Origin of the sequence: Nonomuraea sp. LPB2021202275-12-8, from assembly GCF_037044575.1 — a bacterium.
GTDB lineage: Bacteria > Actinomycetota > Actinomycetes > Streptosporangiales > Streptosporangiaceae > Nonomuraea.
On sequence record NZ_JBAHWD010000043.1, the window covers coordinates 1 to 54584 of the forward strand.

General features: G+C 69.3%; 62 protein-coding genes and 3 pseudogenes (1 of these 65 running past the window's edge). 33 read left to right on the top strand and 32 right to left on the bottom strand.

The genetic code is table 11. From position 1 onward, the window contains the following. The first annotated feature begins 245 nt into the window (after positions 1–245). Positions 246–458: an IS3 family transposase gene (locus V5E28_RS43005; protein WP_336215822.1), complete on the top strand. Its 213-nt coding sequence runs from the start codon at positions 246–248 to the stop codon at positions 456–458. A gap of 54 nt (positions 459–512) precedes the next feature. After that, a pseudogene (locus V5E28_RS49810) lies at positions 513–845 on the top strand (DDE-type integrase/transposase/recombinase); the annotation flags it as partial. Positions 846–1149: 304 nt separating this feature from the next. On the opposite strand, the gene V5E28_RS43020 reads toward V5E28_RS49810, so the two are convergent. Continuing rightward, positions 1150–1713: a TetR/AcrR family transcriptional regulator gene (locus V5E28_RS43020; protein WP_336215824.1), complete on the bottom strand. Its 564-nt coding sequence runs from the start codon at positions 1711–1713 to the stop codon at positions 1150–1152. Then, positions 1710–2675, bottom strand: coding sequence for an SDR family NAD(P)-dependent oxidoreductase (locus V5E28_RS43025; protein WP_336215825.1), 966 nt, complete (start codon positions 2673–2675; stop codon positions 1710–1712). Before V5E28_RS43025 ends, V5E28_RS43020 begins: the two co-directional genes overlap by 4 nt. A gap of 163 nt (positions 2676–2838) precedes the next feature. Between V5E28_RS43025 and V5E28_RS43030 the strand changes: the two genes are divergently transcribed. Further along, positions 2839–3156: a hypothetical protein gene (locus tag V5E28_RS43030; RefSeq protein ID WP_336215826.1), complete on the top strand. Its 318-nt coding sequence runs from the start codon at positions 2839–2841 to the stop codon at positions 3154–3156. After that, positions 3153–3824 carry a hypothetical protein gene (locus tag V5E28_RS43035; RefSeq protein WP_336215827.1) on the top strand — a complete coding sequence of 224 codons (672 nt, stop codon included), beginning with the start codon at positions 3153–3155 and terminating at the stop codon, positions 3822–3824. Before V5E28_RS43030 ends, V5E28_RS43035 begins: the two co-directional genes overlap by 4 nt. A gap of 216 nt (positions 3825–4040) precedes the next feature. Here the strand turns inward: V5E28_RS43035 and V5E28_RS43040 are convergent, their stop codons facing one another. Together V5E28_RS43040 and V5E28_RS43045 are read right to left on the bottom strand one after the other, a co-directional pair. Further along, a complete protein-coding gene (locus V5E28_RS43040; RefSeq protein WP_336215828.1) occupies positions 4041–4433 on the bottom strand; it encodes a hypothetical protein in 393 nt (130 codons plus the stop codon). Positions 4434–4494: 61 nt separating this feature from the next. Beyond that, positions 4495–4824 (bottom strand): tyrosine-type recombinase/integrase, encoded by a 330-nt coding sequence (locus V5E28_RS43045; protein WP_336215927.1) that lies wholly within the window; start codon positions 4822–4824, stop codon positions 4495–4497. 570 nt (positions 4825–5394) lie between these two features. Here V5E28_RS43045 and V5E28_RS43050 point away from each other — a divergent pair. The 3 genes from V5E28_RS43050 (at position 5395) to V5E28_RS43060 (ending at position 7931) form a co-directional block, all read left to right on the top strand. Beyond that, complete coding sequence (locus V5E28_RS43050; protein WP_336215829.1) at positions 5395–6042, top strand: hypothetical protein; 648 nt, start codon at positions 5395–5397, stop codon at positions 6040–6042. 664 nt (positions 6043–6706) lie between these two features. Further along, positions 6707–6970 (top strand): hypothetical protein, encoded by a 264-nt coding sequence (locus V5E28_RS43055; RefSeq protein WP_336215831.1) that lies wholly within the window; start codon positions 6707–6709, stop codon positions 6968–6970. A gap of 40 nt (positions 6971–7010) precedes the next feature. After that, positions 7011–7931, top strand: a complete 921-nt coding sequence (locus V5E28_RS43060; protein ID WP_336215832.1) for a phosphotransferase — start codon at positions 7011–7013, stop codon at positions 7929–7931. Positions 7932–8074: 143 nt separating this feature from the next. Here V5E28_RS43060 and V5E28_RS43065 read toward each other — a convergent pair. Beyond that, positions 8075–8605, bottom strand: a pseudogene (locus tag V5E28_RS43065) (Tn3 family transposase); the annotation flags it as partial. A 162-nt stretch (positions 8606–8767) separates the two neighbouring features. Between V5E28_RS43065 and V5E28_RS43070 the strand changes: the two are divergent. Beyond that, positions 8768–9292, top strand: a complete 525-nt coding sequence (locus V5E28_RS43070; RefSeq protein WP_336215833.1) for an RICIN domain-containing protein — start codon at positions 8768–8770, stop codon at positions 9290–9292. A 167-nt stretch (positions 9293–9459) separates the two neighbouring features. Here V5E28_RS43070 and V5E28_RS43075 read toward each other — a convergent pair whose 3' ends face one another. Continuing rightward, positions 9460–9939, bottom strand: coding sequence for a tyrosine-type recombinase/integrase (locus V5E28_RS43075; protein WP_336215834.1), 480 nt, complete (start codon positions 9937–9939; stop codon positions 9460–9462). A gap of 472 nt (positions 9940–10411) precedes the next feature. Here V5E28_RS43075 and V5E28_RS43080 point away from each other — a divergent pair, with 472 nt between their 5' ends. Then, the gene (locus V5E28_RS43080) at positions 10412–10588 is read left to right on the top strand and encodes a hypothetical protein (protein ID WP_336215836.1); all 177 of its coding nucleotides are present in this window, start codon (positions 10412–10414) and stop codon (positions 10586–10588) included. A 488-nt stretch (positions 10589–11076) separates the two neighbouring features. Here the strand turns inward: V5E28_RS43080 and V5E28_RS43085 are convergent, their stop codons facing one another. Genes V5E28_RS43085 through V5E28_RS43095 form a run of 3 tightly spaced genes read right to left on the bottom strand, consistent with a single transcriptional unit; the run spans position 11077 to position 11888 of the window. Next, positions 11077–11316: a hypothetical protein gene (locus V5E28_RS43085; RefSeq protein ID WP_336215837.1), complete on the bottom strand. Its 240-nt coding sequence runs from the start codon at positions 11314–11316 to the stop codon at positions 11077–11079. After that, positions 11313–11573, bottom strand: coding sequence for a hypothetical protein (locus V5E28_RS43090; protein ID WP_336215838.1), 261 nt, complete (start codon positions 11571–11573; stop codon positions 11313–11315). Before V5E28_RS43090 ends, V5E28_RS43085 begins: the two co-directional genes overlap by 4 nt. Positions 11574–11591: 18 nt before the next feature. Next, complete coding sequence (locus tag V5E28_RS43095) at positions 11592–11888, bottom strand: DUF6247 family protein (RefSeq protein ID WP_336215839.1); 297 nt, start codon at positions 11886–11888, stop codon at positions 11592–11594. A 246-nt stretch (positions 11889–12134) separates the two neighbouring features. Between V5E28_RS43095 and V5E28_RS43100 the strand changes: the two genes are divergently transcribed. Next, on the top strand, positions 12135–12380 hold the full coding sequence (locus V5E28_RS43100) for a hypothetical protein (RefSeq protein ID WP_336215841.1): 246 nt from the start codon (positions 12135–12137) through the stop codon (positions 12378–12380). Between the two features lie 80 nt (positions 12381–12460). On the opposite strand, the gene V5E28_RS43105 is transcribed toward V5E28_RS43100, so the two are convergent. After that, complete coding sequence (locus V5E28_RS43105) at positions 12461–13243, bottom strand: hypothetical protein (RefSeq protein WP_336215842.1); 783 nt, start codon at positions 13241–13243, stop codon at positions 12461–12463. Between the two features lie 116 nt (positions 13244–13359). Between V5E28_RS43105 and V5E28_RS43110 the strand changes: the two genes are divergently transcribed. Together V5E28_RS43110 and V5E28_RS43115 are read left to right on the top strand one after the other, a co-directional pair. Next, the gene (locus V5E28_RS43110) at positions 13360–14472 is read left to right on the top strand and encodes a hypothetical protein (RefSeq protein ID WP_336215843.1); all 1113 of its coding nucleotides are present in this window, start codon (positions 13360–13362) and stop codon (positions 14470–14472) included. Positions 14473–14832: 360 nt separating this feature from the next. Next, on the top strand, positions 14833–16080 hold the full coding sequence (locus tag V5E28_RS43115) for a hypothetical protein (RefSeq protein ID WP_336215844.1): 1248 nt from the start codon (positions 14833–14835) through the stop codon (positions 16078–16080). A gap of 246 nt (positions 16081–16326) precedes the next feature. Here the strand turns inward: V5E28_RS43115 and V5E28_RS43120 are convergent, their stop codons facing one another. The 4 genes from V5E28_RS43120 to V5E28_RS43135 all read right to left on the bottom strand — a co-directional run bounded on the left by V5E28_RS43120 (position 16327) and on the right by V5E28_RS43135 (position 19382). Continuing rightward, a complete protein-coding gene (locus V5E28_RS43120; RefSeq protein WP_336215846.1) occupies positions 16327–17082 on the bottom strand; it encodes a GntR family transcriptional regulator in 756 nt (251 codons plus the stop codon). After that, on the bottom strand, positions 17079–17894 hold the full coding sequence (gene trpA / locus V5E28_RS43125) for a tryptophan synthase subunit alpha (protein WP_336215848.1): 816 nt from the start codon (positions 17892–17894) through the stop codon (positions 17079–17081). The genes V5E28_RS43120 and trpA overlap by 4 nt, the downstream gene beginning before the upstream one ends. After that, entirely contained in the window at positions 17891–19096 is a 1206-nt protein-coding gene (gene trpB, locus V5E28_RS43130; protein WP_336215850.1) for a tryptophan synthase subunit beta, read from the bottom strand. The genes trpA and trpB overlap by 4 nt, the downstream gene beginning before the upstream one ends. Positions 19097–19247: 151 nt before the next feature. Beyond that, the gene (locus tag V5E28_RS43135; RefSeq protein ID WP_336215852.1) at positions 19248–19382 is read right to left on the bottom strand and encodes a hypothetical protein; all 135 of its coding nucleotides are present in this window, start codon (positions 19380–19382) and stop codon (positions 19248–19250) included. Positions 19383–19478: 96 nt separating this feature from the next. On the opposite strand from V5E28_RS43135, the gene V5E28_RS43140 reads away from it, so the two are divergent. After that, positions 19479–19853, top strand: a complete 375-nt coding sequence (locus V5E28_RS43140; RefSeq protein WP_336215853.1) for a VOC family protein — start codon at positions 19479–19481, stop codon at positions 19851–19853. A gap of 421 nt (positions 19854–20274) precedes the next feature. Here V5E28_RS43140 and V5E28_RS43145 read toward each other — a convergent pair whose 3' ends face one another. After that, positions 20275–20610, bottom strand: a complete 336-nt coding sequence (locus V5E28_RS43145) for a hypothetical protein (protein WP_336215854.1) — start codon at positions 20608–20610, stop codon at positions 20275–20277. A gap of 221 nt (positions 20611–20831) precedes the next feature. Further along, complete coding sequence (locus tag V5E28_RS43150; RefSeq protein ID WP_336215855.1) at positions 20832–21782, bottom strand: ferritin-like domain-containing protein; 951 nt, start codon at positions 21780–21782, stop codon at positions 20832–20834. Between the two features lie 359 nt (positions 21783–22141). On the opposite strand from V5E28_RS43150, the gene V5E28_RS43155 reads away from it, so the two are divergent. From V5E28_RS43155 to V5E28_RS43185, 7 genes are all read left to right on the top strand, one after another. Next, positions 22142–22396 (top strand): hypothetical protein, encoded by a 255-nt coding sequence (locus V5E28_RS43155; protein ID WP_336215857.1) that lies wholly within the window; start codon positions 22142–22144, stop codon positions 22394–22396. A gap of 460 nt (positions 22397–22856) precedes the next feature. Further along, positions 22857–23402: a TetR/AcrR family transcriptional regulator gene (locus tag V5E28_RS43160; protein WP_336215859.1), complete on the top strand. Its 546-nt coding sequence runs from the start codon at positions 22857–22859 to the stop codon at positions 23400–23402. 55 nt (positions 23403–23457) lie between these two features. Continuing rightward, positions 23458–24654: an MFS transporter gene (locus V5E28_RS43165; RefSeq protein WP_336215860.1), complete on the top strand. Its 1197-nt coding sequence runs from the start codon at positions 23458–23460 to the stop codon at positions 24652–24654. Between the two features lie 39 nt (positions 24655–24693). Beyond that, entirely contained in the window at positions 24694–25251 is a 558-nt protein-coding gene (locus tag V5E28_RS43170) for a TetR/AcrR family transcriptional regulator (RefSeq protein ID WP_336215862.1), read from the top strand. A 77-nt stretch (positions 25252–25328) separates the two neighbouring features. Next, entirely contained in the window at positions 25329–26993 is a 1665-nt protein-coding gene (locus V5E28_RS43175) for an alpha/beta fold hydrolase (RefSeq protein WP_336215864.1), read from the top strand. A 399-nt stretch (positions 26994–27392) separates the two neighbouring features. Then, positions 27393–27992 carry a helix-turn-helix domain-containing protein gene (locus V5E28_RS43180; protein ID WP_336215865.1) on the top strand — a complete coding sequence of 200 codons (600 nt, stop codon included), beginning with the start codon at positions 27393–27395 and terminating at the stop codon, positions 27990–27992. Further along, complete coding sequence (locus V5E28_RS43185; RefSeq protein WP_336215866.1) at positions 27985–29277, top strand: MFS transporter; 1293 nt, start codon at positions 27985–27987, stop codon at positions 29275–29277. Before V5E28_RS43180 ends, V5E28_RS43185 begins: the two co-directional genes overlap by 8 nt. 208 nt (positions 29278–29485) lie before the next feature. Here V5E28_RS43185 and V5E28_RS43190 read toward each other — a convergent pair whose 3' ends face one another. Then, a complete protein-coding gene (locus V5E28_RS43190; protein WP_336215867.1) occupies positions 29486–29956 on the bottom strand; it encodes a hypothetical protein in 471 nt (156 codons plus the stop codon). A 305-nt stretch (positions 29957–30261) separates the two neighbouring features. Next, positions 30262–30606 (bottom strand): annotated as a pseudogene (locus V5E28_RS49815) (histidine kinase dimerization/phospho-acceptor domain-containing protein); the annotation flags it as partial. Positions 30607–30807: 201 nt separating this feature from the next. Here V5E28_RS49815 and V5E28_RS43200 point away from each other — a divergent pair. Continuing rightward, positions 30808–31293 carry a MarR family winged helix-turn-helix transcriptional regulator gene (locus V5E28_RS43200; RefSeq protein ID WP_336215870.1) on the top strand — a complete coding sequence of 162 codons (486 nt, stop codon included), beginning with the start codon at positions 30808–30810 and terminating at the stop codon, positions 31291–31293. Between the two features lie 42 nt (positions 31294–31335). On the opposite strand, the gene V5E28_RS43205 is transcribed toward V5E28_RS43200, so the two are convergent. Then, a complete protein-coding gene (locus V5E28_RS43205; RefSeq protein ID WP_336215871.1) occupies positions 31336–32028 on the bottom strand; it encodes a nitroreductase in 693 nt (230 codons plus the stop codon). Between the two features lie 283 nt (positions 32029–32311). On the opposite strand from V5E28_RS43205, the gene V5E28_RS43210 reads away from it, so the two are divergent. Next, positions 32312–32917: a dihydrofolate reductase family protein gene (locus tag V5E28_RS43210; protein ID WP_336215873.1), complete on the top strand. Its 606-nt coding sequence runs from the start codon at positions 32312–32314 to the stop codon at positions 32915–32917. 191 nt (positions 32918–33108) lie between these two features. On the opposite strand, the gene V5E28_RS43215 is transcribed toward V5E28_RS43210, so the two are convergent. The 3 genes from V5E28_RS43215 to V5E28_RS43225 are packed head-to-tail and all read right to left on the bottom strand — an operon-like array spanning position 33109 to position 34998. Continuing rightward, positions 33109–33324 carry a Tn3 family transposase gene (locus V5E28_RS43215; RefSeq protein ID WP_442945964.1) on the bottom strand — a complete coding sequence of 72 codons (216 nt, stop codon included), beginning with the start codon at positions 33322–33324 and terminating at the stop codon, positions 33109–33111. A 59-nt stretch (positions 33325–33383) separates the two neighbouring features. Next, positions 33384–34124 (bottom strand): ABC transporter permease, encoded by a 741-nt coding sequence (locus V5E28_RS43220; protein WP_336215875.1) that lies wholly within the window; start codon positions 34122–34124, stop codon positions 33384–33386. Further along, a complete protein-coding gene (locus V5E28_RS43225; RefSeq protein WP_336215877.1) occupies positions 34117–34998 on the bottom strand; it encodes an ABC transporter ATP-binding protein in 882 nt (293 codons plus the stop codon). Before V5E28_RS43225 ends, V5E28_RS43220 begins: the two co-directional genes overlap by 8 nt. A 581-nt stretch (positions 34999–35579) precedes the next feature. On the opposite strand from V5E28_RS43225, the gene V5E28_RS43230 reads away from it, so the two are divergent. The 7 genes from V5E28_RS43230 (at position 35580) to V5E28_RS43260 (ending at position 41565) form a co-directional block, all read left to right on the top strand. Beyond that, complete coding sequence (locus V5E28_RS43230; RefSeq protein ID WP_336215879.1) at positions 35580–35762, top strand: hypothetical protein; 183 nt, start codon at positions 35580–35582, stop codon at positions 35760–35762. A 114-nt stretch (positions 35763–35876) separates the two neighbouring features. Continuing rightward, the gene (locus tag V5E28_RS43235) at positions 35877–36794 is read left to right on the top strand and encodes a nitroreductase (RefSeq protein WP_336215881.1); all 918 of its coding nucleotides are present in this window, start codon (positions 35877–35879) and stop codon (positions 36792–36794) included. A 67-nt stretch (positions 36795–36861) separates the two neighbouring features. Then, positions 36862–37710 carry an aldo/keto reductase gene (locus tag V5E28_RS43240; protein ID WP_336215883.1) on the top strand — a complete coding sequence of 283 codons (849 nt, stop codon included), beginning with the start codon at positions 36862–36864 and terminating at the stop codon, positions 37708–37710. 206 nt (positions 37711–37916) lie between these two features. Further along, positions 37917–38879, top strand: coding sequence for a patatin-like phospholipase family protein (locus V5E28_RS43245; RefSeq protein ID WP_336215884.1), 963 nt, complete (start codon positions 37917–37919; stop codon positions 38877–38879). After that, positions 38876–40099: a macrolide family glycosyltransferase gene (locus V5E28_RS43250; RefSeq protein ID WP_336215885.1), complete on the top strand. Its 1224-nt coding sequence runs from the start codon at positions 38876–38878 to the stop codon at positions 40097–40099. Before V5E28_RS43245 ends, V5E28_RS43250 begins: the two co-directional genes overlap by 4 nt. 3 nt (positions 40100–40102) lie before the next feature. Beyond that, positions 40103–40594, top strand: a complete 492-nt coding sequence (locus tag V5E28_RS43255) for a hypothetical protein (RefSeq protein ID WP_336215886.1) — start codon at positions 40103–40105, stop codon at positions 40592–40594. Continuing rightward, a complete protein-coding gene (locus tag V5E28_RS43260; RefSeq protein ID WP_336215887.1) occupies positions 40591–41565 on the top strand; it encodes a hypothetical protein in 975 nt (324 codons plus the stop codon). Before V5E28_RS43255 ends, V5E28_RS43260 begins: the two co-directional genes overlap by 4 nt. Before the next feature lie 540 nt (positions 41566–42105). Here the strand turns inward: V5E28_RS43260 and V5E28_RS43265 are convergent. The 6 genes from V5E28_RS43265 to V5E28_RS43290 all read right to left on the bottom strand — a co-directional run bounded on the left by V5E28_RS43265 (position 42106) and on the right by V5E28_RS43290 (position 47956). Continuing rightward, on the bottom strand, positions 42106–43461 hold the full coding sequence (locus V5E28_RS43265; RefSeq protein WP_336215889.1) for a hypothetical protein: 1356 nt from the start codon (positions 43459–43461) through the stop codon (positions 42106–42108). Next, positions 43458–44099 (bottom strand): helix-turn-helix domain-containing protein, encoded by a 642-nt coding sequence (locus tag V5E28_RS43270; RefSeq protein WP_336215890.1) that lies wholly within the window; start codon positions 44097–44099, stop codon positions 43458–43460. Before V5E28_RS43270 ends, V5E28_RS43265 begins: the two co-directional genes overlap by 4 nt. Before the next feature lie 419 nt (positions 44100–44518). After that, positions 44519–44938: a (R)-mandelonitrile lyase gene (locus tag V5E28_RS43275; protein ID WP_336215892.1), complete on the bottom strand. Its 420-nt coding sequence runs from the start codon at positions 44936–44938 to the stop codon at positions 44519–44521. A gap of 16 nt (positions 44939–44954) precedes the next feature. Further along, complete coding sequence (locus tag V5E28_RS43280) at positions 44955–45983, bottom strand: aldo/keto reductase (protein WP_336215894.1); 1029 nt, start codon at positions 45981–45983, stop codon at positions 44955–44957. Between the two features lie 102 nt (positions 45984–46085). Further along, positions 46086–46853 (bottom strand): carboxymuconolactone decarboxylase family protein, encoded by a 768-nt coding sequence (locus V5E28_RS43285; protein WP_336215895.1) that lies wholly within the window; start codon positions 46851–46853, stop codon positions 46086–46088. Positions 46854–46909: 56 nt separating this feature from the next. Further along, the gene (locus V5E28_RS43290; protein WP_336215897.1) at positions 46910–47956 is read right to left on the bottom strand and encodes a zinc-dependent alcohol dehydrogenase family protein; all 1047 of its coding nucleotides are present in this window, start codon (positions 47954–47956) and stop codon (positions 46910–46912) included. 189 nt (positions 47957–48145) lie between these two features. On the opposite strand from V5E28_RS43290, the gene V5E28_RS43295 reads away from it, so the two are divergent. The 4 genes from V5E28_RS43295 to V5E28_RS43310 all read left to right on the top strand — a co-directional run bounded on the left by V5E28_RS43295 (position 48146) and on the right by V5E28_RS43310 (position 50773). Continuing rightward, positions 48146–49033 carry a helix-turn-helix transcriptional regulator gene (locus tag V5E28_RS43295; RefSeq protein WP_336215898.1) on the top strand — a complete coding sequence of 296 codons (888 nt, stop codon included), beginning with the start codon at positions 48146–48148 and terminating at the stop codon, positions 49031–49033. Between the two features lie 164 nt (positions 49034–49197). Beyond that, the gene (locus V5E28_RS43300; RefSeq protein ID WP_336215899.1) at positions 49198–49950 is read left to right on the top strand and encodes an SDR family NAD(P)-dependent oxidoreductase; all 753 of its coding nucleotides are present in this window, start codon (positions 49198–49200) and stop codon (positions 49948–49950) included. Positions 49951–49967: 17 nt separating this feature from the next. Beyond that, positions 49968–50306 carry an ArsR/SmtB family transcription factor gene (locus tag V5E28_RS43305; protein WP_336215901.1) on the top strand — a complete coding sequence of 113 codons (339 nt, stop codon included), beginning with the start codon at positions 49968–49970 and terminating at the stop codon, positions 50304–50306. Further along, positions 50303–50773, top strand: a complete 471-nt coding sequence (locus V5E28_RS43310) for an SRPBCC family protein (protein ID WP_336215903.1) — start codon at positions 50303–50305, stop codon at positions 50771–50773. The genes V5E28_RS43305 and V5E28_RS43310 overlap by 4 nt, the downstream gene beginning before the upstream one ends. Positions 50774–50775: 2 nt before the next feature. On the opposite strand, the gene V5E28_RS43315 is transcribed toward V5E28_RS43310, so the two are convergent. The 4 genes from V5E28_RS43315 to V5E28_RS43330 all read right to left on the bottom strand — a co-directional run. Next, on the bottom strand, positions 50776–51549 hold the full coding sequence (locus tag V5E28_RS43315) for an SGNH/GDSL hydrolase family protein (protein ID WP_336215904.1): 774 nt from the start codon (positions 51547–51549) through the stop codon (positions 50776–50778). Further along, the gene (locus tag V5E28_RS43320) at positions 51536–52105 is read right to left on the bottom strand and encodes a PadR family transcriptional regulator (RefSeq protein WP_336215906.1); all 570 of its coding nucleotides are present in this window, start codon (positions 52103–52105) and stop codon (positions 51536–51538) included. Before V5E28_RS43320 ends, V5E28_RS43315 begins: the two co-directional genes overlap by 14 nt. 130 nt (positions 52106–52235) lie before the next feature. Continuing rightward, positions 52236–53807: an ABC transporter permease gene (locus V5E28_RS43325; RefSeq protein ID WP_336215907.1), complete on the bottom strand. Its 1572-nt coding sequence runs from the start codon at positions 53805–53807 to the stop codon at positions 52236–52238. Next, positions 53804–54584: the 3' portion of an ABC transporter ATP-binding protein gene (locus V5E28_RS43330; protein ID WP_336215908.1), read on the bottom strand. The gene runs 110 nt beyond the window's last position; the window shows 781 of its 891 coding nt (coding positions 111–891); the start codon falls outside the window, past its right edge — the gene reads right to left on this strand; its stop codon occupies positions 53804–53806. Before V5E28_RS43330 ends, V5E28_RS43325 begins: the two co-directional genes overlap by 4 nt.

Below are 54584 nucleotides of genomic sequence, written 5' to 3' on the forward strand. Positions count from 1 at the left end.
AGCTAGCCCGGCTGCGGAAGCGGGTCGCCGAGCTGGAGATCGAGAAAGAGATCCTCCGCAAGGCGGCCGCCTATTTTGCGAAGGAGATGGATCGTTGATCAGCCGCTTCAGGTTCATCTCCGCCCACGCCACCTACGGCATCGCGCGGCTGTGCAGGGTGTTGAACGTTGGCCGCAGCGCCTTCTACGCCTGGCGCAAGCGGGAACCCCCCCCGTCAGACCCGGGCGGCCGAGGACGCGCGGATCGTGGCGAAGATCCGGGCGTTTCACACCGGCTCGGATGGGACCAGCGGCTCGCCCCGGATCACCGCTGACCTGCGCGAGGACGGGGAGATCGTCAACGTCAAGCGGGTCGCCCGGCTGATGCGCCAGGCGGGCATCGTCGGCCTGCACCTGCGTAAGGGCAGGCGGACCACGATCCCTGATCAGAGCGCTGCGCCCGTTCCCGACCTGCTCTAGCGCGACTTCAGCCCGGGCGCGGTCGACGAGCGGTGGTGCGGCGATATCACCTATCTGCCGGTCGGTGACTCGTGGCTGTACCTGGCCACGGTCATCGACATCGGCTCACGCCGGCTGATCGGCTGGTCGATCGCCGGCCATCTGCGCACCGAGCTGATCAGCGACGCGCTGACGGCGGCGGTGCGAGCCCGTGGCGGACGCGCCGCCGGCGTGATCTTCCATGCCGACCGCGGCTGCCAGTACACCTCGGCCGAATTCGCCGCGCTGTGCACCACCAACGGCATCCGTCGATCCAGCGGAAGGACGGGGACATGCCTGGACAACGCCCTCGCCGAGGCGTTCAACGCCACCCTCAAACGCGAACTGCTGCACGGCAAGGGCAAGCGCCGCTGGAACGACGAGGCCGACGCCCGCACAGAGATCTTCCGGTGGATCGCTCGTTACACCACCGACGACGACACTCGGCGATCGGGAACCTTCCCCCAGCCGTCTATGAAGATCGGCTTGCTAGAATGGCCGCACTGGCTGCATGAAACCGGGTGTCCACGCCCCGGGGGGAACGTCAGCCCGAGCCGAAACCCAGCTCCTGCGGCAGAAACTCCCACGGGATCGCGGTGTAGAGCACGAACAAGATCCCTCACAACGCCTTACGGTCATCCAAGTTGGGCGGTCACGGCCCTGTACATGTCGCCTATCGGCCGTGCAGAAGACCGATCAGGAATTCCATGCCCGACCTTGTGTCGATGCCCGACTCAGAGCGGAGGCGCCCGCTGGCGGCGGCGGCGATCAGGCCGTGAGTGGCCGCAAAGAGGACGACTGCGAGGGTGTTGCCAGGAGAGGCGGGGAGAACAGCGCCTGCCTGACAGTCTTCGACGATGTCGCTGAATGCACCCAGCGCACTGTTGGCGGCATCTGTCAGGCGACCGCCTTGCGCGGCTATCTCGGGGCTGGCGAACAGCAGGTGATAGTGCGCCGGACGGTCCTGGCTGAAACGGATGAGGACGTCAAGTGCGCTGAGCAGGCGCTCCGCCGGCTTTTCGGGTGACGTCCGGATCTGCGCCCAGTTGTCTGTCAGAGCCGTGAAATCGGCTACGGCAACCTCAGCGAGCAGGGCGTCACGGCTAGTGAAGTGCTTGTAGGGTGCATTGTGCGAGACCCCTACCGCGGCGGCGACTGCGCGGAGTGTGACCGCGGCCTCACCACCCGCATCGAGCAGTTCCGCCGCAGCGGAGACGAGTCGTTCGGCGGTGTTCATCGCAGGCACGCGGGTTCCTCGTTCGCGGTCAGGTGGACAAGTTGCTTCGAGTCGTCCCACAACTTCCGCGCACGTCGCTTGTCATAGGACAGCTGCGCCGATCGCACAGCGGAGAGATTCCCGTCATTGGCCTGGAAATACTCGCCGGAACGGTCCGCGTAGTCGGGATCGGTCGCGAGCGCAGCCAATGATGCGCCGGAGAATTCCATATCCGACGTGATGACGCCGATGCGCTTGGACACCCCCTTCATCACAGGCGTGCCCGAGATCCACTGGACCGGTTTCGGCATCCCCCGCAAGAATGCGGTCTCCGGCACGGAACCCGGGTCGAAGGCGATCGAGACCACCGAGCTGTCAGACCTGCGCAGCCGCCGGTCCAGCTCGTAGGAGTACATCACCGTGCACAGCTTGGAGGAGGAGTAGCGCTTCCCCGCGCTCAGCGCCTTGACGCCGTTCTTGCCGTTGTTCGCCAGTGCCGTGGCGTCCGGCTCGACGGCGGCCCCGACCAGCTTGCCGTCGGTTGACTGCGAGTCGTGGGTGCCGCTGGCGGTGTAGACGACCCTGCCCCCCTCGACGAGGCTCGCAAGCAGCAGCTCGACGAGCAGGAAGTGCCCGAGGCAGTTGGTGGCGAAGGTCGTCTCGTATCCGTCGGGACTGTAGGAGACGTCCCCGTCGAAACGGCCACCGGCGTTGCAGAGGATCGCGTCGAGCGGTTCGATCTCGCCGGCCTCACGCATCTTGTGGAGCTGCGCGGCGGCAGCCCGGACCGACGCGAGTGATGATGTATCGAGCGTCAGCATCGTCACGGACGCTCGATAGCGCGCACGCAGCTCATCCGCGGCCGGCTGCATGCGCCCAGAGCTTCGTCCGGCAAGCACGATGTCGTTGCCCTTGGCGGCGAGCTGACGCACAGCGGCGAGACCGATGCCTGAATGTCCGCCTGTGATCAGGATTGTGGGCATGAATAGTCACCTCCAGGTTGACAGTGACAACCTTACCCCTCGGGTGGACACCGTCAACCTGAGGAGCTCCTGCGAAGCGGCGAAGTGACGTGGGGCTCCCATCGCTATCAACTCAGAGTCATTCATGTGTTACAGGCGAGAATATTTCACTCTTCTGCAGTTCATGATCGTTCTCAGCGCCAACCGCGCCGAGCGGGAGGCCTATGCCGCACAAGCCCGCGAAGCCGGCGAGGGCTCGCAGGCCGAGGCGTCCATGGACGTCTTCAACGCCATGGCCGAGATCCGCATGGCTGCCTCGCGGGCGCTGGCGTTGCTGAGCAAGCAGCAGATCAACTTCACCACGGACCGCGCCGAGGCCATAGCAGAGTTGTGTGACGGCGCCGAGGCGGCGATCGCCGCCGTCCGGGACATGGCCACTGGCGCTGCTCTGGACGACGCCGTGCTCGCGGCTTTCATGGACGAGAACGGGAAATTCCTGTGAGCCGACGCCGTGATGAGAGGGGCTGGACCCGCGCCGAGACCGACGTCGCAGAAGTGATGATCTGGCTGCGCTGCAACCACGGGCGCGAGGTCAGCTACGCCGACATCGCCGCCGGCGTCGAGATCCCTGACGGTCACCGGCTGCGGCAGGCCGTCCGCGTCGTCCGCGTGATCGCGGCCAACCGGGGCGACCGCCTGGAACGGTTCATGCCCTCAGCCGACCCCTCCCGGCGCGGCCCTGACCGGCGGCGGGTCTTTGTCACCCGCTACATGCGCTCCGGGCACGGCGACGAGTTCAGCGCCCGCGACGCCATGTCCGCCGCACGAACCGCGATGACCGCGACGAAGGACATGCGCCGCGCCACCACCTTCGAGGCCGCCAACCCCCACTCCATCGCCCGCCAGGAGTTCGCCACCATGGCCCAAGCCGCCGACGAGTGCATCACCAAGGTCGCCGGCATCGACACACTCGGCCCGCAGGCGGTCATCCGAGAACACCAGCCTGCTCACCCAGATGATCGCCGACCTCGAAGCCAGGCTCACCGAGTCGACGGCAGGCTGACCAGGACCGCCACCGGGCCATGGCAGCCGGTCCCCGGACCCGCCCACCGCGTGCAGGCGGGTGCGGTCGTTGCCGACGTTGAGGTTGGCCGCCACGTGCCCCCTTGACCTGCGGCTCGCAGCCGCCGAGCGCGACCAGCATGGCGCGGTGGTCGCGGCGATGTACCTACGCCGGGCCTTGTGAAGGACTCGGACATGTGCCGTGCGCGGTGGGGGCCGCCATCGCCGTCACGGTGGCGTGACCACGGGCTCGAAGGTCCCCTCCCCAACCTCATGACAGCGGAGGGGAGGGGCATCCTCGCCGACAGCCGTTCTCGGTGACGCTCAGAGGATGGTCACGATCACCTCATGGCAGGGGTTGAGGTTGAAGTATCCGCCTTGTGGCACGGTGTCAGTGCGGAGGTGCTGCCCTGGGTAGGGCAGGTTGTAGTAAGCGAACCGGGCTGAGCGCGCGGGCGTGGTGGAGAATGCGACGATTGGGTTGTTCACCTCGCCCCTTATCGACTGCCCGTAGGGATAGATATTGCCGTAAAGGTTGTTGTACCTGAGGTAGTAGGTGACCGCGAGGTTGGGCCTGCTCGTCGTGGTGATAGAAACTCTGCCCCAGCATGGCTCCGCGTTGGCCGCGGTGGCTCCCGCGACGACCAGCGGCACGGATAAGAGTGGGGCGGAAAGCGCCAGCAGCAGTTTACGCCGCGCCGTTTTGAACTGAATCATTCGAAGTGTCCCCAATCTCCTGTCTGATGATGTCGAACCTAGAAGAGCAATTAAACGTCCCCTATGGCCTGGCCGGAAGCTGCGTCCCGCCGCCATGCCTTATCACGTAGCGGCTGACCGCCTCCACAGTGCGGGGTTCGTGCAGGTCGACGACCCGTTCGGTGCGGGACTTGCCGCGGGCTCCGTGGGGATGGTCATCGCGTTTGCGAATCGTCACCCGCCGCCGCCCATAGGAGATGTCCTCCAGATGGAGCGACAGCACCTCGCCCGGGCGCAGGCCACCGTCCAGCATCAGCAGCAGCATCGCCAGATCCCGCAGCCGCTTCAGCCCGACAGCAGCGCTTCCAGATCCGGCTCGTCCATCGGCCGGGGTAGCCTGCGCGATGGTTATCTAGGATTCTTGGCTTCCTCTCCCAGCTCAGAGCGTTCTGATCTTGTCAGGCACGTAAGGCATGTCGACCGATCTTGAAGGCATGTTGCATGGAGGGCCTAGCCAGGTGTTTCGGCTGACCGCACGGTGGCGGCGAGGTCAACGCGACGGTCGTGCAATGGTTACTCGACACCACTCCGCACTCCCGCGTGCCCCGCTCTATCCGCGACCGTCATCCGTCCTCGGGCAGAGCCGACCCGGGCCCTCGGAGCCGCCGCCACCGCTCCGCCCGTTCGCGGTCGGCCCGTGCGCGTGCCACCTTCACGTACTCCGCGGCCCGCAAAGCGCGGACCCGGGCGGCGCGGGCCCGCTCCGCCGCGCTCCACCGGGAAACTACGAGGTCGCAGGTGGTGAGCGTCGAGAACTCGTGCCGAGAATCAACGTCGGTAAACGGGTCGGTGAGCGGATTCCGACAGGCATCGGCGCGCTGTCCTGACCTGTGGATACACCCCTATTTTGCGTTCTATGACACCGACCCGAGCGGAGGGCCTCTCCCACCGACCTGTCACAGGCGGCCAGTAGCCTCTCGCCATGCAGACAGCGCTGATGATCTACGACGGCCCCGCACCGGCCGATTCCGACGTCCCGCGTACCGGGGGCGTGCCGCTGGCTCCGGCCGGATTCGCCTGGCCCGTGTGCGGCTGCGGAGGGCCGCTGCAGTTCTTCGCCCATCTCCCCGTCGAGGGCGCTGTCCTGTCGGTGTTCGTGTGCCAGAACGACCCTGGCGCGTGCGAATTCTGGGAGGCGACCTCCAGCGCGAGCCGGGTCTATCTGTTTCCCCGGGAGGAACTGCTACCAGTGGCCGTGCCCGAGGCGGGTGTGACGCTGCTGCCCGCCACCTCGGCCATCCGCACTCATGTCGTGACGATCGACCCCGAGGAGGCCGGCGACGACGAAGGGATCGAGCCTGACGCGTACGACCTTGCACGCTCGGGATGGAAAAGGGAACCCGAAGACCGATTCGGGAAGCAGCGCGAAGTGCTCGGGTCGCTCGGAGGCAGCCCTTCCTACCTTGAGGACGACCGACTGCCCGTGTGCCCCTCCTGCACCGGCACGATGGAGTTCGCGGCACACCTGGAGGAGGGGATGTCCGCGGAGACGGCGATGAACCTTGGCGGTCAGCTGGGCTACATCTTCGTCTGCCGCACTTGTCGCGAGGGATCCTTCCTCACGGACTGAGGGCCACCTGCGAGGGTCACTGACGGTGACGCTGTCGCCGGTTCGAGACGCCGCAGAGCGCCCCTGGGGCGGAACCAGCGCCGCCCGTTCGCGGCGTCGCGACACAGGGGTGGGGCGAGTGCGGCGGTGCGGTAGGGGAGCAACTTCGGGGCGAGAGCCGCGGTGAGGACGGTGCCGCCGAGCGAGCGCGGTGCCGACGGCGGAACCGAGGTACGCGGCCGGGCTGTTGAGAGCGACCGCGGGCGGCGACTGCCCGGGCTGGGCAGTCGTCAGAGCCTGACCAGGTGCCCGTTCCCGGTTCCCGTCCCGTCGGCCGTACCCATCGTCTGGAAGACTTCCTCCTCCCGAACGTGTCCTCAGCCGCCAACTAGCGACGCGGTCCTGTTCTCGGAAGTGCCGAGCTGGGGTTCGCCTCTCAGCCGTACATGTTCTCGGAAGTCTTGGCCATCTCCGCTTCCGAGAACACGATCTTCTCGGAAGTCCGATGACCTGCGCGGACCAGCCCACTTTGGGGCTGGGGCCGCGTTCGGGAGGAGAACGCCTGATCGCCGAGATGGAAGCCCGACTCACCGAGCCGGCAGCAGGCTGACCAGGGCCGCCTCCCCGTGTCCTGTCAGCCGCCCCGGACACGCCTCGCAATCCGACGACCAGTCAGGAGCCCATCGTGACCCCGCTCGAACACACCCTCGCCAAAGCGCTTACCGAGATCGTCATCTGGCTTGATCACAGCAATCACGACGACATCACGCCCGAGGCCACAATCAAGTTGCTGGAGCCGGTGGTCATCCTCCTGGAGGGCCTCTCCGACCAGGACCGGCAAGCCCTCGCCGACCTGATCAACCAGTTCGCGCAGGAAGAAACCGACCCTGACCGGCAGCTGACCGCCTGGGAAGCGCCCGAAACCCTGGCCCTCCTGGCCCGAGACTGAGGGATCTGGGTCCCTCATCATCCGGCTAATGTTGCTCCGCATGACGCACACCGAGATCGAGATCACCGCGGAGTTGGTGCGGGGTCTGCTGCGCGACCAGCACCCCGACCTGGCCGATTATCCGGTGAAGCTCGGCGCGCGGGGCTGGGACAACCAGCTCTGGCGGCTCCGCGACGACCTCGCCGTCCGGTTGCCCTGGGCGACGCAGGACGCGGACGCGCTGCTGCGCAAGGAGCACACCTGGCTGCCCGCCCTCGCCCCGCGGCTCCCGCTGCCGGTTCCCGTCCCGCAACGCCTCGGCGAGCCCTCGCCGCGGCTTCCACGCCCCTGGATTGTCACCACCTGGATGCCAGGCGAGCCCGCCGACCGCGCCCCCGTCACGCGCGGCGCGAAGGCGGCCATCGCCCTGGCCGCCTTCCTGACGGCACTGCACCAACCCGCACCCGATGAGGCGCCCGCCGGCCGCTTCGGCCGCGGAGCACCGCTGGCCGACTGCTCTGCGGGGTTCGCCAAACAGCTCGCCGAGGCCGCCGAGAGGGGGCTCATCGCCGACCCCGACGCCGTCCGCGCGGTCTGGGACGACGCCGCCGCCGCGCCCGACTGGGCGGGCCCGGCGCTCTGGCTCCACGGCGACCTGCATCCGGCCAACATCCTCACCGCGGACGGTACCCTCTGCGGCGTGATCGACTTCGGCGACCTCTTCGCCGGAGATCCGGCCTGCGACCTCGCCGCCGCCTGGAGCCTGCTGCCGGACGACACCGCTGACCTCTTCCACGCCGCCTACCAGCCGGCCCCGGAGGCCGCGACCCTGCGCCGCGCCCGCGGATGGGCAGTGCTCCGCGCCCTCAGCGGCCTCCTCATCGGCGACGCTGGCGTCCACGGCCGGCCAGGCGGCAAAGCCACCTGGGGCCCACCCGCCCACGCCGCATTGCAACGCCTCATCGCAACAGCCCAGCGCTGATCGATCACACTCGCATACCTTCGCGCCGGACCCACCATGCTCGGCATGCTGGGGTCTACTTGCCATACGTGAAAGAAGAGATCATCGTCCTCTGAGCTGCTGAAATGATTCCACAACCCTAGATAACGATCGAACAGCGGCGAAAGTCCTCCTTTGTCGGCGTCGGTCAGCTTCTTCTGCCAGGCGGGGTCCTTGAGGACGGACTGGACGAGCAGGGTGTTGATGAAGACCAGCGCGGACTGCAGCAGGTGCAGGCTGAGCATGGAGACCTCCTGATGCTCCTTGTCGCTGCCGGGGATGGTGCCGGCGCTGCCGTAGAACAGGTCGGTGTTGCCGGAGTTCCAGTTCTCCACGACCTGCAGGCCCTCGTGGATCTCGCGGCGCAGCTCTGGGGCGGCGACGTACTCGGCGACGAACACGCTCTTGACCGCCTTGCCGAGTTCCTCGATGGCCTTGTAGGTGGGGTGTTTGGGGCCGCCGCGGGTGAAGCGGCGCAGCACTTGCTCGGCCTCGGCCGTGCCCAGCCGCAGGGCGGTGGCGTATTTCACCATCTGGTCGTACTGCTGAGAGATGATCTCCCAGTCGATCGGTGGAGTTGACCCGGTTTGGTAGACACCTGATCTCTGAGGAACCCTGGTTCCCGGAAGAAGGAGTCCACTGTGCCGAAACGGCATCCCGGGGCGGGGGTCACCGAGCGCAAGATCGACGATCGTGTCGCCGGCCCCCTGGGACCGGGACACTGCGGTGCCTCACCGCTGCCATCGCGTCCGCTAAGGGCATCCGCTGTATTGGCGACGAAGCTCAATCCCTGATTTCACTGATCCCATGGAGGGTCAATGCACATCTCCTCGGTAAAGAAAATCGCCGTCGCCGCTGCCGCCGCGGCGACGGCGTTCGCCGCGACCATCACGCTTCTGCCCCCGGCGGCGTCCGCCGCGAACATGGGGCCTGGCACCGGCATCTTGCGGAGCTGGGCGACGGGAAGGTGCCTGGACAGCAACCACGCCGGTCACGTATACACCCTGCCCTGCCAAGACGGGAACGGGTATCAGATATGGGTTGAGACAGGTTTTTGGACGACGGCGGGCCGTTTAGGTCTGGGGTTCAGAAACAAAGCCACCGGCCTGTGTTTGGCCACGAACGCGCCGGGAGCGCTTTACACCACCACATGCACTGAATTTGGCAATTGGACGATGTACTGGGATATCTGGGGGCGCCCGCGCCCAGGCACCCAAGCGCCTTCGCGGGTCTTTGTCTTCACGCATGGGACAACGAATCAGTGCCTCGACAGCAACCACGCCGGTAACGCGTATACGCACGCGTGCGGAAGCAACTACCAGGACTGGAAGGACGGTATGTGACCCGTGTTCCTGGGTCGTTGACCGCCGACCGGCCCGAAGCACACCGCGCGGTAGAGCGAGCCGGACCGGCTAGGGCTGAGCTTCGTCGGCGACCCCACGGGCGTGCAGCACCTGAACGGCCGCCATCTATCATGTTTCTGCAGGTAAATAGGGATGGGAGAGGGCGTCTACTCGGGGAACTGGTCGATGACGCCGTCGTAGGTTTCCTGGGCGGGCCCGAGCGCGATCTTGGAGTAGATCTCCAGCGAGGTGCGGCTGGCGTGGCCGGAGTAGGGCTGGATGAGGGCGTCGTCGATGCCTTGGGACTTGAGCCAAGTGAACAGGAAGTGCCGCAGGCGGTGGGGCGGCATGTTGTGCTGCAGGCCGGCTTTGGCGGCGTAGCGGGCGAGCATGGCGCGCACGCTGCGGGTGGAGTACGGCTTCTTCCACGACGACTCGAACAGGAAGGCCGCGCCCTTGTCGCGTGCGGCGGAGATGTGCAGGGCGAGGACCTCTTTGAAGTGCGCGGGGAAGGGGACGGTGCGGTCTTTTCCGCCTTTGCCCTGGGTGATGCGGATACGGCAGGCGTCCAGGTCGACATCGTCGATGCGGATCTTCACCAGTTCGGCGACGCGGACGCCGGTGTAGAGCAGGGTCTTGATGAGCACGATGTCGCCAGTCCGGCGCGCGGCCCATACGGTGGTGTAGTAGCTGCGGATCTCGGCCTCGGCCGCTGATCGCCGGGACGCCCGGGGGCGGGGGAGTGGTCATAATGAGACTGGACCCGGTGCGCACACCCCCTTTCGGAGAGGCCCATGACCGACGCTGCGGCGTCCAGCAAGCGCTATCACGGCGGCGCCCTTCCGGAGCCGGTGGGGGAGTGGCCGCCGCGCGCGGATGAGTATCGGACGCGGCCGTGTGGCGGCGAGCGGGTGTGCCCGTGGCGGGCCGATGCCGACCTGACCGCGTTCTCTGTTGAGGACATGCTGCGGCTGCAGCGCGCTCAGCAGGGCGTGATGCGCCGCACCGACAGCACCGAGGCCGACGTCGCCCGGCTCAACCGCGCCCCGCGGATGGCCTGCCACAAGGATCAGCCCGATACCGCGCATCCGATGCGGTTGTGCGCGGGGCTGGCTGGCCGTGGTCGGCCCCGACCACATCGGCGTGCGGCTCAGCATCACCGACGGCACTTTGCCCGCCGAAGCCGTCGATCCCGACACCCGCGACTGGCCCGACCTGCACACCTCCCTCGCCCAGCTGCTCGCTCGCCGCCAGGAGCAACTGGCCGCCCGAGGCCCTGCCGGAGCCGGCAGATGACCGCCGTGGCGTCGGCACCACCGGCCCCGCCAAATGTGGCGGTGGCCGTTCGCGGCCGAGTATGCGGGTGGCAGCGACCAGGTCTCCGATGTTCTTGTCAGTGGCCATGCTCGCGGTAGTGCTGGGTTGCCCCGCTCTGTTCACCTCGCGTGGGTCGATCACCATGCGCCAGGGCGAGGTAGTCACTTCTTGCGTGGCCGGCCTCGCCGTCCTGGCTGCCATCCGGCCATCCGCAGACTCGCGGCCAGCAACGCCACGGTGGACATGTACAGGCAATTCACGCCAATGGCCAGCGGTTTGGGCACTGGCCCACTTCAAGCTGGTAGGGCAGGCGCCGCCATGTCAGGGATGCCGTTCACGAACGCCTCCGCCAGCCCCAAACCCGGATGGAGCTGGCGGAGGCGTTACACGCCGACAGAGCGCCGGCAGACGGATGAGGACGACGCCCCGATCACGCGACGGCTATGCGGGCCGCGGCGGGTGGTCACTCACTTCGCCTCGTACTGGGCGAGCGCAGCCCGGCCGTCCGTGGTCAGGGCCAGCAGCTTGCCCTGGCCGGAGACCATCTCGCCGACGAGCTCAGCCCACCCATGTCGGTTGACGATCGCGTCGAACGTCGTGCGAAGAATGCCCGATCGACGCGGGCTCGTGGCCAGGTACCAGACCTCTTCGTCGCGGATGCGCGCCAGCACCGCGGCCTGCGCCTTGGACGGCAAGGGTGCGCTCATCGGACTTCACCCGCCCACGTCACGTCGAAAATCCTGATCAGCCGGGCGGGCTCGTCCACAAAGAACGAGATCAACCCGTGCCCCTGCCCGAACGTCGTGCGGCGGTAGCGGGGATCGTTACCGTCGGCGATCCGAGCGTCCCAGGGCTCCTCCACCAGGTCGACGACCCGGGCCACAAGCGCGTCCAGGGCCACGCCGGGCAGGTCCTTCATCTGCGCCAGGGCGGCAGCGTGCAGGTCGACACCGTAGGTGCTCAACAGATGCTCAACAGGTGCTCAACGCTGTTGAGTGGGCCAGCCGGGGATGGCCGCCGCGACCTCACCGGCCGAGACGAACCCCTCGCCCGTCTTCGCCGCCCGCGCCCGCTCGGCGTAGGCGGGGTCGGCCGCGGCGACGGCGTACAGGGACCACTCGGCCAGCAGCTCACGTAGCTGCCGGTAGCGCCACGTCTCGTGGGCCTGGTCGACCGCGCGATGGTACTGCGCCAGGAAGCGCTGCCGGTCGGCCTCGGGCAGCTGGGCGAGGATGTCGTCGGGATCCGGCTCGATGTGGTCGACAGGCTGAGCGCTCACGTATTCAGCCTACTGGCGTGCCAGGGCGGGCCGGGGATCCCTTCCCGACGAAACGATCGGATGGAGCGGCCCGCGCGCATTCTCGACGCTTTGACAGGCGGCTTGACCGGCACTCTTCACGGAGCGTGCTTGCCATACTCCGCAGAGTGCGCGCATCATGCTGGGATGAACAAGGTGGGATCTTGGTTACAAACGTTGTGGCGAGGCGGCGACGGGTCTTCCCGGGACGAAACTCCGCATGGGCCGGTGGAGCTGTTCGCGGTGCAGACGCTGTACGACCAGTACGGGCGTGACATCTACGCGCGCGCGGCCGTCGACGCGGCCTTCAGCGCGGCGATCAGTGACCTCGCGGCGGAGATCCGGGAGGACCTGAAGCGAGAGGGGCCGCGGGTGGGCAAGCTGCTCACCGATAAGACGGCCCTGACCTTCTATCTGATGGGCCATACCCACGTCGTGCTGGCCTGCCTGCTGGAGACGGCCTTTGGGGAGTAATGGACCGATCAGTGGCGCCAGCGTGTGCAGGAAACTGCACACTCGTTTGCGTCTGGCCGCGCCTATGGGAGCGGCACAGCTCAGCGGCGCTCGAAGGGATTGATTCCCCACGGATCGTGGTGCGGCTCGCCGCGCTCGCGCAGCTCGGTCTGGTAGGCCCGCCAGATGTCGGCCTCCGTCAGCGGTATCGGGGCGCGATGGCGCAGCGCTCCGGATCGGGCCCGTTCGCGGTACCTGCGGTTGAAGGCGGCATACGACAGACCCGGCTCAGCCAGGCGGCGGCGCTGTTCAGCGCGCCGGTCGCCGATGATGGCGGCCTGGTCCAGGTCGGCCACCGTGCGGGCCCGGGCCAGCTCGTCGATGTCGTAGGCGATCCGGCGCAGCACCGCGGCCACTCGGGCCAGGTCCACCCCGACGTGGTAGGCATCCTCGTCATCGGCCGGACGCAGGTTCACCACCGGGGGGAACCCGTCGCCGGCGAGCTGGTCGACCCATTCGGCGCACTCCAGCACCCAACGCACCTCATCGACCAGGCGCTCGGCGATGCTGTCGCGGCCGTCCAGCTCCTCATCATCACTACCAGCGGGATCCTCCGGGGCCGGCCACCCGGCCTGACGCAACTGCGCCAGCGCCGCCTCCAGCTCCGGCAGCGGCGCGGCCGCCGTGGCGATCTGCTGGATGCGCGAGGGCGAACGCCCGGCCTCGGCCGCCACCGCCCGCACCGGTAGGCCCTCGGCACGGGCCGAGGCGATGGCCCACTCGTGCTCGATCTCGGCCTGGCGCAACCGCCACGCCGCCCGACGCACCCGGCGCCGCAGCCGTCGCTCCCGCCGTACCTTAGCCCGTAGCTCGTCTCGGTCCACGCCAAGGATCATGCCACCGGCCGCCATCCGGTGTGCAGTTTCCTGCACACGCTGGCGCCACTGATCGGTCCATTACTCCCCGAGGGCCGGTCGCGGTCGCCGGCGCCTTCCTCGCCGTGTCGGAGCCCGGAGTCAGCCCCGCCACCGTCAGGTTGTACGACGTCAACCGCGACCCGGGCAACCCGCTCGGCGAGATCCTCGGCGACGCGGAAGGGCTGCCGCCCCTGGAGGACCTGGCCCTCGCCTACCAAGGGTCGGCGGTGCTGCCGGTGCCGTCCGGCGCCCACCGCTTCGACGCCTGGGACACCACGACCTTCGACCGGGCCCACGCCTACGACGAGAAGGGGCCGGCCGGGCACGACCTGGCCGCCACCGTCGCGGCCAGCGAGAACGGCTACTACGTCGTGGGCGGCTGGAACTCCGCCGCGGGTGACGCGGCGGAGCTCGTGGTCTACGACGCGACCACGAGAGAGGTGATCTACACGGCCGGCCACCAGGGAAAGGCGCTGGTGCCGGGCAGCATCGGCTTCTACGGCATCTACACCTTCGCGGTGCTGAAGGAGCCCGGCACCGGGCGCATGCACCTCTGGCGGCTGCCGTCCGCGCCCTACCACTCCTCGGCCCTGACCCTGACGGCGCCCGCCGAGGCGAACGCGCTCAAGCCGCTGACCATCAGCGGACGGCTCACGCTCAGCACCGGGGCGACCCCCGGCGTGCAGACGCTGGAACTGTACAGCTGGCTCCCCGACGGCACCGACGGGCCCTTCCGGGAGGTCACCACAGCGGCGGACGGGACCTACGAGTTCACCGACACCCCACCGGGCATCGGGGCGTTCAGGTATCGCCTGTCCTGGCCGGGTAACTCCTGGTACTACGGGGCCTACGCGACGGCGACCGTCACGGTGGCCAGGTACGAACCGGCGCTCATCGTGACCGGGCCCGCGACGGGCGCCGTCGGCGAGCTGCTGGAGTTCAGCGGCACCTTTGCCGCCGAGGGCGTCGTCTACCCGCGCACGACGGTCACCGTCAGCCGCAGGGCCGTCGCGCCGGACGGCACCGTCACCACCAAGGGTCAGAAACTGGCCGCCGCCACCGACGGGACGTTCGCCTTCACCGACACGCCGGCCACGGCCGGGAAGCACACCTACACCGTCACGCTGGTCGGGAGCTCGACCGTCAAGGGAACGAGCACCAATCACGTGGTCACCGTCGTCGAGCCGGCGGGATAGCGTCCGAGGGAGCCGGGGCCTACCTCTCGTAGGCCCCGGCGATGGCCGGCCGCGGCGGCGCGCAGGGGGCTCCACCAGGCCGGGCAGCTCGCGGGCGCCGCGCGGACAGCACGATGCCCAGCGCAGCGACGGGCCGCCCGGCCACGACCACCGGAGCGGCGGCCGAGCACGAGCCAGCCGTGAAATCTACGCGGCTAGTCCCACATAACCACGGTGGCACGGACCTGAGCACCGGGCCTAAGTGTGCGCTACTTGCGGGAATTCTGCATTCTCGCAAGTAACTGCTCACCTCTGGCCACGCAACAGAAGTTAATTTCTGATTTTCATTTTCTAGAAAATCAGAAATGCTAAGCTCCTCCCGTGACTGCTGAGACCGGCACGGTTACGCCGTGCAAGCACTGTGGAGCGCCGATCGAGCAGCGACGGGGGAGAGGCCGTCCGAAGGCTTACTGCCCCGAAGGCGACTGCCAGGCTGCTGCCAAGCGGGAGCGGGAGCTGCGGCGGGCGACGCCTGGGCTGGAAGGGGCGCTGGCCAGGGCCGAGCAGTTGTACGAGCGGATGGAGAGCGGGCTCGCCGCCGCGATCGAGCCGCTGGCGCAGGCGTTGTCCGACGAATTGAGCCCTGCCGGGGTGGAGGCCAGGCTGAGTGCCGTGCAGGCCGAGGCGCACACGCGGGTCGCCATCGCGCGTACCGAGCGGGAGCAGGCGTTCGAGCAGGTACGGCTGGCGCGTGAGGCCGCCGAGCACGCACGCCGGCAGACGGGGGAGATGCGGGTGCGGCTCGAGGAGGCGGAGGCTGAGCGGGACAATGCCCTCGGCGATGCCGAAAGGGCGCGGGAGCAGGCGCTGGCCGCGTTGCGGGAGGCGGCCAGCACCGAGCGGCAGGCTCTCCAGGCCGCCGAGGAGGCCGGCCGGCGCGCGGAGGTGGCCGAGCAGCGGGCGGAGGAGGCTGTACGGCGCGTCGAGCTGACGGAGCGGGCCAGGGATCAGGCCGTTCAGGAGCTGGCGGAGCGGGTGGAGGTGGCCGAAGCTCGTACCGGAGAGGCGCGGGCGCAGGCCGTACGGGCTGAGGAGGACGCCGCGCAGGCACGGGCGGAAAGCGAGCGGGCGCGCGAGGAGGTGGCGGCGGCCGTCAGCGCTCGTGAGCGGGCCGAGCGGGACGTCGCCGCGGCGGCGGCCACGGCGGAGGCGGCGGGGCGGGAGCGCGACCGTGCCGTGGCACGGGCTGAGAGCGCCGAGCGGTCGGCAGCCGAGGCGCAGCGGGAGCGCGCCGTGGCCCTCAACGAGGCGGCGAAGGTGCGTGAAGCAGCGGCTGCCGAGGTCGCGCGGGTGGAGGAGAGCAGGCGGCGAGAGCTGGCGAGCGCGGCTGAACGGCTCGCGGCCGTGGAGAAGGAGGCGGCGACCGCGCTCTCCGATGAGCGGGGGAGGGGCGAGGGGGAGAGGGAGAGGGCGGAGGCCGCCGTTCGCGAACGGGACCAGTTGCTGCTCGACGTGCGGCTGGAGCGAGCACGGCTGGAGGACGCGCGTGCCGAGTTGGAGACGATGCGCGCGGAGGCCGAGCGGCTGCGGGAGCGGGCGGTCGCGGCGGAGTTGCGCAACAAGTCTTGAGTTCGGATGCGGGGTTGAGGAAGCGGCGGACGGCCGTTGGCGCCGCTAACGATCATGGACCCTACCGAGTGTGATCGCGCAGTCGAGGGCCGAGGCTCGACGCCGTGGCGCGGTTCTGCCGTCAGCGGCTCGCGGCGTACAAGGTCCCCCTGTGCGTTCGAGAGCGAGGGCGAGTCCCCCAGGAACGCGACGGGCGAGGTCCGCAAGAACCTGCTCGTCGCCTTGGGATGGACCGCGCACAGGTTCTCAGCTGGTGGCGCCCCAGGTGAGAGAGAGGCCGGTGGCGGCGCGTTCGGTGCGGATCTCCATCATGCTGCCGAGGATGGTGGCATGGTCGGACACCACGGGTGTGGCGTCGAGCGTGTAGGTGATCCGGGTGCTGACGAGCACCGGGCTGCCCTGCGGCTCGTGGAGGTGGCGGGCGGCGGCGGGGTCGAGCAGACCGGGCCGGACCACCTCGGACGCCCGGGCGACCGTCACTCCCGCGTCGGCGAGGGCCGTGTAGAGGGAGACGGCGGTGAAGTCGTGGTCGCGGATCTGGTCGGCCACCGGCCGGCGAACCCAGGACACCTGGTGTACGGCGGGACGTCCCGCGAACTCGCGGACCCGCTCCAGCCGCAGGGCGGTGTCGCCGGGACGCAGCCGCAGCTCCGCGGCGATCCGGGCGGGGGCCCGGCGCACCGCCCGCCCGGCCACCGCGGTGCGCACGTCGTGGCCCTGTTTACGCAGGTCGTCGACCAGGCTGCGGAGCGAGTCGAGCTGGTACGCCAGGTGGGGCGGGGCGACGAACGTGCCCCTGCCGGGCTGCTGCACGATCAGCCTCTCGTCGCTGAGCTCCCGCAGCGCCTGGCGCAGCGTCATGAGGGTCACCCCGTAGGAGGCGCTCAGCTCCCGTTGCGGCGGCAGGGCCTCACCGGGAGCGTAGTCTCCCGACCGGATCTTCGCGGCGAGGTCGGCGGCGATGGCGCGGTATCTCGCCTCGTGCCCGGCGTCGGGGGTCATCGTGGTAGGTCACACTCCTGGTCGAGGGCTTGCCGCAGGGTCGCGAGGAAGGCCCGCAGGTCGTCCGGCCCAGCCCCGTCGAGCACCCGTCGCATGACCGCGGCGCCGACCACCACGCCGTCGGCGTGCCGGCGGGCTTCGCGTGCCTGGTCCGGGGTGGAAATGCCAAATCCTAGCAAGACCGGCCGGTCGGTGACGCGCCTGATCCGCTCGGTGAGCTCCGCCGCCGAAGCGGCGAGGGCGGCCCGCTCCCCGGTGGTGCCCATCAGCGACACCGCGTAGACGAATCCGCGGCTGCGGCACGAGATCTCCGCCAGCCGCGGCTGCGGCGTCGCCGGCGACGCCAGCAGGACCAGCTCGATCCCAGCGGCGGCCGCCATGTCCGTGAGCTCGTCCGCCTCGTGCACCGGCAGGTCGGGCACGATCAGGCCGTCGACGCCGGCCCGGCGCAGCGCGGCGCAGAACGCCTCGAGGCCGTCGTGCAGCACCAGGTTGTAGTAGGTGCTGGCGACCAGCGGCACGCCCAGGTCCGGCATTCCGGACAGGTCGGCGAGGATCCGGCGGGTGCTCGCCCCCCGGGCCAGTGCCGTTTCGCTGGCCTGCTGGATGGTGAGGCCGTCCAGCGTGGGGTCGGAGAAGGGCAGGCCGACCTCGATCGCGTCCGCCCCGGCTGCGGCGAACGCCCGCAGGTAGTCCGTCCAGCCGGGCGTGATCCCCCCGGTGACGTACGGCATGAGCAGGCTGCGGCCGGTGTCCCGGCGGGCACGCAGGTGGCGTTCGACCGCGCCCATGGTCAGGGTGGGGTTCGTCACAGCAGCTCCTTCAGGGTTGAGACATCCTTGTCGCCCCGGCCGGACAACGTCATCATCACCGTCGATCCTGCGGGCAGGTCGCCGCTGCCCGCCGCGTGGATCACCCAGGCGAGGGCGTGCGCAGATTCGAGCGCCGGGACGATGCCTTCGGTACGCGCCAGCCGTACCGCCGCGCCGACCGCCTCGTCGTCGGTCACCGTGACGTAGCGGGCCCGGCCCAGGTCGCGCAGGTGGGCGTGCTCCGGGCCGACTCCCGGATAGTCGAGCCCCGGGGCGATGGAGTGCGCCTGGGTGATCTGCCCGTCGTCGTCCTGCAGGAACAGCGAGCGGCAGCCGTGCAGGACGCCGAGCCGGCCGCGGGCCGCCCCGGCTCCTCCCTCCGCCTCGACACCGACCAGGCGCGCCGGGGTGTCGGCGAATCCGGCGAACGTGCCGGCCGCGTTGGAGCCGCCGCCGACGCACGCGACCACGTAGTCCGGGACGCCGGTCCGCAGCTCGGCGGCGAACTGCCCGCGGGCCTCGTCGCCGATGATCCGCTGGAACTCCCTGACCATCCATGGGTACGGATCCGGTCCGACGACCGAGCCGATGCAGTAGTGGGAGTCGCCGGTCGCGCCCACCCAGTGCCGCATGGCCTCGCTGGTCGCGTCCTTGAGGGTACGGCTGCCCGTGGTCACCGGGACCACCTCGGCGCCCAGCATGCGCATCCGGAAGACGTTCAGCGCCTGCCGCTCGATGTCGCGCTCGCCCATGAACACCGTGGCTTCCAGCCCGAGCAGCGCGGCGGCGGTCGCGGTGGCCACCCCGTGCTGGCCCGCTCCCGTCTCGGCGATCAGCCTGCGCCGTCCCATCCGGGTGGCCAGCAGGGCCTGGCCCAGCACGTTGTTGATCTTGTGGGATCCGGTGTGGGTGAGATCCTCGCGCTTGAGGTACAGCTGCACGCCCAGCGCCTCCGACAGCCGGCGGGCCGGTGTGAGCGGGGTCGGCCGCCCGGCGTGCACGGCGAGCAGCCGCGCCAGGGCGCCGCGGAACCCCGGATCCGCCCAGGCCTCCCGGAACGCCTCGTCCACCTCGCGGCACGCCTCCACCAGGGACTCCGGCGCGTACTGTCCGCCGTACTCGCCGAATCGGCCCCGCGCTCGGGGCTCGCCCATCGTCCCGTCCAGCGGGACTGGCTCACGCCACGGCAACACGTCTCGCATGCCACGCTCCGATCGTTCTATAACTCTGGAAGGAGTTCTATAACAGTGAGTGTGGCACGGGCAGCGTGAACGCGCCACCACCGGTGCTCGGCACGGCAGCCAGGAGGGCCTTCGGCCGCGAATCGCAGCACGCGCGTGCGGATCAGTTCCTTCAGCGGGCCACGAGTGATGAGATCCGGTGGGGGGTCCTCGGGAAGCGTTCGCGGAGCAGACGGGCCAGATCGGCATCGAAGGCGGCGACCTCGGTGTCGGTCAGGGTCGCGCCCACGCCGTTGCAGGTGCGCATGCGGCCGGCTCGCCGCTCCCGGGTGCCCACTGCGTCGCGGCCCTGGGCCGTTTAAGGATTGGCGGCCCGCAGTTGATGCCCCATAGGGTGCCGAGCATGGCTTGTCGCATTTCCGAACTCATAATCCCCTGCAAGGATCCGCAACGGCTGGCGGCGTTCTGGTGCGAAGTGCTGGGCTTCATCGTGCTCGACACCGAGGACGAAGGCGCGGTGGAGATCGGGCCACTGGAAGGGTTCGGCGGGTTGCAGCCGACTCTGGTCTTCAGCCCCACCACCGAGCCCAAGGCGGGCAAGCTGCGGCTGCACTTCGACGTCAACGCCACCGACCGCGATCAGGACGCCGAACTCGAACGCCTCCTGAAGCTCGGGGCGCGCCCGGCCGACATCGGCCAGACCGGCGAGGAGCCCTGGCACGTCCTGGCCGACCCCGAAGACAACGAATTCTGCCTGCTGCGAGCCCGCCTGAGCTGAGCATCGGCCCGCACCGGCAACCGGCGAAACCACACCCTCAGAGCGCGCTCAACGATCAGACCAGAGACCCAGGCTGTCAGATGGCGCTCAGGGCCGGTTCCCTCCTGAGCACACTGGTTGATCGGCTCGTGGCCGAGCTACTCGCGTATCGCCTTAAGAGAAAGGCTGACCGCCCAGCCAGGTGGCGCGCGGCGCGAACGCGAGCCGGAAGTCGAGCCGGTCGACCGGTCCCCGCGGCGGGTGCGCCTGACGCGGGGAGGTATCGCCTCGCCGCGCGAACCGAACAAGCGAAATCCACCACGATCCTTCTCGGCGCCAACGGCTGTCCGCCCGTTCCTCACCCCCCGGGTCCCGCCGGCCTGGCTGGGCATCTGCGAGCTGTTCGCCGTGGAGAGGCGTCGGCGGACGTCACAGGCGCCTCTCACGCGGGCTCACACGCGTGCCCGCAGTGGGGGCACTCCATCTCCGAGGTGCCTTCATGACGTGTGCACGCGCACGGGAAGCAGCCGCAGTAGGTGTCGAGTTCCGGCCATCCGCGGTCGTCACGGATTCTCGCGCCGCCGAAGCTGATGATCTGGAAAGCGCGTGCGTCCGAACCGTCGTTCACGATCTGGATGTGCCATGTGCTTCCGGGGCGGTCGAGAGCCACCCGTACGACGTAGACGTCGAAATTCCTGCGCATCCAGGTGGCCGAGCCCGCGACATGGTTCGCGGCGTCGACGATCGGCTGGGCCTTGGGGAACTCCGTCGCCTCCACCGGGGCCCCATGTTGACTCTGAGGCGGATCAGCGGCGGCTCGGCGTTGCGCTGGCCATCGAGGCCGAAGGCCATGACGCGTAGCGACATCATCCGATCAGAGCAGGATGTCGCGATCTCGACGAAGTCACTGGCTTCCCTGGCAGCCAGCTGCAGCGGAGCTGACGAACTGAGGACCATCCCAGAGTTCATGACGTACCACCTGCCATCCTGTGTCGAGCGCTATTGCTGGTTCCCCACCCAGGTGAAGTCCGGGCGGATGCCGCGTTTGACGAGGTCCTGGCCGGCGAACTTCAGCTCGAACATCGCCGCCACGTCCGGCTCGGCGCCCGGCGTCGTCCAGCAGGACTCCAGGTCGGTCATCAGGTCGGTCAGAATGCGCCGGAACTGCAGCGACAGCTCCGGCTCCGCCGTCGAGGGCTCGAAGTGGTACACCTCGGGCAAGGTGATGGGCGCGCCGCTGTAGCTCCACTGATCATCGGTCTTGATCAGCCGCTTCTGGACGTACAGCTCCTTGAACAGGTAGTAGTGCGCGTGGCTCGTTCTCTCACCGGTGGGCGAGCCGGGCGAGTCGGGGACGCCCTCCCCCTCGCTCTTGATCCGGTCGATCGTCTCGATCGCGTCGGCGACGGTCCGGATCGGTGGCGCGAGGGGGACCTCGACCGCGTGGGCGTCCGGGTCGATCTCCGGGTTGGTCTCCCGGAACGTCTCGATGATCGTGTCGTAGAAGGCGCCGATCGTCGGCGGCGGCGCCGCCGCCATCCGGGCGACAGGCGGGAAGTCCGGGTGCTCGATCTGCATGAACACCGCGATCTGCTCCTTGACCAGCGGCTTAAGGTCGATCGGCAGCTCCTGCGGGATGCCGCCGGGCAGCTCGTCCGCCGGATAGACGGGCAGGAAGTCCGCGTGGGCCACCGACGGCGTGCCGCCCACCGCTGTCAGCAGGTTCCCCGCCAGCGCGAAGTGGTACATCTCCTGGATCACCACCCGGCGCAGGACGGCCCCGGTGCTGTCGGGATCGCGCTTGACCGACCACTGCGCGCACAGGTACGGCGGGATCGTGGCGAACTCCAGCCGCATCGCGAGCTGCAACGCGCCCTTGAGGTCGTCGGGCGAGAGGATGCGCGCCTCGACGTACTCCCTGAGCGTCTTGATGGGAGGAGTCCCCGTCATCACCGGCTTCATGTCTCAACGCCACTTTCAGCTCACCGGGACCGCGAGATTCCGCTGGTCCCAGCGCCCTCGTTCCCACTCTCTCCGACTTCGAGGAGTTTTCCCAGGTCACCGGGGTTCATACGTCGTCATTGTTTTGCCGATTTCTGGAACGCGACCGGCCGTCATTCCCGCCGAGTTGGGAATCACGGCCGTTTGCCGCATGTGAGGAGTCCCATCGTCAGGAATGGTGGGGTCCCGCATTCTCGTCTGCGGCAGTGGGGGAGTGTGTTGGTTCAAGTACATAGGAAACCCACGGTTGGCGCGGGATCATCACCAACCCTGCGCAGGCGGTCGCCTCCGCCCTCAGCCCGGAGCGGGTGTGCGGTTCCGGCTTCGCCCGGGTCGCCCACAGCAAGCAGGCCGTGGAGACCCCCTCCGGAGACGTGTTCGGTCACGTCTACCTGCTGTACAACCGCAGGACCGGCTACAACTGCGTCACCACGATCAAGACCTCGAACGTCGGCATCGCCACCTTCGCCTCGCCCACGATCACGACGCAGACGCGGGGGCACGCCCACGCACGGGCGGCAAGAACGAGGGCCGGCAGGTCAAGCACTACGCGGGCCCGGTGAAGGTGTTCGGCAAGAGCCGGTGCGTGAAGTACTCCGGCACGATCTGGGATGACGGGCGCGATGCCGCGGTTGCCAAAGCCCGCTGGAAGTCCTGGGGCAACTGCGGCTGAGTCGGGTTCGGCGAGCGGCCCGGTAAGACCAGGCCCATGGAGAAGCTCGCGCCAAGGCTCAACATCGGAATGCCTGACGCGACGGTAGCGCTCGGTGTTCCGCCCGCTGAGGAGCCACCCGCAAGGACCTCCGCCTCCGCGGGATCGCCTGCTGCCTCATCATCAGGTTCGTCCCCTGATCCCGAGCGGTGACTGGCCTGGATCAGGTGGGGCAAGTCCGCTGGTCCAGGAGGTCGCCATCGCCAGCACACCGAAGGCATCTCGTATTGCATCGACCGGTGCAAAACAGATAGCGTGCTCGTATGGCGAGGCCGAGATCTTTCGATGAGGACCGTGTCCTGGACACTGCGATGCGCACGTTCTGGGCGAACGGCTACGAGTCGACCTCGACCAGGGATCTGTGCGAGGCGCTCGGCCTGGACCGCAGCAGCGTGTACAACGCCTTCACCAACAAGCGCGAGCTGTTCAAGCGCGCGCTGACCCATTACATGGACGCCACCGCCGCCGACCAGCTGCGGATCCTTGACGATCACGAGCTGCCGGCGATCGAGCGGATCCGCGCACTGTTCGCCCAGATCCTCCAGATCGAGGCGGACAACAGGCGCGACGGCTTCGGTCTCGGCTGCCTGACCGTCAACACCACGATGGAGCTCGCCGGCCGCGACCCGGAGATCGCCCTGATGCTCGGGCGCGACACCGAGCGCCGAGTCGTCAGCCTGAGCGCCGCCATCAGGAGCGGGCAGCGCGACGGCGACATCGGCTCCACCCGCGATCCCGCCGAGCTGGCCAGGTTCGTCAACGCCGTGATCGCCGGGATCAGGGTGGCCGCTCAGGGCGGAGCCGACGACGCCACCATCGAGGCCATCGCAGCCACGGCCGTGGACGCCCTGGCCTGACCTCGGCTTTTTCATGCCCAAGTTCTACACCGATTGATGCAAAAAGGAGCCCCCCTTGCCCAGAGCCGTCTACGTCCTGGCCATCGGCATCTTCGCCATGGTGACCAGCGAGTTCGCAGTCGGAGGCCTGATGCCTGAAATGGCAGGCGGACTCGGCGTGACCATCTCCCAGATCGGCTACCTGATCACCGCCTTCGCGGTGGCCATGTCGGCGGGTGGGCCGCTGATGACGGTCGCGCTGGTACGGATACGCCCCAAACCCGCACTCATGCTGCTGTTCGCGATCTTCCTGGTGGGCAACGTGTTGGCGGCGGTCGCGCCCTCTTATCCGATCATGGTGGTCGCGCGTGTCATCACCGGAGTCGCCTCCCAGGCGTTCTTCGGAGTCGCCATCTCGGTGGCGGTCCAGTTGAGCCGCCCAGAGGTACGCGGCCGCGCCCTCGCCGTCGTCCTGAACGGATTGATGCTCGGCACCCTGCTCGGGCTGCCGCTGTCCACGCTGATCGGCGGGCAGCTCGGCTGGCGTGCCGCCTTCTGGACCGTCGGCGCCCTGACCGTCATCGCCGCGCTCGCCACGATGATGGGCGTTCCCGCGCTCGGGCGTGCCGACGGCGGCAGCGGCGACTTCAGGCAGGAGATGGCAGTCTTCAGAAACGGCAGGATGTGGCTGGCGCTGTCGACCAGCACCCTCATCATCGGCGCGACCTTCGCCGCTTTCAGCTATCTCAGCCCGATCCTCACCCAGGTCACCGGGTTCTCCCCGGGGACCGTTCCCCTGCTGCTCGTCGCGTACGGCGCGGCCACCGTGATCGGGAACCACGTCGTCGGACGACTGGCCGACAGGCACACCATCGGCGTCCTGCTGTCCGGACTGATCCTCAACACGATCTTCCTGGCCGGTTTCGCGCTGTTCGCCCACCTCAGCGTCCCCGCGGTGATCGCCATGCTGGGCGTCGGGCTGGTCGGCGTGACCATGAACCCGGCGATGGCCGTACGCGTCCAGCGCGTCGGCAACCCGGGGCCGCTGGTCAACACCGTTCACGCCTCCTTCATCACTCTCGGGGTGATCGTCGGCTCCTCGGTCGGCGGGCTGGCCATCAACGGCTTCGGGCTACGGGCTCCCCTCTGGCTTGGCGCCGGGCTGGCCGTACTCGGGATCGTGTCCCTCCTGCCCGAGCTCGCCCGTACCAGGGCACAGTCATCGACGGAGAGTCTCGCTCAGGAGCGCGCCCAAGCCACCACCACCTCCTGATGAGTTGACTAAATATACAGACCGGTCTATTAATACATCATGGGACAGAAGGGAACAGAGACGCGGATCCGGATCCTGAATGCGACGCAGGAGCTGGTCGAGACCGGGGGATACGCCAGCGCCGGGCTCAATCAGGTGATCGCGGCCAGTGGCGCGCCCCGCGGCTCGCTCTACTTTCACTTCCCCGAGGGCAAGGACCAACTCGTCGGCGAGTCGATACGGCGTGCCGGCCAGGCGATCGGCTCCGCCTTCGAGGACCTGGCCGAGTCCAGCGCGTCCGTGGCGGAGTTCGTCGAAGCGGTGCTGAGGCATCTCGGCGATCGGCTGGAGGAATCGGGCTGGCGCAAGGGATGTCCGGTGGCCACCGTGGCGCTCGAGATGGCCGGGGCCAGTAACCCGCTGCAGCAGGCCTGCTCGGACGTCTACACCTCATGGACGGCTGTCCTGCGCGCGCGGCTCGAAGGGCGCCAGGACGCGGACGACCTCGCGATCGCGATCTTGGCATTGATCGAGGGCGCGCTGCTACTGGCCAAGGCGCACCGCAGCAGAGAGCCGCTGGATCGCGTCACAGGCCAAGTGGCCGCGCTGCTGCGCTGACTTGGGCCCGCCTCTCTTCGAGAAGCGGGCCTTTCCTTCACTCCAAAAATATGTAGACCGATCTATTAAGGAGCTCCATGGACGCGATCGTCTTCGGCGCGACCGGTTTCATCGGCCGTTCCCTCGTCGCCGAGCTGCTCGGCAGGGGACAGCGGGTGGCGGCGGCCGTACGGAACGACACCCTCACCCGCTGGCTGAACTCGCAGGACGTCGACACCAGCGGGCTGACCGTCGTCACCGCCGACATCACCCGGCCGCTCACGGGACTGCCCCAGGTACGTGACGTCTACAACACCGCGGCGCGTTTCGCGTTCGGCCTGGGTGTGGAGGAGGCACGGGCGACCAACGTGACCGGCGCCCTCAACGTGCTCGAATGGGCCGCCACGCTGCCAGGACTGCGGAGGCTGGTGCACATCAGCGGTTACCGGGTGAGCGACGCCCACCCGGACTACGCCAAGCTGGGCGCGTACGAGGCGTCGAAGGCCGAGGCCGATCTCGCGGTGCGTGCCAGGGCCCGCGAGCTGGAGGTTCCGCTGACCATCGCCAATCCCAGCACGGTGATCGGCCCTGGCCAGTACATCGGTGTGGCCTCTCTCATCGAGGATCTGTGGAACGGGCGGCTCCCCGCGCTGCCAGGCGGCCCCGACGTCTTCGTGCCGATCGTCACGATCGACTACTTCTCGCGGTTCCTGGCGGAGATCCCCACCTCGCCTCCGGGAGAGGACTACTGGGTGCTCGACGACACCACGCCGCTCCTGCCCGAGCTGGTCAGCGCGATCGCCGACCACATGGGCGTGCGGACGCCTCGCCGTACCATCCCCGTCGCCCTCGTGCGCCGACTGCCGCGGAAGATCACCGGCGCCGACCCCGAGACGCTGTCCTTCCTGTCGACCGACCGCTACCCGACGGCCTCCGCCCGCGCCTTCGCCGAAACGGTCGGCCTGGAGATGTCGCCCGCCGTCGACGCCCTGCGCGCGTGGGCCGACGACCTGGTGGCCACCCGCTTCGGCGCCGCGTCGCCGTGGCTGAGTCCGTCCGGCTACCGCGGCCGCACCTGGGCGATGGGAGACGCTCACCGACCCGCCCACGTCCTCCTGCATGGGCTGCCGATGAACGCCGACCTGTGGGCGCCTCTCGCCGCCCACCTGCCCGGCCCGATCCTGGCCCCCGACCTGCCTGGCCTGGGACGCTCGGCCCCCACCACCCAGCGGATGGACGCGTGGCTCGCCGACCTGATGGGCCCGGTACGGACCCGCCCTGCGCTGGTCGCGCACTCGGCGGCCTGCGGGCCCGCGCTGCGCTTCGCCGTCGAGCATCCCGAGCGCATCAGCAAGCTTGTCCTCATCGCCCCCGCGTTCCTGCAGGCACCGAGCCCGAGGCTCACCCGCTCAGTCCTGGCCGTACCCATGCTGAGACGCATGTCCGCCGCCGGCCTGGCCGCTACGCTCGACCTTCCCGAGGGGCCGGAGGTGGCAAGCGCCGCAGCGGACCTGCGCCGCCCAGGGGCGGCGCGCCGCGTGATCTCCGCGATGCGCACGGCGTTCGCCGAGCGCGAGACGACACGGTCGCTGCTGGAGCGGGTGAGCGTTCCGGTCGAGATCCTCGTGGGCTCGGCCGACCCGCTCGCCGTAGACGTCGACCACCCGGTGACCGAGATCGCCGGAGCCGGACACTATCCGCAGCTCACGCATCCAGCTCAGGTCGCCTGCCGCCTCGGCCTGGTCCCGGACCCGGCCGGATGATTCCGTATGCCCTCGGCGGGACAGACGGTGCGCCCCCTTGGGGTTCGACGTGCCGGCCGCCCTCTTCCACTCCTTCTACAAGCCCTACAACATCACCCTCGACTTCACCGACATGAACCTCTACATCGCCCGCGGCAAGGCCACCTGATCACCGCGACTGCACGGGCGTCATGAGAGCTGCCGGCGCCGTCGGTATCCGGCTCCCCGGCGCGGCTCATATCGTCGCGGGGGGAGACTCGCTCGGGGGAAGGCATCCCGGGCGTGGACCAAGCATCAGCCTGACTCAGCCCAGGCCTGACCCGGACGTGCCTCTCGCGCATCAGACGCGCCTTGATCGGTCTGCGCTACATTCCAAAGGTTCCCTTGACATCCGTTCATCGCTGACCAAAGATTCCAAGCATGTCTTTGGAATCCTGGAGGAAGCGGCCACGACGGGTGCTCGACGACCCGGCCGCCATGCGGGCATTCGCCCACCCCGTCCGCCTGGCACTGCACGAGCTGCTGATGCGGGCCGGCGCTACGACCGCCGCGGACGCCGCCCGCGAGGTCGGCATCAGCCAGGCACTGGCCTCCTACCACCTACGGCAACTCGCCAGGTACGGCTTCGTGGAGCAGGCCGAAGCACGCGACGAGCGGGAACGGCCATGGAAGGCGACATCACTCACCCAGGAGTGGTCCGACGCCGAGTCGACCCCCGAGGCCTCGGCCGCCCGCGGCCTGCTGGAACAAGTCATCGCCGAACGGGCGCTGTCTCGACTGGCCGAATGGCAGGAGCGCCGTATGGACGAACCGGACGCGTGGCGGAAGGCCGGTGGGATCGGCAACTCCTACCTCTACGTCACACCCGACGAACTCGCCTCCTTCGACGCCGCGTTCACTCGGCTGCTGGAGCCGCTGATGGTGCGGATCGCCGACCCATCCGAGCGGCCGGAGGGGGCCCGGCCCGTCCTGCTGACCACCCTCCTGGTTCCGCTCCCGGCGACCGGCACCGGTGACTGACGCCAGGGAGGCCACGAGCGCCCCGGCGAGGTCGACCGAGGATGTGCCGGGCGGGATCTGGGGCCTGGTTGGGGAGAACCGGAACTACCGGAGGCTACTCTCGGCCGGGCTGATCTCGCAGACCGGTGACTGGGTCATCAGCACCGGCCTGGCGTATCACGTCTACGTACTCACCGGGTCCACGCTGTCCAGCGCCGCCATGCTGCTGGCCGCCCGCCTACCGGACGTCCTGCTCGGCTCTCTGGCGGGGGTGCTCGCCGACCGATGGGACCGCCGCAAACTGCTGGTGATCACGGATGTGCTGCTCGCGCTTGGGCTGCTACCTCTGCTGGCGGTACGAGACCCGGGTCAGGTGTGGATCGTCTACGCCGTCGCCTTGTGGACGGGCGTGCTCAGTACAGTCCTGTTCCCCGCCCAGAAGGCCCTCGTGCCACAGATCGTGGCCGCGTCGCAGCTCGTCAGGGCCAACGCGTTGCACGGGCAGAGCGGCCAGGCCGCCAGACTGCTGGGCGCGCTCGCGGGCGGGATCGCCGTCGGCGCGGGCGGGCTGGCCGCCGTCGTGGTGATCGGCGCGGCCGGCTTCCTGATCTCCGCACTCCTGCTGGCCCGCCTGCGGACGCCCGCCCGCGCCGCGGCCGCGACGACGCTGGGCCGGCAGTGGGTCTCCGGTCTCCAGCTGGCCAGAACGAACCGCGGCGTACGCCTGCTGGTGGCGTACATGGTGATCACAGGGCTGGGCGAGGGCATCTTCGGGACACTCACGGCGCCTTTCGTGGCCAAGGTGCTCGGCGGAAACGGGGACGCGTACGGGCTGTTCCTGTCGGCGCAGGCAGTAGGCGGGATCGCCGGCGGTCTGGCGCTCGCCGCCCGCCCGGGGAACGCCACGCCGCGGGCGCTGTTGGGGTGGGGGACGGTCGTTTTCGGCTTGGCCGACCTGGCCTTGTTCACCTACCCACTTCTGACGCGTGAGCTGTGGCCGGCCATCGCGCTGATCGGCCTGGCCGGGATACCGGCCGCGGCGGCGATGGCGGGGCTGACCACATTCGCCCAGATGGTCACCAGCGATGACCAGTTAGGCGCAGTCTTCGGGCTCCTCATCAGCGCACAGGCCGCCACGTCGCTTCTCGGGATGGCGCTGGCTGGCGTGCTCGGCGAACGGCTCGGCGTTGTCCCGACGCTCTGCCTGCACGCCTGCGGGGCGATCACGGCGGGTCTGCTCGTCGTGGTGAAATCGAAGCGACTGCGCGCAGCCGTGAGGCGTACGACCGGGAACGCGCCTTCATGATCCGCCCGCATCCTCGCCTCCCTCCTCCTCGAAACCGCGGAGGACCCGTGGGCTCGAGAACGCATCAGCCGAGGTGGTTCCCGGGGCCGGCACTTTCTGGCGTTCTACGCGTGCTGGAGCCGCGGATGACGCGCATCGGGCGCTTGGTGCGATGCGCGGCGGCTTGGGCACAGGTCCAGCCATGGCCGAGGCTTGGGCCGTTCCCCGGCTACAGCGGCGTGATCACAGGTTCCGCGCCTGGGCTCTGCGTCCGCCCACTCAGCGTGGGTGGGTCACCGGCGGGGGTCTGCTGGTCCTGTACGGACTCGATCAAGGGCGGCGCCTGCTGCCATGGCGTGCTGAGCTGGTAGGAGAACTGGTCGGCGAAGACGCCGTCCAGTAGTTCGGGAAGGTGCTCGGCGAAGGAGACCTCTGGGACAGGGGCGGCCATCGGCATGCCCGATGCCCCTGGACGCGACGGGGCGACCATGTCGGTGATCTTCGCGACCGCTTGCGGGTGGCCGGTCTCGGCGGCAAGCCGGTAGAAGCAGTGGGCGATGCTGGCCTTGGTGCCGTCGGCCTCCAGCGCGCGGCCGTACTGATAGGCGACGGCGGCGGCCTCGGTGCGCAGGTCGTGGCTGTCTCGCAGTGCCACTGCGCCGGGGTGGCCGGCCTCGATGGCCCGGCGCAGCCACTCCATGCGATCACCGCCAGCTCGGCGTGCGTCGCCGAGTGGCGAAGCCGGACCCGTACCTGGCTGGTGGCGTGCCGCTGCGCGTTGTCCAGCAGGTTGGTCAGCACCCTTGCGATCTGCCCCGGCACGGCGTCGACGACGACCCGGTCGGCCAGGTTCAAGGCCACCGGGTGGCGATCGGTACGTCGGCTGGTCTCGGTGCGGATCAGGCTGGTCAGATCGACGGGCTGAGTGGTCTCGGGGGCAGTGTCGCCCAGCCGGGCGAGCAGGAGCAGGTCGGTCATGATGTCCTGAACCCGATCCAGGTCCTCCAGCGCGTGCCCGATCAGGTCGGGCAGGTCGGTGTCACGGGGATGCATCCGGGCCTCCTCCAGGCGCACGCGCAGGCCGGCCAGCGGGGTGCGCAGCTCGTGGGAGGCGTCGGCGGCGAACTGGCGTTGCCGCTGCAGCACCTGTTCGGTCGAGGCCTTGGCCTTCTCAAGACGTTCGAGCGTGTGGTTGATGGTGCGCGCCAGCTGGGCGATCTCGCTGCGGCCGGGCGGTTGCGGGATGCGGATGCTCAGGTCGCTGCCGTTGATCGCGGCCAGTTGGGCGCGCAGGAGCTGGACCGGGCCCAGCTTCTGCTCCATGTCTGCGGCGTAAACGGACATCTTCATTTCACTGCCCCTCGGTCATCGCCGATCGCAGGTCGCATCGGCCGGCGGCGGACTTCCCGCTCCCCCAAGCGAAGCGCCGTGACTCTGCTCGTCGGTGCTACGGCAGGATCAACGGGACGCTCTCCCCGTCTGTCATCACCACACGCAATAATATCAAACGATACGGTATCGAATGAAAAGATAGTGATGTAACATACTTTCATGACCGCTGACCTGCCGAACCGAGCCACCGCATCGCGTGCGACCGATCGCCCTGGAGATGCCTCACCTTTCGCCCTCGGCCTGCTGCTGCGCCAGGCGCACTGGCGCGTGGCCACGGTGATGACGGAGGCGCTTCGGCCGCTCGGCATCGAGTTGCGGCATTTCGCCGTGCTGATCGTGCTCGTCGATCGCGGACCCACGGTGCAGCGGGACTTGGCGGCGGCGACGGGGTCGGACAAGGCCGGAATCATGCGGGTCGTGGACGACCTGGAGCGTAAGGGGCTGGCCGTACGCAAGACCGTTCCGGGGGACCGGCGGGTGCGGGCAGTGGAGATCACGCCTCAGGGCGTCGAGCTCTTCGATGCAGCACACGTGGCGGCGGAGCCGCTGGCCGAGCGTCTGGTTGCCGAGCTGGGGCCCGGCGAGCCTGAGCAACTAAGGGATCTGTTGACCCGGTTCGCCTATCCCGCAGGCGGTGAGGCGTAAGCGCGCCCGGTCGTCTCCCGCGTGGGCGTGTTGACGCCCCCGTCATGCCGCGTGCGACGGCGATACTGAATCCTCGACGAACGTGACCGTCTCCTCGATCGGCGCCCGGCCCGTACGGACGTAACCCACCGTGACGTCCTCGTACCCGATCGACATGCCGCAGTAGAGGATGAGCCCGTCCGGGGGCGACAGGACCTCCGCGACGGTCTTGCGATACACCGACCACGCCATCTGCGGGCAACTGTGCAGCCCTTCATCGCGCAGCAGCAGCATGACGGTCTGCAGGAACATGCCGACGTCGGCCCATTGAGGCCGGCCCATGTCGCGGTCGATGTAGCAGAACAGGGCGGCGGGCGCGCCGAAGCACTGCCAGTTCGCGGACGCGGCCCTCTGGCGCGCCTCCCAGTCCTCGCGCGCGACACCGAGTGCGCTGTAGCGCTCCTTGCCGAAGGCGGATCGGCGCTCGCCGTACGGGGACTTCAGTGCGGACGGGTACATCTCGTACTCCCGCTCGTCCCAGGCATCGCGCGCGGCCACGCGCTCGCCGGCGCGCTTCTTGAGCTCGGCCAGCGGAGCGCCGGTCATCACGTAGACGTGCCACGGCTGGAGGTTCGATCCGGACGGCGACCAGGCCGCGGCGGACAGCACGCGCTCCAGCACCTCCCTCGAGACCTTCCGGTCTGGGGCGAATCCACGCACCGCCCTTCGGCTCTTGACCGCTTCATACACGTCCACATCGCCTACTTCCCCCGTCCTGCTCAACGTGTCTGTCTAATCGGCGTAAAAACATCGGCACATGTGACGAAATGGGAGTCGGCCCGGTTTGCTGGACACCTGTCTCTGGGAAGCCCTGGCCCGGCTGCGGGCGGGGAAACACCGAGCGAGGTCGTCCGGCGAACTCGCCCACCTCGACCTGCGACCGCGTAGGTCATCGACGCAGATCAGCACCAGTCGTTTGACAGATGCCAGCACTCCCGTGCGGCGCGTAGCGTTCCTGGCAGCGACGGAAGGAAACATCATGGGCAAGGCAATCATGGGGTGCGCGGCGGTGTCGGCCGACGGTTACATCGCCTACGACGACGGCCAGATCGGGTCCTTGTTCGACTGGATGTCGGGTGGCGATGTCGAATGGAAAATGGCCGAATCCGACGAGCATGCGATGCGCAGCACGCAGGCGTCCAAGGACTTCATGCAATCCGTCTACACCGACATCGGCGCAGTCATCATGGGGCGGAACCTGTTCGATCAGACGAACGGCTGGAATGGCGTACCGGCAGCGGGTGATCACGTCTTCGTCGTCACCCATGAGGCGCCGACGGACTGGGAGTATGCGGACACCGCACCGTTCACCTTCGTCACCGACGGGGTCGAATCCGCGATCAAGAAGGCCCGCGAGTTCTGCGGCGACCGGATCGTCGACGTCGCCGCTGGTCAGATCGGCGGGCAGGCACTGCGGCTCGGCCTGATCGACCAGATCGTGATGAACGTCGTGCCCGTCGTCTTCGGTGGCGGTAGGCCGTTCTTCGGCGCCATGGAACCCGGCGACAACGTCACGCTCGGCAACCCGTCCCGGGTGGCCCAGGGCAACCGCGTCACGCACCTGCTCTATGACGTCGAACACTGATCATGGACAGAACGAATGGCCATCGGCCGGGGTGAGCGGTGCCGACAACTCGTGTCGGAAATCAATGTCGGACAACGATGCCTCTGATGGTTTCCGACACGTGCTTTTCGGCTACGCGCGCGTCTCGACCGCCGACCAGAACCCCGCGGGACATCGACGTCGATAAAGGTGATGGTCAGTAGCTCTCGGCGTTAGCAGCCTGTTCGTGGAAGGGACGCGGTCCTGTGGTCGGCGCGGGTGAAGGCGTAGCGGCCCAGGAAGTTGATGTGGTCGTACCGGATGGGTGACAGCCGAGCGCACATGACCTCGGTAGCGGGAAAGCCCTGCCCGCGCAACTGCTTGACGGCGTCCAGATACAGGGTGTTCCACCGCACCACGGCGTTGAGCGCCAGGCCCAGGGTGCCGATGTGTGACGAACGATCTCAACACCTTCTCACCGCGCTGTACTTGGCTGCCGGGAAACGGATCAGGAGAAGCGGCGGCCCTCGTCTCGGCGGTAGGCCCAGGTGGCGGCGGCCGCGGAGAGGATGATCCAGGCGGCGAAGGCTGCCAGGGAGACGGGGGAAGGGGTGCGGCCCGCCACCGCGGCCCACATGAGTTCGATCGCGCCCCGGCTGGGCACGAACGGCGCCAGGGACTGCACGAAACCCGGCATGACCTCCAGCGGCATCAGCAGTCCGCCCAGCGCCGCGATCGGGAAGTACGCCACCTGCGACACCGCGATCGCCGCCTTGGACGACACCGCGTACCCGATGAACAAGCCCATCAGCATGAACGGCACGGAGCCCACCAGCAGCGCGCCGATGCCCAGCGCCAGGCGGAGCGGGGAGATGGCGGCGGTGGTGAGGAACGCCGAGATGAGCAGGACCGGCACCACCGACAGCAGCATGCCGGCCATCGTGGTCAGGATGCGGCCGGCGAAGCGGGGCAGCGGGCCGGCGGGCAACGTGCGCAGGTAGGGGTCCCAGGGCTGCTCGCGGTCCTGTGCCACGCTGATGCTCAGTCCGATCAGCGCCGCCGACATGGCGCCGAACAGCATCATCCCGGCCGTCGCCGACGTGGCGCTCGCCGGGTCGGCGCCGGTGAAGGGCACCACGAACGCCAGCATCGCGGCCGCTGGGAAGAACGCGCTTGCCACCAGCGAGATCGGGACGCGCAACTGCTCCAGGAACTGGTAGCGGGTGTGGACGAGGACAAGGTCAGACACGAGCCTCCTCCTTGGAGGTTATGGCGATGAAGGCCTCTTCCAGCGAGGTCGGCCGCACCTCGAGGTCGGCGAAGGCCGTCCCGGCGCGTACCAGCTCGGTGACCAGCAGGTCGGAGTCGGTGGTGAGCAGGTGCACCCGGCCGTCCTCGACCGAGCTCCGCAAGATCCCGGGCAGATCCGGTACGGCGTGCGCCGCGAAGGAGACCCGGCGCACGCCCACCACGTCGCGCACGGCCCGCACGGTGCCGTCGGCCAGCACCCGGCCCCGGCCGATCACCACCACCCGCTGCGCCAGCGCCTCGATCTCCTCCAGGTAGTGGCTGGTCAGCACCACTGTGCCGCCGTCGGCGTGGAAGCTCCTAATCCCCTCCCACAGGATTCGCCTGGCCTCCACGTCCAGCCCGGCGGTGGGCTCGTCGAGAAACACCAGCCGCGGCCGGCCCGCGAATGCCAACGCCACCGCCAGGCGGCGCTTCTGCCCGCCGGACAGCCCCCCGACCTGCCGCCTGACCAGGTCGCCGAGGCCGAACCGCGCCAACAGGTCCGCCTTATCCCGGTGTTTCGAGTAATGGGCGGAGACGAAGGAAATGATCTCGCCCACCTTGAGCGCGTCCGGCAATCCCGTCTCCTGGGGCGTCACCCCGATGCCCCGTCGTACGGCGGGGTCGGAAGGCGAGCCGCCGAGCAGTTCCACCGCGCCCGACGTCGGCCGGCGCAGACCTACGAGGAGGTTGATGAGGGTGGACTTGCCGGCGCCGTTCGGGCCGAGCAGCCCGACCAGCTCGCCCGCCCTGATGTCGAGGGAGACGCGGTCCAGCGCGAGCACGTCGCCGTAGCGGCGGGTGACCTCGATCGCTGAGGCAAGGACGGTCATGTCATGTCTCCTGTGCCGTGTCGGCGTTGTCCAGCGGGGTGTGAATGGTCGTGAGCGTGCAGTGCCGGCGACCAGGTGCATCAGGACCAGCGCCAGCATCGTGGCGATGCCGACGGCGCTGCCGATTGGCCCGAACAGGGACAGGACGAGTGCGGCCAGGGCGGCTCGGGGCGCCGGCGACGGTGAGAAGGATTCGCTTGGCTGAGGTGTTCATGCCGGTCAGCTTCGCCCGGTCGCCCGATCTGCCACATCGGGCGCGCGGTCGCTCTGTGTTCTCCCCCGGTGGGGTACGGGTCCTCCTTTGGTAGGTGGGGCTGTGGCGGCCGAACTCCGGCATCTCCCGGCAATGGCGCGGCTGCCGTCTCAGCGAAGCCGGGTTCGACAGGGCGACCCTCGGCAGCACCGCCTTGGGTATGGCTCTGCCTCGAAAAATCGTCCATGGACTTGTCACCCAAAGCCGATGCCCTGTTCGTGGTGCGTACTGACTTCTCTGACCAGGAACGGCGGCAGGCTGTCCGCGACTCGCTCGGATCGAGGCTGCCCGTACCGCGCTGGCGGCCGCGGCCGGCATCGGTGTGGCAGTGACGCTGATGCTGGCGGTGCGCCTGCAGCGGCATAAGGAGCTTGCCACCACGCACGACGCCGCCGAGCGCCGGGTGACCGAGCTGTACACCAAGGCCGCCGAGCAACTCGGCAACGCCCCGGCCCCGGTCCGATTGGCCGGCCTGTACGCGGACGTTCGCGGTCGGTTCCGGTACGAGTGACCTTCCTCACGATAGGCCCATGACTCGCAGATAGTATTGATTGATACCATCGTGATTGATACTGTCGTGAATGTAACGGAGCAACCACGTCGAACTGAGAGGGAGGGGACGATCGTGGACGTCTATGAGGCGGTCACGAGCCGACGGGCGGTTCGCGGCTTCACCGACCAGCCTGTTTCGAGGGAGGTGCTGGAGCGCGTGCTGTCCGCGGCGGCTTGGTCGCCGTCCGGATCGAACCTCCAGCCGTGGCGTGTCTACGTGATGACCGGCGCTCCGCTGGCCGAGCTCAAGAAGCGCGCCGGCGAGCGCGTGGCCGCGCGCGATGCCTGGGACGAGCGGGAGTACGAGATGTACCCGTCCGCACTGAAGTCCCCGTACCGCGAGCGCCGATCCGCCTTCGGCGCGCAGCGCTACGGCGCACTCGGTGTCGCGCGCGAGGACTGGGAGGCGCGCCAGAGGGCCGCGTCCGCGAACTGGCAGTGCTTCGGCGCGCCCGCCGCCCTGTTCTGCTACATCGACCGCGACATGGAGCCGCCCCAATGGGCCGACCTCGGCATGTTCCTGCAGACCGTCATGCTGCTGCTGCGCGAAGAAGGGCTGCACAGTTGCCCACAGATGGCGTGGTCGGTGTATCGCAAGACCGTCGCGGAGGTCCTGTCGCCCCCGGACGGGCTCATCCTCTACTGCGGCATGTCGATCGGGTACGAGGACGTCACGGTGGGTTACGTCCGTACGGGCCGGGCGCCGATCGAGGAGACGGTCACCTTCGTCGAGGATCCAGTACCGCAATGGCCTGCGGTGTGCCCGAGGCGTCTCCCGCCTGGAGCGGCTGCCGTCGCCCGGTGCCGGCCACACCGTCGACCGGTCGAGCACCACGCAGAAGCTGATCTACCGCCCGCCGCTGCGGTCGACGAAAGCACATACAGCGCGGGGGACCGGCTGCCGGTGAAAGGAAACCAGCCGAGCGGACGTCGCCGCCTTCATGCAGCAGGAAACACACGGCAGCGAGTGGGGCCAACGGGAGTGCCGTGATCACCGACCGACGACGACCGAAGTGACGGTCCCGTCTTCTCACCGGCACCACATCATGAGGAGTGACATGACCAACCAGTTCCGCCTCGGCGGCGACCTGACGATCGACCGCCTCGGCTTCGGCGCCATGCGCCTGCCCCAGGGCAGCCCGGGCGGCCCCGCTCGGGACCCCGAGTCCGGGCGCGCCGTCCTGCGCCGCGCCGTCGAGCTCGGTGTCCACCTCGTCGACACCGCCGACTTCTATCGCAGCCAGAACGGCTCGGTGCGGGCCAACATCCTGATCCGCGAGGCCCTTTCCCCGTACCCGGACGCCCTGGTCATCGCCACCAAGGTCGGCCCGGTCTTCGGCCCCGACGGCCCCGGCCAGGGCACCGCCGCCGATCTTCGGCCTCAGGTCGAAGCCAACCTGGAAAGCCTGGGCCTGGATCGCCTTGACCTGGTCTACCTGCGCATCGGCACGATGGAACCCCCGCACGGAGAGTCGCTCGCCGAACGCTTCGAGGTGCTCGCCGCGCTGCGCGAGGAGGGCCTGATCCGTCACCTGGGCATCAGCAACGTCGATGCCGGCCATCTCGCCGAGGCCCGCACGATCGCTCCTGTCGCGGCCGTCCAGAACAACTTCCACATCGCCAATCGTGACGAGACGGCCGTCCTGGACGCCTGCACGCAGGCCGGTATCGCCTTCGTCCCCTTCTTTCCGCTCGGCGGCGGCAGGGCCGACATCAACGACCCCAATCTGATCAAGGTCGCCGAACGGCACGGCGCCACCGTCCATCAGATCGCCCTGGCCTGGCTGCTGACGCTGTCCCCGGTCACCCTGGCCATCCCGGGTACCGGTTCCGTTGCTCACCTGGAGGAGAACCTGACCGCCCGGTCGATCACCCTCACCGAGGAGGACCTCGCCGACCTCGCCTGATCGCAGAGCGGCACCTTCCACGCGGAGCGGCCCCTGAGCCGGCGTGGCCGCCCGGTCTTAGTCGAGTAACGAATCCAATCAGGCGCCGTGGTGAGAGAGGACGGACCATGAAGGTTACATATCGCCGGAGAGTGGCCTCCTTGGCTCCTGATGGCGTCAGCGGGGGTGGCTCGCCAGGTGGTCGCGGTGATGAGCAGTGTCAAGCCATGACGGGCGACGACGGGCTGCGTTCCTCGAGGCGACCGGGCGAGGTCCCGAAGTCGGTGGGCTTGGGCACCCTTCCCGGTCCCGTGGCGGTGGTGGTAGGGGGCGGGGGAGTGCTCGGGGCTGCGCAGGTTGGTGTCGGGTACGCGTTGGAGCAGAGAGGATTCGTCCCGGACCTGATCATCGGGACCTCGGTGGGCGCCCTCAACGGGGCGATCGCGGCCGCCCACCCCGGCAAGGCCGCACCATGGCTGGAGCTCATGTGGACCCACGTGCGTCGCCGTGAGGTGTTTCCGCTCGGCTACCTGTCCTCACGGGCCAGCATCTTCGCCGATCGCGGACTGCGCAGGCTGATCGCCAGGGCCGGGCTGCCGTCGCGGATCGAACAGCTGGAGATCCCCTTCACCGCGGTGGCCACGGATCTGGCCACCGGCGACCTGGCGCTGCTCGACCACGGAGATCTCGAGTCCGCGCTGCTGGCCAGCGCCGCCATACCGGGGGTCCTGCCCCCGGTGGATCGGGAAGGCCGGACGCTCGTCGACGGCGGGGTAGCCGCCTTTGTGCCGGTACGGGCGGCCCTGCAGGCCGGGGCGGCCAGCGTGGTGGTGCTGTCGACCGGGCCGCAGAGCTGGCCGCTGCGTCCAGCCATCCCGTCCCGGCGGGCCCGCGCAGTCGCCTCCAGAGCAGGTCTGCTGATGTTGTACCACCAGATCCAGCGCGACCTGCACGAGGTATCCGAACAGATTCCGACCGTCGTGCTGCCGACCGGTATCGACACCTGGCCGGCTCCGTGGGACTTCGGCCACTCCCAGCGGCTGATCAACACTGCTGCCCTCGCGGCGGGCTGCTTTCTCGACGGCCTGCGCATCAGTGGGCCCGGGCTGTATTGGGTCGACGGTCCTCCTGCGACATCGGCCGGCCTTGGCGAGGCACGAACCACTCCCGTATCGAAGGTCGGCCGATGAGAACCATCGCGTTCGTCAACATCCCCATGCGCGGACACATCAATCCGACTCTGCCGGTCGTGGCCGAGCTTGTTCGTCGCGGCCACTCCGTCACCTATCACACCTCGCCCGCGTTCGCGAAGGAGATCGAGGCCACCGGTGCGACGGTGTGCCTCTACCCCGGGGGTGACCGACCGCTCCCCGATCCGCCGATGCCGGTCACGCTGCTGGACGGGCTTGCGCGCACCTCCATCGGCCTGCTGCCCGCTGTGCTCTCCGATCTGCGTGACGTCCGGCCTGACCTGATCGTCCACGGCGCGGCCTGCCCCTGGGGCGCGGTCGCCGCCCGCGAACTCGAGGTGCCGGCGGCATCGGCGTTCACCACGTTCGCGTTCAGCCGGCATGCGCCCAGCCCCACCCGCGCCTCGTGGGAACTGCTGGCCGCGGCGGCGACCCGGCCCCGCAATGTCCAGGGCTACCTGCGGTCGCGGTGGCAGTTGCACCGCCGCTACGACACCCGTGGGTTGCCCCTGCTCGACCTGGCGAACGCACGTCAGCCGCTCAACCTGGTCTTCACCTCGCGCGCGTTCCAGCCCGGCGTCGACGCCTTCGATCAGTCGTACAAGTTCGTCGGCCCAAGCCTTGGCGCCCGCCCACCCGACCCGTCGTTCCCGGCCGACCGCCTGCGAACCCCGGTGCTGTACGCCTCACTGGGCACGGTGTTCAATGCCGGCCCGCAGCTGCTGCGCACCTTCGCCACCGCGCTCGCACCGCTGGGCGGCACCGTGATCATCTCCACCGGAGAGACGGATCCGGCCGCGCTGGATCCGCTGCCGGACAACGTGCTCGCTCGCCGCTTCGTACCGCAACCTGAGGTGCTGGCCCGTGCCGCGCTGTTCGTCACTCACGGTGGGATGAACAGCGTCAACGAGGCCATGTACGCCGGGGTTCCGGTGCTGGTGGTTCCCCAGGGCGCGGATCAGCCGCTCGTTGCCCGGCGGGTTGTCGAGCTAGGCGCCGGCCTGTCGATCCGTACCCAGGACGCCGCCGCGGGACCCGTGAACGCCCTCGCCCGACGCCTGCTCGACGAGCCACGCTTCCAGGCCGCGGCTGAAGGCCTGCAGGTCGCCCAGCGCGAGGCCGGCGGCTATCTGCGCGCCGCCGACGAACTCGAGCGCTACCTGCACCGGGTCGGCCGGAGCAGCCGGCCTGCTCCGGCGGGTTCGCCACAGGAGCGCTGAGCGATGTCACCCGTCGTGGTCGTCCTGCTGCTGTTCGCCGGGTTGTCCGAGTCCGCCGGACGGATCCTGCCCCTGATAGCTCGCCGGCCCAGCGTGTCGCGGCCCCATGCGATCCAGCTACTCCTGACCGGTGCCGTGGTCGAGGGCGCTGTGTTCGCGCTGTGGCCACTGACCGCATGGACCCTCGCCGAGCTGGTGCTGTCTCCTCCGCTGTCAGGCGTCGCCGCGTCGACCTGGACACCCGGCCTGGCTGCCCCGCTGCTGCTCGCCGCCGTCCTCGCGTTCCCGCTGCTCGGACCCCTGCTGCACCTGCTGCTTTTCGTGGGGGTCGGGGCCGGCCTGGTCGCCCCGCTCGCCGCGACGACGGGGCTGGGCTGGTGGCCTGCCGCAGGCTGCCTGGCCGTCGCCGGAGTCGGGCTCGGCGCCGCCGTCGAGGTGGTTCGGCGCCTGGTCGTGAAGATCAGTGCCACCGGGGCGCAGGCGGTGATCACATGATCGAGTTCCCGCTCCTTGTCCTGGTGCTCGGTCCGGTCCTGCTCGCCGAAGCGCTGCTCGCCCGCTACGAGGTGATGGCCTACACCGCCGGCTGGCGGACTCCTGCTGCCGAGCTCCCGCAGGACATGCCCTACGCCCGGGGTGCGGACCCCGGCCGTCCTCCGGACGCCTACCTGGTCTATCTGGACGGCATCGGGAAACGTCGCTTCACCGACACCCGGGACGGGGGCCAGCTGGTCAAGGCCCTGATCGCCAAAGCGCCGGAACTGCGGGTGCTGGGGCAGGTGCAGCCCTACTCTCCGCTGGCCGACCCGCTCGTCAACCGGCCTGTGTGGGAGTGGCTTCGCCACCGCATCGGGCTCCTGCTCTTCCTGCACAACGTCATGCAGATCTTCGTCGCCGCCGACCGCCGGTACCGTCCCCTGTACAACCGCGCCGTGGGCACCCAGATCGCCGAGCAGCTGCGCCTGGCCGGTTACCAGCCCGACAGTGGCATACCCGTAGTGCTGCTCAGCTACAGCGGTGGCGCCCAGGTCGCCACCGGCGCGGTTGAGGAACTGCACACCCAGCTACGTGCCCCGCTCCTGCTGATCACCCTCGGCGGGTTCCACAACGGTGCCAACGATCTCACCCACGCCCATCATCTGTATCAGCTCACCAGCGACAGCGACTGCATCGAGCGGGTCTGCACCTGGATCTTCCCTCAGCGTTGGCGGCTGTTCCGCCGCAGTGGATGGAACCGGGCCGTCCGAGCGGGAAAGATCACTGCGCACGGCCTCGACCCTGCCACTCACATGGGGCGGCGCAGCTACATCAGCCCGGAGGCGCGGTTGCCCGATGGACGCAGCTACCTCGACCGCACCGCCGACGCTGTGGTCGCACTCATCCGTGTCCACCGCGCCGCGCCTGCTGCGACAGATGATCCGTTGCCCGAGGGGGCGACCAGGGCACGTACCGCAGGATGGCGTTGAAACCTCTTCATCGGCGACCCACCGGGAGATGTTCGCGGTGGATGACTCTCGCCGTCGTCCAGCCCGGGTACCGGACGGCGCGTCCAGGCCCGGCCAAGCCGGAGCGGTCGCCGCGGGCTCATGGGCGGGGTGCTCTGGCGCGGGTCCAGCAGCCAGGGTCGGGACAGCAGCACGTCGCAGCCGGGACGCTATGTGGAGCAGGCCCAGATGAACCCGAGGTAGCCCTCGAAGGCCGGTAGGTCGATCCCCTTGAGCTCCTGCGCGAGCTCGGCGCCGAAGGCCCACTGCAGGTCGGACACGATGTCGCCGTGCTGATTCCGGGTAAGCCGGTAAAGCTGGGTCCCTGAGGTGGTCTGAAGCGGGCTCTGGCCGGATACTGATCCGGGTGTCGTCGGGCCAGAGGGCCCGAGCTCGCGCCGCGCGCCGCGATGCTGTCGACCGTCCCGAATTCAGACCAATTAGGCGCGAAAGCGGCAGGGGCCGACGACTCGGGCTGGCAAGTGGATCCAGACTTGCCGTAAGCACCCTCTGATCCATCAGTCAGATGCGGGGCGGAGCATCCCTGCTCCGAGACGGCGAGACCAGGGTGTGCTGGGCTATTCCCGAGGCGGTCGCAGAAGTAGGTTTGCCGCGGTGGATCCACAGGAGGGCTGCCACAAGCAATGCGGTGCCTCCCAGCAGCCAGGGAATCGGGCCGGGCGGCAGGACACCTATGAGTAAGCCAGTGAGGGCGCCGGCCAGTTGCAGAGCCAGAGACTGGACGGATAAGGCGGTAGCGCGGCCCGCACTTGTGACACGGCGGTGCAGGAGGTCGTTCTCGCTCGGGCTCGCAGAGCCGCGGCCGAGGTATACCAGGCCGAAGCCGATGGCGGCGAGGACCATCGCTGGTACGCCGGTGGATGCTGCGGTGGCGCCGAGGAGTAGCAGTCCGATGGCGCTGGTTCCAAGGCTTGCCAGGACCGCGCGCTCGCCGCTGCCTGTCAGGCGTGCGATGAGCGGAGCGAGGTGGCTCCCGAGGCCGGAGCATAGGAAACCGGCACAAGCAAGCGAGGCGAAGACCATCGCGCCGGACTCGGATGCGCCGGTCAGAGTCGCGACGCGGCCCGGTGTAAGCAGTTCGATGGCGGCCAGGGCACTGCCGGCGGCCCCCGCGCTGAGGAGGATGCGGCGGACCAGCGCGTCGCGTGCGCCCAGGCGCAGTCCGTCTGCGACGGTGACAGGGATACCTCGCAGTACGCCGCGAAGAGTGGCCGCCGGCCGAGGTGGCTCGCGCAGAGCTGTCAGGACGTACAGCACGAAGGCGATCTCGATCGCGGCGGCCACCAGCAGCGGGATCGACAGAGGAAGGACCAGGCCGGAGGTTGCTTCACTCAGCCGTGTACCCACGTCCGGGCCGGTTGCCAGCAGCCAGGGCACGGCGCCGCCGAGCAGGGTGCCGGCGGCGAGCGCAGCCGATGTTGCGGACTTCCCCCGGGCCAGACCGGTGCGCAGGTCGGCGCCAGGGCCGGCTTGCGCATGGACCATGTCGACGTACCAGGCCTCGGCCGGCCCGCTGGACAGGGCTCGGCCCGCGCCCATGAGGGCCATGCCGCAGGTGAGCACCCAGGGTGTGGCGCCCAGACCCAGAAGTATGAGAGCGGTCAGGTTCAGCACGCCGGCGGCGGCCAGGACGGTTCGGCGTCCAAGGACGTCGGACAGTCCCCCTGTGGGCAGCTCCAGCGCGGCGGCGGTGAAAGAGTGCGCGGCGAAAAAGCCGGCGATGGCCGCGAGGGACATGCCCCGTTCGGTGAAGAGCAGGATCAGGGGCGCGATGGTCAAACCGACCGGAAGCCAGAAGAGCACACAGGTTGTGACATAGCGGCGACGTGCGGCGCGCATGTTCAGCGGCTTGGTCACAATGTGTCCCCGTCCGCAGACGCCGGGAGGGAGGTGTCCGGATCCAGGGCGAGATCGTGCGGTGCGAGGGGCAGTCCGGCGATGAGGAAGACCACCTGCGCGGCGCGTGGGTCGTCCGCGTCACGGGTGGCCAGTTCCTCCACTTTCCGATCGAGCACCTGCCGCAGCTCGGTGAGAGACTCGGGGGTCAGCCGGAGCAGCAGGTCGGATATATCCGATGGTTCCAGCCACTCTTGGCTGAGCCGCCCGGCGGCGATGTCAGCCTCATGCCGGGCAAGGGACGCCTCCAGGTGCTCGATCTGCCGCCTGCGTGCGAAGCTGACGAAGGCGCGGCTTTCCGGCGCGGCGTCCATCTCCTTGTTGCTCCAGGACGTCACCAAGTGCGCCGCCCGCCAGCGGCGCTCTCGCCTGTCGCAGTGCTCGGCCTCGGCGACGAACGCATATCTCGCCAGAACCCGCAGGTGATAGCTGGTGGACGCGGAGGTCTCTCCGGTCCTGACCGCGAGTTCGCTCGCGGTCGCAGGTCCGTCTTGCCGCAACAACCCGAGCAGCCGGATGCGCAAGGGGTGCGTGAGCGCCTTCAGCGCGGCGGCATCCTGCTCAGGGTCGAGAACGCGCTTGTGCTCTTCGCTGACCATGGCCAAAGGGTAGATCCACCAACCGGCTTTCCCAAAGTATTTTTGCAAAAATACTTTGGGAAAGTGCTGCGCGCGAAGGCGGGGCGGCGACGTTCGGACTGAGTTTCAGGCTCGGTGATCGGGTGCCGAAGACGGCCACCTCGGGTGCTGGAGTCCCGAGTCCGAGGCGACGGCTCAGGCGAGGATCTGGACGTACCCGTCGGTTCCGTGAACTCATCGCGGCCGGGCTGCCGCACCTGCGTTACGTGGCCCGCGACACGAGCACCGGCCAGGTGCTCGGCTGGGTATCCGCCTCAGCGGTGTCGGCCCGCCCGGCGTTTGCGGGGTTGAGCACAGCATCTACGTCCATCCGGGTTGCCAGGCGCTCGGCTTGAAGGCGTCAGCGTCCGCGGCGCGATCGACGTCTGTGCGGTTCGCGATCAGCGAGTGTCTGGGGTGGGCTGGGGGTGGTATTCCTCGTCGGTGACCGGCTCGCCCCACTCGGTCTCGGGGACGTCGTCCTGGCCGGCGCCTTCCCACATGGCCAGGTGGGTCATGAAGTGGTCGGGGGAGGCGCCGTGCCAGTGCCATTGCCCCGGCGGCGTGTAGACGGTGTCGCCCGGGCGCATGACGATGATCTCGCCGCCGCGTGCCTGCACCAGTCCGATGCCCTCGGTGACGTGCAGGGTCTGCCCCATGACGTGGCGGTGCCAGGCGGTACGGGCGCAGGGGGAGAAGCGCACCACGTTGACCCGCATCCGGGACGGTTCCTCGCCCCGGTAGATGACGTCGAACCAGACGTCACCGGTGAACGTCTCGGCCGGCCCCTTGGCCGACGGCTGCTTGGAGAGGATCTCCACGGTGGCCTCCTCGTGCTCAGCGGCGGCGTGCGGTGGGCTGAAGGGCCGGGCTGACCCAGCCGTTCTCCGCCGGGTTGATGGTCAGTCCGGGCGGCACGATCTCGTCGATGCGGTCCAGGATGTCCTCCGGCAGCTCGACGGCGGCGGCCGACAGCTGGGATTCGAGGTGGTCCATGGTCCGGGGGCCGATGATCGCCGACGTGATGGCGGGGTGACGCAGGACGAACGCGATGGCCATCTCGATCAGCGTCAGCCCGGCCTGCTCGGCCAGCTCCGCGAGCTGTTCGGCGGCCTGAAGTTTGCGCTGGTTCTCCGGAAGCGACAGATCGAAGCGGTTGGCCAGCCGTCGCCGGGCCGCGGAGAACGGCCCTTCCGACTCGGTGCCTTTGCGGTAGCGGCCGGTGAGCCAGCCGCCGGCCAGCGGGCTGTAGGAGATGACGCCCATCCCGTGGCGGGCACAGGTGGGCAGCGTGTCGGCCTCGATCGCGCGCACGAGCATGTTGTACGGCGGCTGCTCGCAGGTGAAACGTTCCCGGCCGCGTTCGCGGGCGGTCCACTGGGCCTCGACGATCGCCGAGACCGGCCAGGTCGAGTGGCCGACGTAGCGGACCTTCCCGGTCCGGACGAGGTCGGTCAGGGCGCCGAGCGTCTCGTCGATGTCGGTGTCGGGGTCGTAGCGGTGGATCTGGTAGAGGTCGATCCAGTCGGTGCCGAGCCGGCGCAGCGAGTCGTCGACCTCGCGGATGATCCAGCGGCGGGAGTTGCCGCGCCGGTTGAGGTCCTCGCCCATCGGCATGTGCACCTTGCTGGCCAGGACGACGTCGTCGCGGCGGCCGCCGGCCAGGGCCTTGCCGACGATGACCTCGGACTCGCCGTCGGAGTAGACGTCGGCGGTGTCGATGAAGTTGATGCCGGCGTCCAGGGCGCGGTGGATGACGCGGATGCTCTCGTCGTGGTCCTTGGTGCCCCATTCGCCGAACATCATGGCGCCGAGGCACAGGTTGCTGACCGAGACGCCGGTGCGTCCCAGACGGCGGTGTTCCATGGGTTACTCCTGCTCAGGTGCGGGTGATGGGTCGGCGAAGGTGACGTCCCGCTGCAGGCCACCGGCCGAGATGCAGCCCTGGTACCGCGGTAGCAGGCGCCGTCACTGGTCCTCCCTCGTGAGGGTGGCCTCGTCGAGCACGCGCAGCGCGTTGAGGGTGCGCGGGTAGCCGATGAAGGGGATGAGCGCGGTCAGCACCGTGATGAGCCGGTTCCGGTCGTTGCCGACGTTGAGGTTGGCGGCCACGTGCCCCTTGACCTGCGGTTCGCATCCGCCGAGCGAGACGAGCATGGCAAAGGTCAGCAGCTCGCGAGCCGGCACGTCGAGGCCCGTGCGGGTGAGGTGGTCGCCGAAGCAGTTGGCCGACAGCAAGCGCTGAATGTGCTGTTCGTCCTCGGGGGCGGAGGCATAGAGCGCATCGACCCTCTCCGCGCCGACGATCTGTTTCTGGACCGCCAGGCCCCGCTCGGCTCGCGTCTCGGGCGTGGTGGTGGACTGCCCGGGCAGGGGCAGCTCGACGCCCCGCTCGGTGAGCACCTCATTGGTGACGTGCAGGAAATCGAACACCTTGGCCATGCCCACGTACGGCACCGCCTGGTAGACGATCTCCTCGACCTGGACCGGGGTGACGCCGGCGGTCAGCGCCGCGCCGAGCATCACCCGGTATTCGCTCACGGCCTGGCAACCGATCATGGCGGCGAGCTGGACGATCAGCCTGGTCCGGGCGTCGAGGTTCCCGTGGCGCAACACCTCGTCGAAGGCGAAGTTGTCGAAGACCTCGACGAGCTCGGGATCGGTCCGCGCCAGTGTCGAGACATGGCCCGGAAACAGCTCCTCATGGTTGCGGCGTGCCGCGTCGCTGATCGCCATGTGTGCTTCCGCTCCGTTCGCTGCTGGATGAGGTTTCCCCCTGCCGGAAGGCCGGGTCAGGGCCGGATGAGGATCTTGAGCGCTTCCCGCCGGTCCATGGCGCGGTAGGCGCCGGGAATCTCGTCGAGATCCATGGTGACGTCGAAGACCCTGCCCGGCTGTACGGTGCCCTCCAGCACGCCCGGCATCAGATCTTCGATGTAGGCCCGCACAGGGGCAGGGCCGCCGGTCAGGGTGATGTTGGGCCCGAACAGGCTGGCGAACCCGACCGGCGCCTCGTCGTACTGCGGCACCCCGACCCGGGAGATCACGCCGCCGGGACGGACGACGCCGATGGCCTGCTCGTAGGCCGGCATGTGCCCGACCGCCTCCAGGACCTTGGCGGCGCCGTGGCCGCCGGTGAGCTCGCGGACCTTGGTGATGCCCTCCTGGCCGCGTTCGGCGACCACGTCGGTGGCGCCGAACTCCCGCCCCAGGTCGGTGCGCGCCTTGTGGCGGCCCATCAGGATGATCTGCTCGGCGCCGAGCTGATGGGCCGACAGCACGGCCAGCAGGCCCACCGCCCCGTCGCCGATCACCACGACGGTGTCGCCCCGGCCCACATGGGCCCGCTTGGCCGCGTGGTAGCCAGTCCCGTACACATCCGACAGGGTCAACAACCCCGGCAGCAGCGCCGAGTCCTCGGCGTCCTCCGCCAGGGGAGCCTTGACGAGGGTTCCGTCGGCCAACGGGACGCGCACCGCTTCGGCCTGGCCTCCGCCGATCCCGTCCCTGGCCCAGAATCCGCCGTGCAGGCAGGAGGTCTGCAGGCCCTGGCGGCAGAATTCGCAGGTGCCGTCCGACCAGGCGAACGGGGCGATCACGAAGTCGCCGCGGCGCAGCGTCGCGACCTGGGAGCCGACGTCCTCAACGACGCCGACGAACTCGTGGCCCATCGGACTGGGCTCGGAGGAGGCGGGCATGGTGTGGTACGGGTGCAGGTCCGACCCGCAGACACAGGAGCGCACGACCCGCACCAGCGCGTCGGTCGGCTCCTGGAGCGCCGGGTCGGGGATCTGCTCGATCCGCACGTCACCGGCCCCGTACATGAATGTCGCGCGCATATCGCTCCAGCTGGATAACGTCGAAAAGCTCCTACCCAGACGCCAGACGCCAGGCGCCGGGGTGAAGGCCGGCCTCTTGCGCCGGTCCGGCTCCAGCAAACGTTCTTTTGCCGGCCAGCGGGAGTGCCTGCCGTTCCAGGTAACGCCAGTACCTGTCTGGCCACTGAGCAGCTCGCATACCGTGAACACATGGACGATCGAGCCGAGATCCAAGCATTCCTCAGCTCCAGGCGGGCCCGCCTCACCCCGCAGCAGGCCGGCCTTCCGGTCTTCGGCGGCAACCGCAGGGTCAAAGGACTGCGTCGCGAGGAGGTCGCGATGCTGGCCGGCGTCTCGGTCGACTACTACGTGCGCCTCGAACGCGGCAACCTCGCCGGCGCCTCCGACAGCGTCCTGGACAACCTCGCCCGAGCTCTGCAGCTCGACGAGGCCGAGCGTGATCACCTGTTCGACCTCGCCCGACGCTGTGGCCCCCGCACCGCAGCTCCCCGCAAGAGCGCCGCCCGGGGCGTGCGCCCCGCCCTCCAGCAGATCCTCGACGCGATCACCGACGCCCCCGCCTGGATCCGCAACGACCGCCACGACCTGCTGGCCGCCAACCGCATGGCCCGCGCCCTGTACTCCCCGATGCTCGCCGACCCCCGCCGGCCCGCCAACACCGCCCGCTTCGTCTACCTCGACCCCGCCTCCCAGCAGTTCTTCACCAACTGGGACAAGACCGCCGACGACATCGCCGCCATCCTGCGCTCCGAAGCAGGACGCAACCCCCACGACAAAGCGCTCACCGAACTCATCGGCGAACTGTCCACCCGCAGCGAGACCTTCCGCCGGCGCTGGGCCGACCATAACGTCCGCTTTCACCGCACCGGCGTCAAACGGCTCCACCACCCCGCCGTCGGCGACCTCGAACTCAACTTCGAGGCCATGCCCCTTCCCTCCGACCCGGGCCTCACCCTCCTCGTCTACATCGCCGCCGCCGACACCCCCAGCGCCGACTCCCTGCGCCTGTTGTCCACCTGGGCCGCTACCCAAGACCACGAACAACCCCAAGACCACGACCGCTCCACCAGCATCTGACCAGCAGGGACTCGCCACACCCTCCAGCCACGGGCGGCGAGTCCACGCGGTGCCGGCTCCGTCTCTCCCACGGCGCCCCGCTCTGCATTCGGGCTCCTCTTGACGGGCTCGGCAGTGGATCGTATGTTCAACCTACAGGTTGATAAACCGAGAGGTTGAATACAATGCTCCTCGAGAACAAGATCGCTGTGGTGTACGGCGCCGGCGGCTCGATCGGCGGCGCGGCGGCCAGGGCCTTCGCCCGCGAGGGCGCCCGCGTCTTCCTCGCCGGTCGCACACCCGACACCCTCGACAAGGTCGCCACCGACATCCGCTCAGCCGGCGGCACGGCCGAGACGACGCAGGTCGACGCGCTCGACGAGGATGCCGTGAACGCCTTCGCCGACTCGGTCGCCGAGCGGACCGGCGGCATCGACGTCTCCTTCAACGCCATCGACATCCAGGACGTGCAGCGGCCGCTGATGGAGATCACCGCCGAGGACTTCGCGCAGCCGATCGCGACCGCAACGCGAACCCAGTTCCTGACCACGAGGGCCGCCGTCAAGCACATGATCCCGCGCAGGTCCGGGGCGATCCTCATGTTCGGGGGCAGCGGCCCCCAGACGGTGCCCGGGCTGGGCGGCTTCAAGGTCGCGCTCGACGCCATGGAGGGCATCCGGCGGCAGTGGGCCTGCGAGGCGGGCCCGTACGGCATCCGTGTCGTCACCATGGTGACCGGCGGCGTGCCGGAGAGCCTCCCCGAAGGCTTCGCCGCCAAGGACGAGCTGACCGCGAGCCTGCGCGAATCGACCCTGCTGCAGCGGACCGCTACCCTGGCCGACGTGGGGAACGTGGCCGCGTTCGTGGCATCCGACCGGGCCAGGACCATGACCTCGGCGACCGTCAACATCTCCTGCGGCGCGATCGTCGACTACTGACCTCCAAGGAACACCGGATGCCGGACGACCAGCTCAGCCTCACCTTCGCCGCCCTGGCCGACCCGACCCGCCGCGCGATCCTCGCCCGGCTGGCCGACGGCGAGGCGACGGTCAACGAGCTGGCCGAGCCGTTCGACATGAGCCTTCAGGCGGTCTCCAAGCACCTCAAGGTGCTGGAGCGGGCGGGGCTCATCAGCAGGGGGCGCGACGCCCAGTGGCGGCCCTGCCGCCTGGAGACGGCCCCGCTGGACGACGCCTCGGAGTGGATCGGTCAGTACCGCGACCGCTGGACCGACCGGTTCGACCGCCTCGACCAGGAGATCAAGCAGATCCAGGCCAAGGAAGGGCGACCATGAGTGACACCGAGTTCGTCATCGAACCCGGCCGCCAGGACATCGTCATGAGCCGCGTCTTCGACGCGCCCCGGGAGCTGGTGTTCCGGGTCGTCACCGACCCGGAGCTGCTCCCGCGCTGGTGGGGGCCGCGTTTCCTCAGCACCCGGGTGGACCGCATGGAGGTCCGGCCCGGCGGCCGCTGGCGCTACGTCAACATCGACGCCCACGGCAAGGAGTACGGCTTCGGCGGCGTCTACCACGACGTGGTCGCGCCGGAGGGGTTCGTGCGCACGTGGGCGTTCGAGGGCTGGCCGGGCGACGTGGCGCTGGAGACCGTCACCCTCGTCGAGACCGCGGGCGGGACGAAGTACGTGGCCCAGTCCGTGCACCAGTCGGTGGAGGCCCGCGACGCGATCGTGCGAGCGGACGGGGCGAGGGGCGGCCGGGAGTCCATGGACCGGCTCGCCGAGGTGCTCGCCGGCCGCTGACCTCAGGGCAAGGGCAGGAGGCTCGGGCGTTTGGCCGTGCGACCGTCTCCGGAGGAGCGGCCGCGCAGGCGTCTGCCCAGCCACGGGCCGAGGAAGGCGGCGGCCCAGCGCAGCTCGGCGTGCCAGCGGGCGGACGAGGCCGTCTCCAGCGGCAGGGGGTGGGTCCAGGAGTCGTCGCTGCCGGGCAGCGCGAGCGCGTGGGCGACGGCGGCGGCGATGCGCTGATGACCGGCCGGACTGGCATGGAGCCGGTCCGGGCTCCACAGGCGGGGATCGGTGACCACCGGATGGTCGCTGGTCTCGGCGACCACGACCCCGTGGCGGCGGGCCGCGTCGCGGATGCGGTCGTTGAAGGCGGGGATGCGGGAGCTGAGCGGGCGGGCGAGCGGGATGATCCGGGTCAGGTCCGGGAAGGTGAGCGTGACAACCCGGGCGCCCTGGCCGGTGAGCGCCGCGAACATCGCCTCCAGGTGGCCGACGACCTCGTCGGCGTCGAACCGCGGCCGGCACAGGTCGTTGACCCCGGCGAACACGGTGGCCAGGTCGGGATGCAGGGCCAGGGCCGGGGCGAGCTGCTCGGCGTGAACCTGGCCGGCCAGGCGTCCTCGTACGGCCAGGTTGGCGTACTGCAGGCCGGGGTTGTGCCGCGCGAGGTGCTCGGCGAGCCGGTCGGCCCAGCCTCGCAGGCCGGCGTGGTCGTCGCCGTCGCCGACGCCCTCGGTCTGACTGTCGCCCAGGGCGACATAGCGCAGGTAACGGTGGTCACTGCCGGTCATGGGCGCCTTGCCTTTCTCGCAGTACGGTGGCCGCGCGTTCGCACCAGTCGCGGTTGCCTCGCTCGAAGGCGAGGCCACGCAGGCAGGTCAGGTAGGGGCCGATGCGCTCGCCGTGGCGCAGGAACTCCTCTTCGGTGCGATCGCCACGCATGGTGCGCAGCAGCCCGTCCAGCACGCCGATCTTGGCCTCGGCGAAGGTGGAGCGCTCGGCGAGCTGGGCGATCAGAGTCCCGGTGTCGACGTGGTCCGCGGCCTGGACCTTGACCATCAGGTCGTCGCGGATGAAGGAGGGCTTGGCGGTGAGGGCCGTGAACCGCTCCAGCTCGGCGAGGCCGGCGTCGGTGACCCGGAACAGGCGCTTGTTGGGCCTGGTGTCCTGGATCACTTCCCGGCCGGTGACGAGCCCGTCCTGCTCCAGCCGGGTCAGCTCGGCATACAGCTGCTGTGGCTGGGCGTGCCAGAAGTTCGCCACACCCAGACCGAACGCCTTGGTCAGCTGGTAGCCGCTCAGCTCCTCGTCGAGCAGGGCCGCCAGGACAGCGTGCCGCAACGCCATCGGATCACCTCCCGCGCCTGCACATGCTCATGCTAGTCATGAATATGAATAGCCATGGTTTTGAGTATAGAGGAGGAGCCGTGCCTCGCGGTGTCGGTGAGACCGCTGTCAGTGCGCCACGAGAACGGCTTCAGGCGGAAGGCGCCAGGTCGCGGCGGCGCAGGAACGCCAGTCCCGCCGCCGCGAGGGCCCCCGCCACCACAGTCAGCCCAAGCAGCGGCACCACCGGTGACGAGGCGTCGCCCAGCAGCATCGCCGGTACGTGCACGAACGGCGACAGCTCCAGGACGAATCCGCCGGCCAGCCTGAACTCCGCCAGCAGGTCCACCAGCAGGAAGAGGCCGAGCACGGTCCAGCTCACGGCCGTCGCCAGCCGGGGCAGCACGCCGAACAGCAGCGTCGCGATCCCGACGACGGTCCAGACGGCGGGGAGGTAGGCGAGCGTGGCCGCGGTGACGCGGGCCAGGTCGCCGTCGTAGGTGAGTCCCGCCGCGGCGCCCAGCGCGGCCAGCAGCAGCGCGGGGCCCGCGAGGGCGAACATCAGGTGGCTCAGCCCCCAGCGCAGGCGGCCGACCGGGGTGGACAGCAACAGCTCCGCCCGGCCCGCCGCCTCCTCGCCTCGGGCCCGCAGCGCCGACACCAGCGCCGCCGCGGCGACGAGCTGGCTGAGCACGTACATCACGAAGGTGAAGAACACATCCGAGAGGTGGGCGTCGGCGCCGCCGACGGTCGCGGCCAGCTCCCGGAACTGCGGCGTGTCCAACTGGGCGTCCAGCCCGCGCGCCGCCACGCCGAGCAGCGCGCCCATCAGGCCGAAACCGATCGCGAAGCCCGCGAGCGTGCCCCGGTGCAGGCGAGCGGCCAGGCCGAACGAACCCGACAGCGCCCCGGTGGCGGGTCCGGGGCGAGCGGGGACCAGGCCGCCGGCCACGTCACGCCGCGTGGACAACGCGAACGCGGCCGCGGCCAGAGCGATGACGAACACCGCGACCAACCCCAGCACCCACCACTGGTCGCCGGCGTAGGGCCTGGTCAGCCGGACCCAGCCGAACGGCGACAGCCATGCCAGCCATCCGATGCCGCCGGCGTCGGCCAGCGACCGCAGCGCGAACAGCAGGCCGCCGGCGGCGATCGCGATGCCGCGTGCCGTACCGGATGAGGCGGTGAGCTGCGCGGTGACGGCGGCCACGGCCGCGAACGCCCAGCCGCCCGCGGCGATGGAGAGCCCGAACAGCAGGGAGGAGCCCACGGGCAGCCCGTCGGCGGCCAGGGCGGGTACCGCCAGCAGGCCCAGCAGCAGGTTGGCGGCGAGCACGACCGCGAGCGCGGCGGCCAGCGGGGCGTGGCGGCCGATGACTCCCGAGGAGAGCAGCTCCCGTCGGCCGGTCTCCTCCTCGCCCCTGGTGTGCCTGATCATCACCAGGACGCTGATCAGCCCGCCGATCAGCGCGAGGGACGAGCCGAGCGTCCAGGCGGTCAGGCCGCCGACGCTCGCGTCGTAGATGGGGCCGCGGGTGGCCAGCTGCGCGGGATTGGTCATCGAGGCCGCCGCGAAGGAGTCGCGGGCGGCCTGGTCAGCGTACAGGGCCGTGGTGGAGGAGGCGATGCCCGCCGGCAGCACCGCGCTGATCGCGATCCACACCAGGAGCGGCACGCGATCCCTGCGCACGATGAGCCGGATCAGTGTCCGGGTGCCGGTCATCTCGTGGCTCCCTCGTAGTGGCGCAGGAACAGCTCCTCCAGCGTCGGCGGCTGGGTGGTCAGCGTGCGCACGCCGACGCGGGCCAGCTCGGCGAGCACCGGCGTGAGCGCGTCGCCGTCCACCTGGCAGCGCAGCCGGTCGCCGTCCACGGCGAGGTCGTGCACGCCGGGCAGCGCGGCCAGGCCGGGCGCGGGCCCGATCAGCTCGGCTCTCACCGAGGTGCGGGTGAGATGACGCAGGTCGGCCAGGCTGCCGGATTCGACGGTACGGCCTGCGCGGATGATGCTCACGCGGTCGCACAGTGCCTCCACCTCCGACAGGATGTGGCTGGACAGCAGCACGGTGCGGCCGTTGCGCTTCTCGTGCAGGACGCACTCGTTGAAGAGCGTCTCCATCAGCGGGTCAAGGCCCGAGGTCGGCTCGTCGAGCACCAGCAGCTCCACGTCGGAGGCGAAAGCGGCCACCAGCGCCACCTTCTGCCGGTTGCCCTTGGAGTAGGTGCGGCATTTCTTGCGCGGGTCGAGCTCGAAGCGCTCAAGCAGCTCGGCGCGCCGCCTGGGGTCGAGGCCGCCGCGCACCCTGCCCAGCAGGTCGATGACCTCGCCGCCGGTCAGCGACGGCCACAGCGTGACGTCGCCGGGCACGTAGGCGAGTCTTCGGTGCAGCTCTGTGGCGTCCTTCCAGGGATCGCCGCCGAGTAACCCGACCCGGCCGCCGTCGGCGCGCATCTGGCCGAGCAGGATACGGATCGTGGTGGTCTTGCCCGCGCCGTTGGGG

Bases quoted from the DNA above. Each gene is read 5' to 3' on its own strand.
- V5E28_RS43020 (WP_336215824.1), bottom strand. From the start codon at position 1,713: ATGAACACCGCCGAACGACTCGTCTCCGCTGCGGCGGAACTGCTCGAT.
- V5E28_RS43025 (WP_336215825.1), bottom strand. From the start codon at position 2,675: ATGCCCACAATCCTGATCACAGGCGGACATTCAGGCATCGGTCTCGCC.
- V5E28_RS43030 (WP_336215826.1), top strand. From the start codon at position 2,839: ATGATCGTTCTCAGCGCCAACCGCGCCGAGCGGGAGGCCTATGCCGCA.
- V5E28_RS43040 (WP_336215828.1), bottom strand. From the start codon at position 4,433: ATGATTCAGTTCAAAACGGCGCGGCGTAAACTGCTGCTGGCGCTTTCC.
- V5E28_RS43050 (WP_336215829.1), top strand. From the start codon at position 5,395: ATGCAGACAGCGCTGATGATCTACGACGGCCCCGCACCGGCCGATTCC.
- V5E28_RS43060 (WP_336215832.1), top strand. From the start codon at position 7,011: ATGACGCACACCGAGATCGAGATCACCGCGGAGTTGGTGCGGGGTCTG.
- V5E28_RS43070 (WP_336215833.1), top strand. From the start codon at position 8,768: ATGCACATCTCCTCGGTAAAGAAAATCGCCGTCGCCGCTGCCGCCGCG.
- V5E28_RS43085 (WP_336215837.1), bottom strand. From the start codon at position 11,316: ATGAGCGCACCCTTGCCGTCCAAGGCGCAGGCCGCGGTGCTGGCGCGC.
- V5E28_RS43120 (WP_336215846.1), bottom strand. From the start codon at position 17,082: ATGACCCCCGACGCCGGGCACGAGGCGAGATACCGCGCCATCGCCGCC.
- trpB (WP_336215850.1), bottom strand. From the start codon at position 19,096: ATGCGAGACGTGTTGCCGTGGCGTGAGCCAGTCCCGCTGGACGGGACG.
- V5E28_RS43135 (WP_336215852.1), bottom strand. From the start codon at position 19,382: ATGCGCACCTGCAACGGCGTGGGCGCGACCCTGACCGACACCGAGGTC.
- V5E28_RS43140 (WP_336215853.1), top strand. From the start codon at position 19,479: ATGGCTTGTCGCATTTCCGAACTCATAATCCCCTGCAAGGATCCGCAA.
- V5E28_RS43150 (WP_336215855.1), bottom strand. From the start codon at position 21,782: ATGACGGGGACTCCTCCCATCAAGACGCTCAGGGAGTACGTCGAGGCG.
- V5E28_RS43160 (WP_336215859.1), top strand. From the start codon at position 22,857: ATGCGCACGTTCTGGGCGAACGGCTACGAGTCGACCTCGACCAGGGAT.
- V5E28_RS43170 (WP_336215862.1), top strand. From the start codon at position 24,694: ATGGGACAGAAGGGAACAGAGACGCGGATCCGGATCCTGAATGCGACG.
- V5E28_RS43175 (WP_336215864.1), top strand. From the start codon at position 25,329: ATGGACGCGATCGTCTTCGGCGCGACCGGTTTCATCGGCCGTTCCCTC.
- V5E28_RS43180 (WP_336215865.1), top strand. From the start codon at position 27,393: ATGTCTTTGGAATCCTGGAGGAAGCGGCCACGACGGGTGCTCGACGAC.
- V5E28_RS43190 (WP_336215867.1), bottom strand. From the start codon at position 29,956: ATGGAGTGGCTGCGCCGGGCCATCGAGGCCGGCCACCCCGGCGCAGTG.
- V5E28_RS43200 (WP_336215870.1), top strand. From the start codon at position 30,808: ATGACCGCTGACCTGCCGAACCGAGCCACCGCATCGCGTGCGACCGAT.
- V5E28_RS43210 (WP_336215873.1), top strand. From the start codon at position 32,312: ATGGGCAAGGCAATCATGGGGTGCGCGGCGGTGTCGGCCGACGGTTAC.
- V5E28_RS43225 (WP_336215877.1), bottom strand. From the start codon at position 34,998: ATGACCGTCCTTGCCTCAGCGATCGAGGTCACCCGCCGCTACGGCGAC.
- V5E28_RS43240 (WP_336215883.1), top strand. From the start codon at position 36,862: ATGACCAACCAGTTCCGCCTCGGCGGCGACCTGACGATCGACCGCCTC.
- V5E28_RS43245 (WP_336215884.1), top strand. From the start codon at position 37,917: ATGACGGGCGACGACGGGCTGCGTTCCTCGAGGCGACCGGGCGAGGTC.
- V5E28_RS43250 (WP_336215885.1), top strand. From the start codon at position 38,876: ATGAGAACCATCGCGTTCGTCAACATCCCCATGCGCGGACACATCAAT.
- V5E28_RS43255 (WP_336215886.1), top strand. From the start codon at position 40,103: ATGTCACCCGTCGTGGTCGTCCTGCTGCTGTTCGCCGGGTTGTCCGAG.
- V5E28_RS43260 (WP_336215887.1), top strand. From the start codon at position 40,591: ATGATCGAGTTCCCGCTCCTTGTCCTGGTGCTCGGTCCGGTCCTGCTC.
- V5E28_RS43270 (WP_336215890.1), bottom strand. From the start codon at position 44,099: ATGGTCAGCGAAGAGCACAAGCGCGTTCTCGACCCTGAGCAGGATGCC.
- V5E28_RS43280 (WP_336215894.1), bottom strand. From the start codon at position 45,983: ATGGAACACCGCCGTCTGGGACGCACCGGCGTCTCGGTCAGCAACCTG.
- V5E28_RS43285 (WP_336215895.1), bottom strand. From the start codon at position 46,853: ATGGCGATCAGCGACGCGGCACGCCGCAACCATGAGGAGCTGTTTCCG.
- V5E28_RS43290 (WP_336215897.1), bottom strand. From the start codon at position 47,956: ATGCGCGCGACATTCATGTACGGGGCCGGTGACGTGCGGATCGAGCAG.
- V5E28_RS43295 (WP_336215898.1), top strand. From the start codon at position 48,146: ATGGACGATCGAGCCGAGATCCAAGCATTCCTCAGCTCCAGGCGGGCC.
- V5E28_RS43300 (WP_336215899.1), top strand. From the start codon at position 49,198: ATGCTCCTCGAGAACAAGATCGCTGTGGTGTACGGCGCCGGCGGCTCG.
- V5E28_RS43305 (WP_336215901.1), top strand. From the start codon at position 49,968: ATGCCGGACGACCAGCTCAGCCTCACCTTCGCCGCCCTGGCCGACCCG.
- V5E28_RS43310 (WP_336215903.1), top strand. From the start codon at position 50,303: ATGAGTGACACCGAGTTCGTCATCGAACCCGGCCGCCAGGACATCGTC.
- V5E28_RS43315 (WP_336215904.1), bottom strand. From the start codon at position 51,549: ATGACCGGCAGTGACCACCGTTACCTGCGCTATGTCGCCCTGGGCGAC.
- V5E28_RS43320 (WP_336215906.1), bottom strand. From the start codon at position 52,105: ATGGCGTTGCGGCACGCTGTCCTGGCGGCCCTGCTCGACGAGGAGCTG.
- V5E28_RS43325 (WP_336215907.1), bottom strand. From the start codon at position 53,807: ATGACCGGCACCCGGACACTGATCCGGCTCATCGTGCGCAGGGATCGC.